We start from the raw sequence: 57,671 nt of genomic DNA, 5'->3' as shown, positions 1-57,671 counted from the left end.
GTGCATGCGCGGGCTGATGGGGTTGCTGCTGTTCGGATCCTTCAGCTGGTTTTTCAGCAGGTACAGGACCAGGGAGACGGCGATGTAGTTGAGCATGATCGTCACGATCACCTCGTGTGCACCGGTCTTCGCCTTCAGGAAACCGGCAATGCCGCCCCAGAGCGCGCCACCGATGGCACCGGCCAGGATGACGGCCAGCAGGTGGATGCCCGGGGGCAGTTCAATCATGAAACCCACGACGCCGGCAAAGGTGGCACCTAGGAGGATCTGGCCCTTGGCACCGATGTTGAACAGGCCCACCCGGAAGGCCAGAGTGACGGCCAGGCCGGAAAGGATGAGCGGTGTGGCGAAGGTCAGGGTTTCAAAGATGCCCAGGCGTCCCTGCCACGTGCGGGAGTTGGGGTCGTAGGTTGCCCCACGCCACAGGGCTCCGTACGCTTCGGAAATCGATGCCCAAATGGCCTTGAACGTTGCACTGGGATCGCCAAAGAAGTATCCGAAGGCTGTGGTCACGCGGGGGTCGGTCGCTGCAATGAGGATGCCGCCGATCACGAGCGCCACCACCACCGCGAGAACGGAGATCATGGCGTTGCCGCTCATGATTTCGCGCACCAGCTGGCTGCCCGGCTGTTCCTTTTCCGGACTGCCCTGCTTGTGGGGCTTGCCCGGTGTTGTCGGCGGCATTGCTGCTGCCGGCGTGTGCTCCGGTTCAGCCCCGCCAGCCTTGTTCGTGTCCGGCCCGCTCATGGCTGCACCCCTTCCCCACCGTTTGTGGTGCCGGAGTTCTCTTGTCGATCAGTTGTCTGTGCGTCCATTTGTTCCTGTGCTTCTGCTGCGGGGAGCCCGGCCATCATCAATCCCAACAGTGCCCGGCTGGATTTGCCCGGCACGATGCCCATCAGCTTCCCTGCAAAAAGCACGGCGATCCGGTCGGCGAGTTCCAGCACCTCGTCCAGTTCTGTCGAGACAATCAACACGGGGGTTCCGGCGTCGCGTTCGGCCACAATGCGTTTGTGCAGGAACTCGATGGAACCCACGTCCACTCCGCGAGTGGGCTGGGATGCAATGAACAGTTTCAGGGGCCGGGACAGTTCCCGTGCCAGCACCACTTTTTGCTGGTTTCCGCCGGACAGCGTGTCGGCCGGGTCCTGGGCGGACTGTGCCCTTACATCGAATTCGGCAACTTTTTCCACCGCGTTCTTGGCGATGACAGCCCTGTTCATGGTGCCGCCGCGGGAGTACGGGGCGTGCTTGTACAGGTCAAGGACCAGGTTTTCCGCGATGGAAAACTCGCCCACCAAACCGTCGTCCTGCCGATCCTCGGGAACAAAGCCAACGCCGGAATCCAGGATTTGGCGCACACTCCTGCCCACCAGTTCCTTCCCGTTCAGGACGATGGAGCCGAGCACGTGTTTGTGCAGGCCAAGGACTGCCTCGGTCAGTTCCGTCTGGCCGTTGCCCTGGACACCCGCGACAGCCAATATCTCACCTTGGGCAACACCCAAGGTGAGATCATCGAGAAGTCTCTGGCCGGCGTCGTTCATCACGGTCAGGTTGGTGACCTTAAAGGTGACCTCGCCGGGAGTGGCATCCGCTTTGTCAAGGGTCAGGTTCACGGCGCGGCCCACCATCATGGCGGCCAGCTCCGTGGTGGGGGTGGACGGCGGCGCGGATCCCACCACCTTGCCGCGGCGGATGACGGTGATGGTGTCGGAGACAGCCTTGACCTCACGCAGTTTGTGGGAAATGAACACGATGGAGGTGCCGCCGTCGCGCAGTTGCCCCATGATGTTCATGAACTCATCGGTTTCCTGGGGGGTGAGCACGGCTGTGGGCTCGTCCAGGATCAGGATTTTAGAGTTGCGGACCAGTGCCTTGATGATTTCCACACGCTGTTGGACCCCCACGGAAAGATCCTGAACGAGTGCGTCAGGGTCAACCTCGAAGCCGAACCGGGCGGAAATCTCGCGGATCCTCTTCCGGGTCTGCGCCAGGTTCAGGACCCCACCAAAAGTGGTTGACTCTGCACCCAACGCAACGTTTTCGGCAACGGTGAACACCGGCACGAGCATGAAGTGCTGGTGCACCATGCCAATTCCGGCGGCCATGGCATCGGCCGGGCCGGAAAATTTCATCGGCACATCGTCGATGAGGATTTCACCAGCAGTGGGTTCATACAGGCCGTACAGCACATTCATCAGGGTGGATTTGCCGGCCCCGTTTTCGCCCAGCAGACTGTGGATCTCCCCCGATTCCACCACCAGGTCGATGTGGTCGTTCGCCACCAGGGAACCAAAGCTCTTGGTGATGCCCCGAAGTTCTAGTTTCAACGTATTAACCCGTCTGAGATTATGTGGAACACGTTTGGCAGACGCGGGTGTTGAGGGCCGCACGCTGCGACCCTCAACACCGTTGTCCTGTTGCTACTTGGGGCTGGCCGGGGAATCAGCCTTGATCGACCCGTCGATGATGCCCTTCTTGATCTCCTCAAGCTGGGTCTTGGTGTCTGCGCTGACAGCCGAGTCCAAATCGTGGAACGGGGCAAGTGCCACGCCACCGTTGTCCAGGGTGCCAATGTACGGCGTCGGGTCGAACTTGCCGTCCAGATCTTCCTTGATGACTGTTTCCACGGCCTCGCCCATCGTCTTGATGACCGAGGTAAGCAGGATGTCCTTGTAGGTGGGGGCTGTCAGGAAGCCGTCCGAGTCAACCCATACGAGCTTGACGTCCTTGCCGTCCTTGTTGGCTGCCAGGATGGCATCGCCGGAACCCTTGCCCAGCGGACCGGCAACGGGCATGACCACGTCAGCACCTTCCGAGATCAGGTTGTTCGTGACCTTGGTGCCTTCCTGGATGATTTCAAAGGTGTTGGCGAAGGAGCCCTGCTGGGTCTCCTTATTCCAGCCAATGAGCTGGACGTCCTTGCCCTGCTTCTCGTTGAAGTACTTCACCCCGTCAGCAAAGCCGTCCATGAAGATCGTGACAGTGGGGATGTTGAGCCCACCGAATGTTCCCACCTTGCCGGTCTTCGACACGGAAGCCGCAACATAACCGGCCATGAACGCTGCCTGGGCGGTGTCGTAAACCACCGGCTTGACGTTGGGTGCATCGATGGTGTTGTCATCGATGATTGCGTAGTGCAGGTCCAGGTTATCCGCAGCCGCTTCCTTCGTGGCATCGGCCAGCAGGAAGCCGACGGTGACGGTGAGGTTGCAACCGGCGCTGGCCATCTGCGCCAGGTTGGGCACGTAGTCTCCCGAGTCCTTTGACTGGGCTTCCTTGATTTTGATGCCCAGATCGGCTTCAGCCTTTTTCAAGCCGTCGTAGGAGGACTGGTTGAACGACTGGTCGTCAAAGCCGCCGGAGTCGGAGACGATGCAACCCAAGAAACTGGCAGCCGCCGGATTTTCTGTTCCGGTTTCTCCACCGCCGCTGCCGCCGGGCGCAGGTGGTGCCTCGCCGCAGCCAGTGAGCAGCAGTGCCGCGGCACTGACTGCAATGGTTCCCACCAGGGCTCCGCGCTTGACGGTCTTGGCGGTGTTGAGAAGCAAATTTTTCAAGGTTCCTCCATCGATGTCTAGCCGCAAGGGAGGACTGGTGGACAACGCAGGCGCCATTCCCTCCCGCCAGCCGAAACACCACTGTTCCAACTTGTGAAGCGAACGCGATTGCCTTGACGCACCCCAGCATTGCGGCGCTATGGACACCACACTAGTGTCACTGCACGTCAGCGACCATAGCGCCGCGGCCCGCGGCCGCGCATTGTTGGGGAACCGTTACAGTTTGGACGGAGGGCAGGCTTGCTTTCTCCGTTTCGCGGAGGCATGCGCAAGGTGGCAGCTGCCGTGGGTGCCGCCGCACCTGCTGGTTACTGCCCTGCCGGGGTCCGCAGGGTGCGCAGGGCTGCCGCGCACAGCACCTTGATGCCAACGGCGAGGGCCCGCTCATCAACGATGTAGTCACCGCGGTGCAGGTCATATTCCTCGCCGCCGGGAACGTGGGTGCCCAGGCGCATCAAAGACCCCGGGATGCCTTGGAGGAACCATGCAAAATCCTCCCCGCCCATGGACTGCGGGGCCAGGACCACGGAGTCTTCGCCAAGTTCGGCACGGGCGGCTGCCTCAATGAGCGCGGTTTCGTGTTCGGAGTTGACCACCGGAGGCACGCCGCGGGTGTGTTCCAGGTGAACGTCGACGCCGAAAGGTGCGGCAATTTGTTGCACCACGTCGTCGAGCAATTCCCCGGCCGAGTGCCAGGCTTCGCGGTCAAGGCAGCGCATGGTGCCGCTCATGACGCCCTGGCCGGGGATGGCGTTGGGCGCTGAGCCGGCATGGATCTGCCCCCACACCACGGAGACGCCGCTGCGCACATCGACGCGGCGTGAGAGGACCGCCGGGACGCTGATGGCGATTTGGGCGAGTGCAAAGACAAGGTCTTCTGTCAGGTGCGGGCGGGAGCTGTGCCCGCCGCGTCCGGAGAGTTCAATCTTGATGGTGTCGGAGGCGCTGGTGATGGGCCCAATGCGGGTGCCGATCTTGCCAACTTCCACGCGCGGGTCGCAGTGCAGGGCCATGATGCGCGGCACGCCGTCGAGCGCGCCCTGGTCGATGCAGGACAAGGCGCCGCCGGGCAGGGTTTCCTCGGCCGGCTGGAAGATGATGCGGATGCGACCGCCCAGCGGCGTCACCGCATCCATTTTCGCCAACACCAGGGCGATCCCCAGCATGGCTGCGGTGTGGAAGTCGTGGCCGCAACCGTGCGTCACCCCGTGGTTGCGGGAGGCGAAGGGCAGCCCCGTTTCCTCCACAATTGGCAGGGCGTCGATGTCCCCGCGCAGGGCAGTGGTGATGGGGCCCTCGCCGATGTCGACAATGACCCCGGTGCCGTCCAGGCGTCGCGGCGACAGCCCGGCCGCAACGAGCCGGTCGTAGATTTTCTCCGAGGTCCGGAACTCCTGGAAGGACAGTTCCGGGTGGGCATGCAGGTCGCGACGGAACTCGAGGACCTCATTTATCAAGGGCTCAAGCCACGGGCCTACCAGCTCGGTCGGTTCTGTTTCCAGCGAGTAATTGCGCACAGTCCAAACTCTATCCATGACAGTGCCCGCTGGCGGCATTGGCGGCGCTGCGTTACTTTCTGCATCTTCCGCCCGGAGTACGACGGCTGGAAGCTCACCTTTGGCGAGCCCCCTCCCGCCGAGATGTCAGATCACGCCCCTTCCCTTCGCCGAGATGTCAGATCACGCCCCTTCCCAACACGGATGCGTCGTTGCCGGAGGGCGCGAACTCACACCTCGGCAGAAGTGGAGGGTGGAGGTAGGAAGCAGTGGGTTACAGGACGTCGGTGTCGCCCTGGGCCTTGAGCCCGTCGACGGCCTTCTTGACCAGCTGCGAGTGGGCGCGCGTGGTGACCAGCAGGGCATCGGGGGTGTCCACGACCACCACGTCCTGGATGCCGATCAAGGCAATGACCCGCTTCGTGTCGGTGACCACGATCCCGGTGCTGTCTTCGGTGAACACGCGGGCGCCCTCGCCAATGACCTTGACGTTCTTGTTTTCCAAGGCACTGCTCAACCGTGCAATGGCGGCAAAATCGCCCACATCGTCCCAGCTGAAGTCGGCCGGAATGACGGCCACGTCGCCGGCGTCGGCGGCAGGCTCCGCCACCGCATAGTCGATGGCAATCTTGGGTAGGGTGGGCCAGATGCGGTTCTTCACGGCAATCCGGTCGGGAGTGTCCCAGGCAAGGGCAATCTCCATGAGCCCTTCATAGAGGTCAGGCTCATTGGCCTTGAGGTGCTGGAGCATGAGTTCCACCGGAGCCACGAACATGCCCGCGTTCCAGTTGTATTCACCGCTGGCTAGGTACTGTTCGGCGATTTCCTCGCTGGGCTTTTCCACGAACTCTTCAACCGTGTGGGCGCTGGGAGCCCCGGCAACAGTCAACGGCGTCCCGGTGCGGATATAGCCAAACCCGGTGGAGGCGTGGGTGGGCTTGATCCCGATGGTCACGATCTTGCCCGTGGCGGCCGTGTAGATGGCCTCGCGGACGGCGGCCTGGAACTTGTCGTCGGGGCTGATCACCTGATCGGCGGCGAAGGATCCCATGATGGTGTCGGGGTCGCGGACAAACAGAATGGCTGCTGCCAGCCCGATGGCGGCCCCGGAATCCTTGGGCTCGGTCTCCAACACCAGGTTCTCATCGGCAATCTCCGGCAGTTGGCGGCAAACGGCCACCCGGTGCGCGTCCCCGGTAACCAGCAGGACCTTCTTGCCGCTGAGCGGTTCCAGCCTGTCATAGGTGGCGCGGATCAAGGTGCTGCCGCTGCCGGTGAGGTCGTGCAGGAACTTCGGTGCCGCGGCTCTGGACAAGGGCCACAGCCTGGTTCCGACACCCCCGGCGGGGATCACTGCGTAAAACCTGTCCAGCGGGTCCGGCGTGCCTGGCTGGGACTGAGGCAAATTGTGCGTATTCATCACCTCAACCATAGGTGATGGGCACCCCAGAAGGGCCCATCAGGGCCGCTTTGAAGCCAAACTTCCACCCGCAGGCGTAGGCCGGGCACACCGCCGTCGTACCTTCACTGGCGTGGGAAAACGCGTATACACCAGGAAATTGTGACACGTCTGTGATTTGTCGCATAGAGCAAGGAGTGCCTAAGTTGAATATGCTGTTAGCTAAGCCTAAATTTAGGCACAAGTATGAGTGCTTACGCCGTGTGCGTTTCCCCGCGTGGAACCACGCCAGCGCAACGGTGACGCAGGGAAGGTTTAATCAGTGCCGACAAAACCAGCTGGCACTCTGTACCGCGGCCGAGAAGGCATGTGGTCCTGGGTGGGACATCGGATTACCGGTGTAGTGATTTTTATATTCTTGTTGGTGCACGTTCTCGACACCTCATTGGTGAGGGTTTCCCCTGAGGCGTACACAGCAGTCATTGGGGCATACAAAAACCCCATCATGGGTTTGGGTGAAGCAGGCCTCGTCGCAGCAATCGTGTTCCACGCCTTCAACGGCTTGCGCATCATTGCGATCGACTTCTGGAAGAAGGGTCCCAAATTCCAGCGCCAGATGCTGTGGGGCGTTCTTGCACTGTGGGCCGTGACGATGATTCCGTTCCTGATCCGTCACCTCACCATTGTCTTCTCCAATTTCTTCGGAGGGAACTAGCATGAGTACCAACTCCATCGCGTCACCGCGCTCCAACAGTGCGCAGTCTCCCAAGTACAAGCGGAACAAGTCCTCGCACTCGAGCTTTGAGATGTTTGCCTGGCTGTTCATGCGCCTCTCCGGCGTGGTGCTGATCGTCCTGATCTTCGGGCACCTGTTCGTGAACCTGATGGTTGGCGACGGCATCCACGCCATTGACTTTGGCTTTGTTGCCGGCAAGTGGTCCGATCCGTTCTGGCAGATCTGGGACCTGGCCATGCTGTGGCTGGCGATGCTGCACGGCACCAACGGTGTCCGCACCATCATCAACGACTACGCCGAGCGTGACGGCACCCGCATGACCCTAAAGACAATTCTTTACATTGCCACCACCGTCATCATCGTTTTGGGCACCCTGGTCATCTTCACCTTTGACCCGTGCCCTCCCGGAGCCGTCATTGACCTCCCGTCCTTCTGCCCCGTTCCGTAACTTTTAGTGGCGGGCACCCGGTTTTTTAAGGCCGGGCGGCAAGAAGTGAACACCAGCATTTAGTGCAGTACAGAGAGAAAGAGCATCCAGTATGCAGGTCCACAAATACGACGTAGTAATCGTCGGGGCCGGTGGCGCAGGAATGCGTGCCGCCATTGAATCCGGTCAGCGCGCCCACACGGCCGTCCTGACCAAGCTCTACCCCACACGCTCCCACACGGGCGCGGCACAGGGCGGCATGTGTGCAGCCCTGGCCAACGTGGAAGAGGACAACTGGGAATGGCACACCTTTGACACTGTCAAGGGCGGGGACTACCTGGTGGACCAGGACGCTGCGGAGATCATGGCGAAGGAAGCCATCGACGCGGTCATCGACCTTGAAAAGATGGGTCTGCCGTTCAACCGCACACCCGAAGGCCGCATTGACCAGCGCCGCTTCGGCGGCCACACCCGCGACCACGGCAAGGCTCCCGTCCGCCGCGCCTGCTACGCAGCAGACCGCACCGGCCACATGATTTTGCAGACCCTGTACCAAAACTGCGTCAAGCACAACGTTGAGTTCTACAACGAGTACTACGTTTTGGACCTGCTCACTGTTGAAGAGGAAGCCACCCGCGAGGATGGCACCATCTACCTGCAGAAGAAGACTGCCGGCGTCGTTTCCTACGACCTGGCCACGGGCGAACTGCACATCTTCCAGGCCAAGTCCGTCATCCTGGCCACAGGAGGCGCGGGCAAGGTCTTCAAGACCACCTCCAACGCCCACACCCTGACCGGCGACGGCATGGGCATCGCGTTCCGCAAGGGCATCCCCCTGGAGGACATGGAGTTCTTCCAGTTCCACCCGACAGGCCTGGCCGGTCTGGGAATCCTGCTCTCCGAGGCAGCCCGTGGTGAGGGTGCCATCCTGCGCAACTCCGAGGGTGAGCGCTTCATGGAGCGCTATGCCCCCACCATCAAGGACCTGGCACCGCGTGACATCGTGGCCCGCTCCATGGCCAACGAGGTTCGTGAAGGACGCGGTTGCGGCCCGAACAAGGACTACGTCCTGTTGGATCTGACCCACCTGGAGCCGGCACACATTGACGCCAAGCTTCCGGACATCACGGAGTTCGCCCGCACCTATCTGGGTGTGGAGCCGTACACGGAGCCAGTCCCGGTCTTCCCCACGGCGCACTACGCCATGGGCGGTGTTCCCACGAACATCACCACCGAGGTTCTCCAGGACAACGACACCATCATCCCCGGCCTCTACGCCGCCGGTGAGGTTGCCTGTGTCTCCGTTCACGGTTCAAACCGTTTGGGCACCAACTCGCTGCTGGACATCAACGTGTTCGGCAAGCGTGCAGGCGTTGCCGCTGCCGAGTACGCCCTCACGGCTGACTTTGTTGACCTGCCGGAGGACCCGGAAGCCGGCACCGTGGCGCTGCTGGATCACGTCCGCACGTCCGACGGCGGCGAGAAGGTTGCGCTGATCCGCAAGGACCTGCAGGACACCATGGACGCCAACATGCAGGTGTTCCGCACCAAGGACTCCCTGAACAAGGTCCTGGGCGACATTGCCGGTTTCGAGGAGCGCTACACCCGCATCACCGTCCAGGACAAGGGCAAGCGTTTCAACCTTGACCTCCTGGAAGCTGTTGAGCTGGGCTTCCTGCTGGAATTGGCCAAGGTCATGACAGTTGCAGCCCTGCACCGTGAAGAATCCCGTGGCGGACACTACCGCGAGGACTTCCCGGACCGCAACGATGAGAAGTTCATGAAACACTCCATGGCCTACCTCGATTCCGGTATTACGGCAGAGAGCTCGGATGAGCACATTGCCGGCATCCGCTTGGAGACCAAGCCTGTTGTTGTTACCCGTTACCAGCCAATGGTGAGGAAGTACTAATGAGCACCGTAGAAGCTGAACTGCCCGAGCCGGCATCGAAGATTGAGCTGCCCGCACACCTTGGTGGCGGCGGTGAAATCCCCACTTTCGACGTCACCTTGCGTGTTCGCCGCTACGACCCCGAGTTCTCGGAAGAGTCCAAGTGGGAAGACTTCACCATGACCATGTACGGCACCGACCGCGTGTTGGATGCCTTGCACAAGGTCAAGTGGGAGCAGGACGGTTCGCTGTCCTTCCGCCGTTCCTGTGCGCACGGCGTATGCGGTTCCGATGCCATGCGCATCAACGGCCGCAACCGCCTGGCCTGCAAGACCCTGCTGAAGGACCTGGACACGTCCAAGCCGATCACGGTTGAGCCCATCAAGGGCCTGCCCGTGGAGAAGGACTTGATCGTGGACATGGAACCGTTCTTCCAGTCCTTCCGCGAGGTCATGCCGTTCCTGATCAACCGCGACCACTCCCCCACCAAGGAGCGCCTCCAGTCCGCCGAAGAGCGCGAGCGTTTTGACGACACCACCAAGTGCATCCTGTGCGCCGCGTGCACGTCATCCTGTCCCGTGTTCTGGACCGACGGCCAGTACTTCGGCCCGGCAGCCATTGTGAATGCACACCGCTTCATCTTTGACTCCCGCGACGACGCCGGCGACATGCGCCTGGAGATCCTCAACGACAAGGAAGGCGTGTGGCGTTGCCGCACCACCTTCAACTGCACCGAAGCATGCCCCCGCGGCATCCAGGTCACGCAGGCAATCGCCGAGGTCAAGCAGGCAATTCTGGCCCGCCAGATCTAGGCTTCGCTTTCAGTCAGCAGCAAAAGCGCCGCTCCCTTGTGGGGCGGCGCTTTTGCGTTGGATGCGGAATCCCTCCCTTCCTCCAAATCGAGTACGCAGTTATTAGACTGGAAAGCGCTTTCTTCCGTTATTTTGGTCCACTAAGTGCGTACTCGATTCCGGTTTGTGGAGTACGACGGCGGTTGGCGGGCTTGGGCTCCCCGGCCCGCCAGCCGCCGTCGTGCTTCAAACTGTGCAGCGGCAGTTAACCGCCCACCGACTCCAGCGCATCCAAGGCCTCGCCGATGTCGTCGCGAGAGTTGATGTTGAGTTTCTGGTAGATCTTGGCAGTATGCGTTTCGGTGGTGCGTTTGGAGATGACCAGCTTTTTGGTGATCTGGTTGTTGGTGTATCCGAGAGCCAAGAGCCCGGCGAGCTGCTGTTCACGCGGGGTGAGGCTTTGCAGCGGGGCGGCGGGCACAAAGAGCCCGCGGCGGGCGAGCAGCCGGGCCGCTTCGCCCCGGCTCGGCAACCCGCCTGCCGCCAGGTGCTCACAGCTTGCCAGCAGCGGGGCGGCGATGGGAGCATCGACGGCCGCCGCCAGCGATCGTGCACGTTGCAGTTGCGCGGGGGTAAGCCCCTCAGTGGTGCAGCAGGCAAGAAGGTGCAGGGCCCGCAACTCCATCAGGGCAAAGTCAAAGCTGCGGGCCAGCTCGACAAGCGCCAGCGCCTCGGCGCCTTCGCCGCCGGTGGGAGCATACATGGAGGCGAGGAGCAGGGCATAGCGCGAGGGCAGTTCCAGCAGCCGGCTCTCCCCCGTGGTTCGGTTGAGCAGCTGCTGGCGCACCTCTGCGGAGGCCGCATGGTTGCCGTTGGCGGCATGGGCCAGGGCCAGCGTTGCGAGCAGCAACCCCTCGGATCCTGTTCCGGAGAAGTCCTCAAGCTCCGCGCATGCCAGCGTCAGGTTTTCGGCCGCTGCCGGCCATTCGCCGTTCATGGAGGCCAGCAGCCCGCGGCCAAAAGCCACCAGGGTCTTGCGCATCTGGACGTGCCCGGGATTTCGTGCGATGGCGGTGTTCATGAGTCCGTAGATGAACGAGGCCTCACGGGTGTTCCCCGTGATCATGTCGGACAGGCACCAGGCCGCCACAATCTCACCTGTCGCGAGCGGATACTTGTTCATTGCTCGCACGGCGTGGGTCAGCTGCGCCCTGGCCAGGGAGCGTGCGCGCTTGGAGTCGCCGCGCTGCCCCATGGTGATGACGTTGGTTGATGCCAGCGGAAGAAAATGCGGAGTGGACCGGGTGGCATTGTATGTGTCCTGTTGCACGTTATACGACTCCGACATTCTGCCCCCGTAACTGAGGTAGATGCCGCGGGAGGCGGACAGCCGGTGGCGCGCCTGCTGGGTCGGCAGCTGTGACCCTGCGATGAGGTTTTCCGCCCAGTCGAGTATCTCCAGGGCGTCTTCCCAGCGGCCTTCCTGCAGCACGTACGCGTCCGAGAGGACCGTCGCCAGATCGGCGGCGAGCTCATTGCGTGGCCCCCCGTCGGGGAGGTTCTCCACTGTTTCCCGGGCGCGGCCGGAGTCGGCGGATACGGCCAGTGGGTTGTTACTGAAGCGGTGGGCTTCCATGCGGTTGATCAGTGCGTCGGCCCGGAGCAGTGACGGAGCATCCGGGTGGCGCAGGATCATCGTGGCAATGCGGATGCGGAAGGCATAGTCGGTGAGCGACCTACCGTACCCAAATGCGTCGGTGAGCAGCCGTAGGGGCACATCCTCCCCCGCCGCCAACGCCCAGGCGACAACGGTGAGCAGCTCAGACGTTTCACCTGTCCAGGCAACTCTGGAGGATTCCGTCTGGTCTGACAGAGCCTGGATTGAGGCCGGATCCCGGGTCGGGGTCTGGATCCGGGTAAACCGGGCGATGGCCGACGCGTACAGGGCCCGGTAGTGGCATCTGGTCTGGGCAGAATTGAGCAGCCCTGCCATCGCTTCACCAAAAATGGGGTGTGCCAGAGACACAACTGTGCCGGTGTGCAGTCCAGTGGTGGCGAGCCTGACGAGCCCGGCGTCGGCTAGCAGCCCGATGGCCTCGAGCGAGACTTCCCGGCCGAGCAGGTCCAAGGACACCGGCGCACACAGCGCCACGATCTCAAAGGCTGCCCGTTGTTTTACCGTCAGCTGTTCAATTTCAACCCTGAGGAGGTCGACAAGGGAGGTGCCTCCCGGCAGCTGGCCAGTCCACACCCACAGGCCCTGCCTCGACTCCAGCTGTTGGGAGGCTTCCAGCACTCGAAGAAGCTCGTGGAGGAACATGGCGTTGCCGCCAGTCATCGCATGCAGACGCTCGATGGTTTCCGCGGCAAAGGGTTGGGCGGGCAGGATGACTGCCGCGAACTCGCCAATCTCAGCAAGCGAAAGCTCGGGCACGTCGATGCGCCGGAGCGTGCCATCCCGCCAGGCCCGCACGAGCATTCCGGAAGGGCCGGGGGCGCTGCGGCAGGTGAGCACCACCCGAACATCCGTGCGCGAGATGAGGTATTCAAGAACTGCCTCACTCATCGGATCCAGCAGTGGAACATCGTCAATGTGGATGATCAGGCGGCCCGGTTTTACGGCGGCTCTGCCCGGCCTGCCGGCAGCGTGGTTGAGGCACTGCCCGATGATGAACTCGCCAATGCGGTCCGGGCGCTGATCGCTGGCCAGATTGCTCTCGGAGAGCACCGAATCGAACACAGCCAACGGAGTGCGCTGCGTCGCTTCGGTGGCCGTGAAATGCACAACCTGCAGCCCCGGGTACAGTCCACAATGCGTCTCGATCGAATGGACCGCCAACGAGGTTTTGCCCACGCCCCCGGCGCCCACGAGCAGCAGGTTGGAGCCCGGCCGCCCAAGGTTGGACACAACGTGTTCCACCAGCTCGTTGCGGCCCAGGAATTCACGCTGCCGCAGTGCCGTGTGCCGCAAGTTCATTCGAGACATGTGCGATCGTTCCATCCGGGCCCCAGACCCTGCAGAATGCATTCGGTTATCGACGTTAATTGTAGGTCAGAAATACGAACGGGTGCACATGGTTGGGTGGACCCACGACGGCGGGAGGCCGGCTGCCCTGCCCAACGGCAGGTCCCGCCCGGTCAGGCCTCAGCGCGTCAGGCCTTGGCTGCCCGACTCTTGGAACGCCGGGGGCGGTCGGCGGCCAGGACCGCCGCTATAGCGGCCGACATCAGGTACACCTGGCTGAGCAGGAAGAACCAGACAAAGAGACCCAGGATCACGGCGAAAGGAGCCAGCAGTTTGTTGCTCGTGCCACCATTAAGCAGCATCGCGCTGAAGAATCGCAGCACGGTGGCACCGGCACCGGAGAACAAGGCGGCCAGAATCAACACACGCCGTCGCATGCGCACCCGTGAGGCGATGCTGAACATGATCATGGCGACTGCCACGTCGAGGATGAACATCAAGGCGATGGAACCAAATTGTGCTGTTGCACCAGTGAGGAAACTTCCCCATCCCAGCACCTCTCCGAGATGGCCCATGGCGGCTGTGCTGAGCAGGCCGAGCACGCTGGTCAGCACCAGTGCCACTGCCAGCACCAGCAAGGTGACGCCGTCGCGGACCTTGGACAGGACAGGGTTTGTCCTGTCGCGTGCCAGGCCCAGCAGGGAGCGGATGCCCTCACGCAGGCCGTTGATCCACCCCATCGCTGTGACGAGCAGTGCGGCCAGGGAGACGAACAGGGTCAGTCCGAAGCCCCCCGTGCCGAGCAGTTGTTCGGGAGTTGCCAGGCCGCCATCGCCGGTGTTGATCAACCCGGGCGTGCTTTCGGCGACGAGATCAACCACGGCATCGCGCAGCACCTCGTTGTCGGCGGCGATCATGCCGAAAATGGAGAAACCGGCCACCAGCATGGCACCGACCGAGAAGAACATCAGGTAGGCGTTGCCTGCGGCCAGCAGCGGGCCGCGGCGGCGGGTGTACAGATTCCACACCCGCAGCGGAAACGTTTGTGCGGCCCTGGCGTTGAGCCACGGAAACAGTGTAGTGAGCTGTCGCCACGGGTTGCCGCTGGCACGGGCAGCCACAAAGTCTCCCCGTTTTGAAGCAGCCCAGTCGGCCAGCGCCGTGCGGTCGAGAGGACTCGGCGGCGCCTGCAAGGGCGCTGCCATGGGCTTTTTGGCGACCACCCCCGGGGCAACAAATCCCGGAAAATGGGCGGCCTCCAGCCCGTCTCTAACCTCTTCTCGCTCCCCCAAGAGCCAGCTCCTCCCGCAGTGCCCAGCCACCGGCAATAAAGTTGTACAGGCCAATACTGGCGACCTCAAAATCGGCCGAAAAATCCGCCATGTCGGCCTTCGCACGGGCCATGTTCGGTGCGTCCAGGTCATGGGCGATCGTCAGGTGCGGGTGGAAGTCAAACGCCAACAAGTGCTCCAGCGGACCCTCCAACAACTGCTCGTGGAGCTGTACACAATCGTGCGCGCCGTCCGCTACATTCAAGAACACAACTGGCGAAATCGGCTCAAACGTGCCCGTCCCCCGCAGCGAAATCACAAACGGCTCCCCGGCAGCAGCGACCTTCCGGACGTGCTCGGCAGCATCGTTCCAGGCCTCCTTGGCCCGCCCCGACACCAACGTGATGTGGGGAGGCACGACGGCGGAACCTGGCCCCGCGTACTCGGCCCGCCGCTCGCTGAGCTGCTCCGCCAGCGCAGGGGGCAGGGAAATAATGACGCCAAGACTGTCAGCGTGCGGGGTGGGCGATGCCCCGCTTTGACCAATGCCTGGCACGGCTAGTCGACCGGTCCCAGGGGCGGCAGGAAGCCCACCTTTTCGTACACGTCGGCCAGCGTTGCGGAGGCGATCTCCCGCGCCTTGGCAGCCCCATGCGCCAGTAGCGAGTCAAGCTCCGCCGGATCGTCGAGCAGTTCCAGCGTGCGTTTGCGGATGGGTTCCAGCCGTTCCACAACAGCCTCGGCCACATCCACTTTCAGGTGCCCGTACATCTTGCCATCGTACTGCGCCACGAGTGCGTCAACGGGCTGGTCCGTCAGGGTGGAGAGGATTTCCAGCAGGTTTGTCACACCGGGCTTGGCTGCACGGTCGTGGGCAACGACTGTGTCGTCATCCGTGACGGCTGACTTGATGCGCTTGGCCGTCACCTTGGGGTCGTCGAGGAGGTTGATCAGGCCGTTGGGGCCCGACGCCGACTTGGACATTTTCGCCGTCGGATTTTGCAGGTCGTAAATCCTGGCGCCTTCCTTCTGGATGAAGGCTTCCGGGACCACGAAGGTGTCGCCAAACCTAAAGTTGAAGCGCTTGGCCAGGTCGCGGGCCAGCTCGACGTGCTGGCGTTGGTCATCGCCCACGGGCACGCCCTGGGGGCGGTAGAGCAGGATGTCGGCGGCCATCAGCACCGGGTAGGTGAACAGCCCAACACTGGCAACGTCCTGCCCACCTTTCGCTGATTTATCCTTGAACTGGGTCATGCGGGAGGCCTCGCCAAAGCCGGTGATGCAGTTCAGCACCCAGGCCAGCTGGGCGTGCTCCGGTACGTGGGACTGGACAAACAGCGTTGACTTTTCAATGTCGATGCCGCCGGCAATGTACTGTGCCGCAGTCTTGCGGGTGCGTTCGCGCAGTTCCGCCGGGTCCTGCTCCACGGTGATGGCGTGCATGTCCGGGATGAAGAACAGCGTCTGGTAGTCATCTTGGGTCTTCACCCAGTTGACCAGCGCGCCCAGGTAGTTGCCCAGGTGCAGGCTGTCTCCGGAAGGCTGCATTCCGGAGAGGACGCGGGGGCGTTGTGTAATCTCACTCATGATGGTTGAAAAGTCCTTTAGAACTTGTAGTCGACAACAAGTGGTGCATGGTCTGAGAAGCGGGCTTCGTAGGATTCAGCCCGGTCCACCACGCAGGTCTGGGCCTTGGCCAACAGGCCGGGGGTGGCGGCGTGGTAGTCGATGCGCCAGCCGGTGTCGTTGGTGAAGGCCTGGCCGCGGTTGGACCACCAGGTGTAGGGGCCGTCGACGTCGCCGGCGAGTTCGCGGGCAACATCCTTGAAGCCGATTTCATCACCGAAGAACCGGTCAAAGTACGCGCGCTCCTCGGGCAGGAACCCGGAGCGCTTCACATTGCCCTTCCAGTTCTTGATGTCAAAGGTCTTGTGGCCCACGTTCAGGTCACCCACCACAAGTGCGTGGTCGCTGCCTGCTGCCAGTTGCGGCAGGCGCCCGATCATGGTGTCCAGGAAGCGGAACTTGTCCTCCTGTTTGATGGTGCCGACCTCGCCGGAATGGACGTAGGCGCTGACCACGGTGAGGGTCTGGTCCGTGCCGTCGGATCCCGTGACCACGTAGTCGGCCTCCACCCAGCGGCCGGTGGTGGCGAAGTAATCATCGCCAATGCCGAGGCGGGTGGCCACCGGTTCCAGGCGGTCCTTGCGGGTGGCGATCAGCACCCCGGCACGCCCCTTGGCCTCAGCCTCGGCGTGCAGCAGGTGCCAGTCCTCGCCGAGGAAGCCCTCCACGATCGCATCTGGTGCGCGCACTTCCTGCAGGCACAAGATGTCCACATCGCGCGCTGCAAGCCACGGGCCCATGCCGTTCTTGTAGGCGGCACGAATGCCATTGACGTTGACGCTTGCGATCCTCAACTGACCGTTTTCAATACCGTTGCTCACTTGTTCAACCTTACCCGCAGGGCCTGATGATTTTGATGCACGACGCCGTTGCCCAGGTGGTGCCGGATCGTCCGCCCGCGCGGGGCGCATGGATGGTGACGGGCGTTAGTCGATGATGGTGCCGCTGACGGGCTCGTCGCCGTCGCCCGCGGTGGCCGTTTTGGCTTCCTGGGCGTTCTCGGCCTGGCGTTCGGCGTTCTTTTTGGCCATCGCCGCGTCCATTTTGGCTTCCTGGGCTTCCCAGTTCGGGTTGATCATGCCGCGGCCGTTCGTGGCCGTAATGTCAATCGTATCCAGCGCCCGGGCCACCATCTCGGCGTCCTTGCCGAGGTATTCGTTGACTACGCCCACCTGGACGCTGATGATCTTGAACGAGTGGTCCAGTTTCATCTCGCGCGCCTTCTCGGCCGTGCGCGAGCCGGAATCCTGCGAGACCAGGCGGGTGCCGCCGTCGGACGGGGCACTGGCACTGTTGTGCTGCGCCATCTGCGCCTGGGCGAGGGCCACCTGGCGGGCGCCGAATGCCGCGGCCTTGTGCACGCCGATGTAGACGAAGGTGGAGAGCACCAGCCAGCCGAGCGCGATCGCCGCGATGATCCACCCCAGCACCGTGCTGTTGTTGGCCGCGAAAACGAGGGCTACAAGGAATACAGCTGCCAGCACAATGGTGCCAACGCCAGTGAACTTGCCGGGTTTGGACATTTTGCCGGTTTGAGGAGAAGTCATGATCCCATTCTCTCAAATCCCGACGCCGTCCGTGCCCGGCTTCCACCAGCGGCGAACGTGGGCGCTGCCACCCGTGCCGCCGCACTGTTTTGATGCATGTGACGCGTGCCGCTGTGTAGCACGACGCCGGGCCCCTCCAGCCGCGGTTTTCCCGCCCTTGGCACCGTCCCCGGCTCTTGCGCTGCGCCCCAGTTGAGACTGCAGCTGATGCGATCCATCACCCGACATGCCGCGCGGGCCCACGAGCTCGCAATTTCGGCCCTGGAACTCGAATTGTGGGGTCGAAATCGTCGATTCCAGGGGCGGTTGCAACCTGACCGGCGCATCAGTGCTTATTGCCGCGCCAATCCGCATCGAGAATGCACCCAACCCGCGGTCCAACCTTCCCTGGAACCCGCCCATTCCGTGAAAGTGCCCCCAACCTGCGAGGAGGGTGCAACTTTGGCGGCATGTCGCGGGTCCGGTCCCTGCTCGGCAAAATCGGGTTGCCAACGCTGTCGAGTTGCTCCCTTCTCGACACGTTGATCGGGCGTAGCCAATCCGATCAACACATTTACCTGACAACCCGACGTCCATAGGCCCGTTCGGCCGCAAGGATGGGCATTTCGGGACTATTTAAAGGGGTTCCAGGGAGCGTCGGGGGCCAGGGCGGACAGCCCGCCGCGCAGCAGGAGGAAGCCGACAATGCCAAGCACCCACAGCAATGTTTCGCTGGCAAACGCACCCAACTTGGAGCTGAGCCGGCGCAACAGGGCGTCCAACTTCTGCCCCGCGAGCAGGCGCAAGCCCACAAGCACCAGGGCAGGCAGCAGCATGACCAGGCAGTACACGGCCAGGACCCCAATCTCACCCGGCAGCGCCAGCGCCGAGTTGGACAGCACGCCGATCGCCACCACATACGGAAGCATCGTGGGCAGCTCCAACAGCCCGGCAATCAACGCCAGTCCCACAATGCCGCCCGGACTCCGCAACGCCGTCGACAGCCGCTGCTGCCATTTGATCTCCACCGCCGGAGTTTCCGGAACGGATGCAGCACCCGTTGGGGGGTCCGATGCCACGGCCGGGGTGTCGGCCGGGGACATCGCAGAACCCGCCGACGCCCGGTCTGCCCCTGCTGCCACCGTCTTTTTCGCGGGATCCTTGCCGCCCGGCTTCGCCATCAGTGCATACGCCAGCATGCCGCCGCCTGCCAGCACCATGGCCCACTGAACGGCCGGGATCGCTGCCATCGAGCCGCCGCCCATTCCACTGATGGCCCAGTCGGCACCGCTGAGCATGACGATTCCGACCAGCAGGTAAAAGAACGCCAGGACACCCAGGTACAGCAGAATCCGCGGCACCATGCGGCGGGCATCGGGGCGCAGCAGCAGCCACAACGGGATGAGGAGGGTGCCGATGCTGGTGCTGTCGATGAGTGCCAGAACGGCCAGTTGGGCATAAATTGCGATCGTCATGGGTCCAGCCTGCCAACGCCGGACCCGGGCGGCGTCGGCCATTGGACGCACCCGGAGGTCATACCTTCGTCGCATCTGCCCGCGTTTCGTTTGCCCGCACCTGCCACCCCACGGAAGACTGGGGACATGGACCAATCCGCAGCACCCGCCGGCCCGGCACTCAGCCGCCCTGCGCCCTTGTTCCGGCGACTCGGCAGTAGTTTCATGCGCCTCAATGTGCGGCGCATGGCGAAAATCAAGGTCGAGGACATGGCACTGGCCGGCGGCTATTTCGCGCTCTTTTGGCTCCTCGACGCCGTCAATCTGACAGCCTTCGGCAGCCTCAAGGTGGAGCAGCTGGCAGCAGCCTGGCCGGCCATTGCGGTGCTGGGCTGCATGGGCGTCCTGTTCCGCCGCACCGCACCTACGGCCATGGCTTGGATGTGCGGCACGGCGGCGGTGGGACTGCTCCTGGCCGGGCACGCCGGAGCGTTCCTGCTGATCTTTGAGTTCTTCTTCTCACTGGTCCTCTTCGGCACCACCAAAGCCGCCTCGCTCGCGTCCAGGGCATCGTGGGCCCTGACGGTGCTGTTGGTGATTGCCGCCTTTGCCGCGTCCAAAAATGCCGGCATCGCGGTGGCTGCGGGCGTCCTTGCCGTCGTCACGCTGCTGACCCCCGTGGAATGGGCGGGGAACCTGCGCAAGGCCAACCAGCTGGCGGAGAGCGAATCCGCCCGCGCAGATGCCGTCCATGACGCAGCGCAGCAGCGGATTCTGGCCGAGCGCAATGCCCATGACCTTGCCCTCGAGCACGAACGACAGCACATGGCACGCGAACTCCACGACGTCATTTCCGCCCGGCTCTCGGCCATCGCGCTGCAGTCCGGGGCCGCCCTCCATGCCGCCAGGACCGCCTCGTCTGATACCCCAGGCACCGTGCTGCTGCGCCAGATCCGTGCCGAAAGCGTTTCGGGCCTGGACGAGCTGAACACCATGATCCGGCTGCTGCACTCCGGCGCATCCTCCGAGGCACCGGGGCGGATCGCCGAACTGGCACCGCTGATCGAGGCCCACCGTGAGGCAGGCGGGGACGTGCGCTTCAGCAATTCTCTGCACGACGGCGGCCATCACCTGCCGCTGCCCGTCCAGACCACGGCGTACCGCATAGCGTCCGAGTCCCTGGCCAACGCGGCCAAGCATGCACCCGGGAAACCGGTGGTCATCTCACTTGCCGCGGTTCCGTCCGGCACACCAGCCGGAGCACCAGCAGACCCACCAAGCGGCACGCCAGCAGGGACGAATGGGAATGCCGGCCATGACCTTTTGTTGACGGTCAGCAGTGCCCTGCCCGCAGGCACTGCCGGGTCATCCACCGGAACGGGCACAGGCATTCCCAGCATGCATTTCCGTGCGGCACACGCAGGCGGAACACTCACGGCTGCACCGGACGGCACAGACTGGAAGGTGGCCCTGCGACTGCCGCTCTCCGTCCCCGCAGCACCCGCGGCACCCGCGAACACCGAACACCCCACCGAAGGACACACGGCATGACCGAGCACCCCGCCTTGGCTCCGGCCCCGGCCCCCGTTCCGGCACGGCAACCCATCACGGTCCTGATTGTCGATGACCATGCCGCCATCAGGCTCGGCATGCGCATGGTGGTGGACACCTCAGCCGACATGGAGGTGGTGGGCGAGGCTGGTGACGGTGGCGCCGCCGTCACCATGGCACGTGCGCTGCGGCCCGACGTCGTGCTTATGGATTTGCGCATGCCGGTCATGGACGGCATCGAGGCCACCAGGATCATTGTCGGGGAGGGCCACTCGACCGTGCTGGTGCTGACAACGTTTGACCAGGACTCCCAGCTTTTTGGTGCGCTGCGGGCCGGCGCTGCCGGATTTCTGCTCAAAACGGCGGAGCCGGAGGCCATCACGGCGGCGCTGCGGCGGGTCCATGACGGCGACCAGGTCATTGCCCCGGAGGTGACCGCCCGGATTGTGGCCGCGGCTCTCTCCGCCCAAACGGTCCCGGCGGCCACTCCGGCCGACCCGCCCGGCTGGGAACTTCTCACGGAACGCGAACGCGAGGTTTTTGCCGCCCTGGGCGAGGGCCTGACGAACTACGTGATCGGGCGCCGGCTGGGGATTTCCGAGGCCACGGTCAAGACGCACGTCTCCCGGGTGCTCTCGAAGCTGGGGTTGGCAAACCGGGTGCAGGCGGCGCTGTTGCAGAAATAGCCCGGCGCGTCCCCCACACCCCTGCATTTTCGGCCCGCGCAGCACCACCAGGCGCTGGTGGTATTCGGTCTCGTCAACCTCGCCACGGGCGTAGCGCTCCCGCAGCACGGACTCGGCGCCCAGGTTCTGGTGCCATTCACGGCTGCGGCGCCACCGGCGCGGGTCCAGGAAAATGAACAGGCCAATCACCACGATCCAAAACAGCGGGATAAGCAGGAACCACGGGCGGGACCATCCGTGGCCCCAGCCGCGGCGACCATGGTCTGGGGCGGCCAGCCTGAGCTCGGGCAATAACCTTTCAGGGTATTCCCGGCGCCCTCATTGCCGCGGCTCCCGAACAGGCGCATCATGGGGGAAGGCCTCAAAGGAGCGTGGAGATCATGTCAAGCATCCAACACACCTGCAGCATCGCGCCGCCAGACCTGCTGGGATGGCTGGCCGTGGAGGGTAATCCCGCGCAGCGTGAGGCCGCGGTGCGGGCCTTGGCCACCTCCGCGGCCATCCGTTCCCAACGTGCCGTGATGGGCCACCTGGGCCGGCGGCTGAACCTGCATGCCGGGGCGTTGATGGGCGGGGCTGCCGAGACGGGCGAGCGGCTGAGCGTCTACGACAACCAAAAGCAGGGCAGGCCGTTCCTGCCCGGGGTCCTGGTGCGCGGTTGGCAGAAGCCGCCGGTGCAGGACGAGGCGGTCAACCAGGCCTATGACGGCAGCAACGCCACCTACGAGTTCTACCGGGACATCTACGGCCGCAACTCCCTGGACAACGCAGGGATGGAGCTGGTCTCCACCGTCCACTATGGCGTTGCCTTCGACAACGCCTTCTGGGACGGCACCCAAATGGTCTATGGCGACGGCAGCGGACGAATCTTCCAAGTGGGCGGACTGACACGCTCCGTGGATGTGATCGCCCATGAGCTGACTCACGGCATCACCGAGTTCACCGCGGGACTGGAGTACAGCAAGCAGTCGGGGGCGCTGAACGAATCGTTCTCCGACGTCTTCGGCTCGCTGGTCAAACAGTACAGCCTGAACCAGACGGCGGCCGAGGCCAGCTGGCTGGTGGGCGAGGGGATCCTGGTCCCCGGGCTCGGCAAGGCGCTGCGCTCCATGCTCCACCCCGGCACGGCCCACTCCGGCGACACGCAGCCCGCGGACATGGCGCACTACGTGGAACTGCCCGATGACAACGACCCCCGCAACGACAACGGCGGCGTGCACATCAACTCGGGCATCCCCAACCGGGCCTTCGCCCTCGCGGCGATCGCATTGGGCGGCCATGCTTGGGAGAAGGCGGGGCGGATCTGGTACCAGGTCCTGACCACCCTGCTGCGTCCGACCACCCAATTTGATGCGGCCGCCCATGCCACGGTCGACGTGGCCGGGACGCTGTTTGGTGCCGCCGAACAGGAAGCCGTCCACAACGCGTGGAAGACGGTGGGGGTGCTCTCATGAAGCTGACAATTATTCGCGGCGGGGGCATTGCCGGGATCGTCGCCCGGACCGAGCTGGATGCCCAGGCCCTGCCGGAACCGGCCGCGAAGGCGTTTGCACAGGAGGTCGCCCGCGCGAATCTGGACTCACTGCCCGCTCCGGCCGACGCCCGCAGGTGGCCTGACGCTCAGCTCTACGAAATCTCCGTGGAGAGCACCGAGCACTCCTTCAAGGTTCGGTGCACGGATGACAGCATGCCGGAGAACGTCCGGCTGCTCGTGGCATGGGTGGACAGCCGGCCCGAACGCATTGACTCCATCGAATAGCCGCATCCCCGGGCAAGCTGTCCTCCCGGCAACAAGCCATTCACATGTCAGCGCCGGCACGAAGCAGGATTGGCGGCAGAGCGCAGGATCGACCAACCCAGCCAACGCAAAAGGAGGCCGACGACGGAACCCAAGTTCCGTCGTCGGCCTCCCCATGCCCTCCCAACACTCGCAAGCTCGCGTCGGGGCCCTCGGGCGCGTGCGCCCATCTAAAGGGCTAGGCGCGCTCGGCGGCCTCGACCACGTTGGCCAGCAGCATGGCGCGGGTCATGGGACCAACACCGCCAGGGTTCGGGGAAATCCAGCTCGCCACCGCGGCGGCCGCCGGCTCCACGTCACCGGTGACAACGGCCTTGCCATTGCCGTCATCCACGCGGCTCACGCCAACATCCAGGACAATGGCGCCGGGCTTCAGGTCGGCGGCCTTGATCATGTGCGGCACGCCGGCTGCGGCAACCACCACGTCGGCCTCGCGCAGCTCAGCCGCAAGATCGAGCGTGCCGGTGTGCGCCAGCACCACGGTGGCGTTGATGTCGCGGCGGGTCAGCAGCAGGCCCATGGGCCGGCCGATCGTGACGCCGCGGCCAACCACCACTACGCGCTTGCCGTTCAGTGAAATGCCGTGGCGTTCCAGCAGCACAATGCAGCCCTTGGGCGTGCACGGCAGCGGGGAGACCATGGGCCGGTTCACGTTGGCGACCAGGCGCCCCAGGTTCATGGGGTGCAGGCCGTCGGCGTCCTTGGCCGGGTCGATGGCTTCCAGCACCACGTCCTGGTCAATGTGCTTCGGCAGGGGAAGCTGGACGATGTAGCCGGTGCAGGTCGGGTCCTCATTGAGCGCGCGGACGGCGGCCAGGACTTCATCCTGGGTGGCCGTCTCGGGCAGGTCGATGCGGATGGACTTGATGCCAACTTCGGCGCAGTCCTTGTGCTTTCCACCCACGTACCACTGGGAGCCCGGATCCGAGCCAACCAGGATGGTGCCCAGGCCCGGGGTGACGCCGCGTGCGGCAAGTGCCGCAACGCGTTGCGTCAACTCGGCTTTGATGGCAGCGGCTGTGGCCTTGCCATCAAGGATTTGAGCAGTCATGCTTTTTACCATTCTTCCTGGCCGGGGTACAGCGGGAAGTCCGCGGTGAGTGCCTTGACGCGGGCGCCCAGGGCGGCAATGTCGGCACCGCCCTTCAGGGCTGCTGCGATGATCTCGCCAACCTCGGTGAACTCCTTGGCGCCGAAGCCGCGGGTGGCCAGTGCCGGGGTGCCGATGCGCAGGCCGGAGGTGACCATCGGGGGGCGGGGGTCGAACGGGACGGCGTTGCGGTTCACGGTGATGCCGACGCTGTGCAGGAGGTCCTCGGCCTGCTGGCCATCCAGGACGGAGTTGCGCAGGTCAACGAGCACCAGGTGCACATCGGTGCCGCCGGTCAGCACGGACACGCCGGCTGCGGCAACGTCGGGTGCGTTCAGGCGCTCGGCGATGATCGCAGCACCTTCCAGGACGCGCTGCTGGCGCTCCTTGAATTCCTCACCTGCGGCAACCTTGAAGGCCACTGCCTTGGCGGCGATGACGTGCATGAGCGGGCCGCCCTGCTGTCCCGGGAACACGGCGGAGTTGAGCTTCTTGGCCCACTCGGCCTTGGCCAGGATTACGCCGGAGCGCGGGCCGGAGAGGGTCTTGTGCACGGTGGAGGTGACCACGTCGGAGTACGGCACCGGGTTCGGGTGCAGGCCTGCTGCTACGAGTCCGGCGAAGTGGGCCATGTCGGTCCAGAGCAGCGCGCCAACCTCGTCGGCGATGGAGCGGAAGGCTGCGAAGTCCAGCTGGCGCGGGTACGCGGACCAGCCGGCGATGAGGACCTGGGGCTTCTCGGCGATGGCCTGCTCGCGCAGCTTGTCCATGTCGATGCGGAAGGTGTCTTCCTCAACCTGGTAGGCGGCAACATCGTAGAGCTTGCCGGAGAAGTTCAGCTTCATGCCGTGGGTCAGGTGTCCGCCATGGGCCAGGGACAGGCCCATGATCTTCTCGCCGGGCTTGATCATTGCTGCGAGCGCAGCAGCGTTGGCCTGGGCGCCGGAGTGCGGCTGGACGTTGGCGTACTCGGCGCCGAAAAGGTCCTTCACGCGCTGGATGGCCAGGTTCTCGGCCACGTCAACGGCCTCGCAGCCGCCATAGTAGCGGCGGCCCGGGTAGCCCTCGGCGTACTTGTTGGTCAGGACGGAGCCCTGGGCCTGGAGTACTGCGCGGGGGGCGAAGTTTTCGGAGGCGATCATTTCCAGCGTGTCGCGCTGGCGGGCAAGCTCGTCTTTGAGGACGGCCGCGATTTCCGGGTCAAGCTCGGAGAGCGGGGCGTTGGTGACGGACTGGGTGGGGGAAAAAGACACTACAGACTCCTGAGTGGACAGCACGAAAAAACTCTTCTTGAAAAGGTTATCGCCAAACCCCTAGGTATTGGCTTACGTGACCTTGCGTCCCAGGCGTACGATCGCAAAGTCTTCGCTCGTGCTGCTCCCCGGTGGTGTCCCACCTCATCGCCAGTCGCAACTCCTTAATAGTAATACAGGGCCGCAATTCGACGGTAACGTTGGATGGGTGACTGACTTGATTTCCCCCACTGATTCCTCCCCCGCTGCTACGCACGGTTATGTGCTGACACTGTCCTGCGCCGACCAGCCCGGAATTGTCCATGCCGTCTCCGGTTCCCTGTTGGAGGCCGGCTGCAACATCACCGACTCCCAGCAATACGGCAACCCCGACACCGGCACGTTCTTCATGCGGGTCGCCGTTGAAACCGCGACGTCGTTTTCCAGGCTCCGCGAGCACCTCGAGCTGGTTGCCGCGAAGTTTGCGCTGCAGTGGACGCTGCACCGCGCGGGTGCCCCGATCCGGACCCTGATCATGGCGTCCAAGGCGGCACACTGCCTGAACGACCTGCTGTTCCTGCAGCGCTCCGGCACCCTGCCCGTGGAAATCCCGGCCATCGTCTCCAACCACATGGATCTGAAGCCGCTCGCCGATTTCTACGGCATCCCCTTCCACTACATCCCCGTCACCGCCGAGACGAAGGCCGACGCGGAGGCTGCGCTGCGGGAATTGGTGGCGGAGCTCGACGTCGAACTCGTTGTCCTGGCCCGCTACATGCAGGTCCTCTCCGATGACCTCTGCAACCACCTCACCGGCCGCGCCATCAACATCCACCACTCGTTCCTGCCGTCCTTTAAGGGGGCGCGGCCGTACCACCAGGCGCATGCCCGCGGCGTGAAGATCATTGGCGCCACGGCCCACTACGTCACTGCGGCGCTGGATGAGGGCCCCATCATCGAGCAGGAAGTCATCCGCGTTGACCACGGCCACTCGGTGGAGCAGTTCGTCTCCATGGGCCGCGCCGTCGAAGCCCGCACCCTCGCCCAGGCCGTGCAGTGGCACGCCGAGCACCGGGTCCTGTTGGACGGCCACCGGACGGTCGTCTTCGACTAACCCCTCCTCTCTCCGTTTTTGAGATCGAGTTTGCACTTGTTGGACTGGAAAGCGCTTTCAGTTGACGATTTCGTCTAACAACTGCAAACTCGATTTCCTGAGAGAGTGCGGCTCGACGGCGGGATGTCGCCTTGCGCTGCTCAGGCGTGGACGAGCCCAATGCCGGCGAGTGCGATGCCAGCAACGAGAACGGTCGAGGCTGCAGCGAGGATAAACGGGCGGGCTCCGAGGCCTATGAGGTTGCGGATCTTGACCCCGCATCCCAAAGCAAACATCGCGGCGGACAACAGGCCGGTTTGCGCCAGGCCGCCACCTTGGACCAGAACCTCCGGCAGATCCAGGGTGGAACGAAGGGCCACCATTGCCAGAAAGCCGATGATAAACACAGGAACAATGGGGGGACGCTTTTCCCCAGCCTTCCCCCGCCCGGAGTGTCGCTGACGCACGCTCAGGATGGCCACGACGGGTGCGAGCAGTAATATACGTGCCAGCTTGACCACGACTGCCACGCCTAGCGCCCCGCCACCTATGATGCCTCCGGCCGCGACAACCTGGGCAATCTCGTGGATGGAGCCACCGGCCCACAGCCCGCTGAGTTCCGGGCCCAGGCCCAGCAGGCGTCCCGCAAATGGAATGGCAGGGATCATCAAGGTGCCGAAGACGACCACCAGTGCCACGGCTGTGACCACATCTTCTTCGTCAGAGTCGGTCACTCCCTCGACGCCGGCTACCGCGGCGGCCCCGCAAATGGAAAAGCCGCAGGCAATGAGCAGGACCTGGGACCGGCGCATCTTCAAGAGGCGTCCCATCAAAAGGGTGCCAACGATTCCCCCGGCAACGATGCACACGATGACCGCCAGCATGGGCGCCCCCAGCGCAATGATGTCTGAAAAGACCAGCTGCAAGCCAAGGAAAACAATCCCCAGGCGCAGCAGTTTTTTGGCGGCCAGGTTGATGCCTGGTGCCGTGGTGGCGGGCAGACGGACCATGTTGGTCAACGCGATGCCCAGTGCGATCGCAATGATCAGCGGGCTGAGGCCGGCAAGGACACTGTTGACGATCATGGCAACCGCCACGGCCGCAGCACACAAAAGCAGCCCAGGGGCGTATTTCTTGAGGGCGAGGGTGCCGTGCCGGGTTGTTGTGGGAGGTTCCTGCTGGGTTTGAGTTGACATCTTTCCATGCTGACAGTGGGCAGGGCTGCTCGATACCCATTACTTTCACACCAGGATATATAGTTTCGATATGACTGACGCCTGGCCCAACCTGAACGTGCTGGAACTGTTCGTTGCCGTAGCGGATGAGGGCAGTGTCGGCGCGGGGGCGCGAAAAGTGGGCATGGCGCAGCCGAATGCCAGCAGGTCCCTCGCCGAGCTGGAGGCCGGGTTGGAGGCGGCCTTGCTTGAACGCAGTCCCCGCGGCTCCACCCCAACCAGCACCGGTTGGGCGCTGGCGAACCAAGCCCGCGAACTCCTCGAAGCTGCGCAGCGCTTCAACGACTGGCGCAGGCATAGCGGCGGCAGCAACACGCTGGAACTGCGTGTGGGTGCCAGCATGACCATTGCGGAAACGCTGTTGCCTGCGTGGTTGGCCGAGGCGAGGCGCCGTCTGCCGCAGTTGCGCGCCGAGGTTCAGGTGCTGAATTCAACACAGGTCCTCCACGAGGTGCAGAAAGGAACTCTCCAACTGGGATTCGTTGAGACCCCGCATGTTCCAGTGCGGCTCAATGCCATGGTGGTCCAGGAGGACGAACTGTTGTTGGTGGTGTCCCCTCACCACGAATGGGCCGGCCGCTCAGGCAAGATCAGCTTGCGGGAACTGGCGGAAACCCCTTTGGTGGTCAGGGAACCCGGCTCGGGCACGCGTGAGGCACTGCAGGAAGTACTGGCGGGGTTCGCCGCTGCCGAGCCGGTGCAGGCCTTGGGCAGCAACGCGGCCGTTCGAGTTGCTGTGGCGTCGGGTGCGGGCCCTGCCATGCTCAGCCGGCTTGCCCTCCAGGCGCAGCTAGCCAGCGGCGAGCTGTTGCGCGTCCCTTTTGAGGGACAGGGCATCAGCCGGCCTTTGACTGCCGTCTGGTCGGGACCCCAAAGGTTGGCAGGGACCGCATCCGTTTTGGTCGCGGTGGCGGCCGCCAATGGGCAGCCGGGATCCGGGAGGCCAAGGATGAAGATCGACGGCGGGCCTCACCCATGTCTGCCTGTTCGCTAGGCTGGGGGAATGCAAACTCACATCCTGGGGAAGACTAACCGCACCGTGTCCGCCGTCGGGCTTGGCACCTGGCAGCTGGGCGCGGATTGGGGCGATGTCAGCGAGGCCGATGCACTCTCGGTACTCACGGCCGCAACGGATGCCGGCGTCACGTTCTTTGACACGGCGGATGTCTATGGCGATGGTCGCAGCGAGCAGGTGATCGGGCGCTTCCTGAAGGAGCGCGGGCCGGACCACGGCATCACCGTCGCCACCAAGATGGGCCGGCGCCTGGAGCAGCTCCAGGAAAACTACGTCATGGAGAACTTCCGGGCCTGGACCGACCGCTCCCGGAAAAACCTCGGTGTGGACACCCTCGATTTGGTCCAGCTGCACTGCCCGCCCACTGCGGTCGTGACCTCGGATAAGGTTTATGACGCGCTGGACACGCTTGTTGCGGAGGGCTCCATCGCCAACTACGGCCTCAGCGTCGAAACCTGCGCGCAGGCGCTGGCCGCGATCGCCCGCCCCAACGTGGCAACCATCCAGATCATCCTCAACGCGTTCCGCCTCAAGCCGCTGGAGGAAGTGCTGCCTGCGGCGCGTGCGGCAGGGGTCGGCATCATCGCCCGCGTCCCCCTCGCCAGCGGCCTGCTCTCCGGCAAGTACACCGCCGCCACCACCTTCGCGGAGAACGACCACCGCAATTTCAACCGGGACGGCAGCCACTTCGACGTGGGCGAAACATTCTCCGGCGTGAACTATGCGGTGGGGCTGGAGGCCGCGGATAAATTCTCGGCACTCGCCGCCGAAGCCGGTGGCACCACTGCGCAGGCTGCCCTGGCCTGGGTGGCGCAACTCGACGGCGTCTCCAGCGTCATCCCCGGAGCCCGGTCCACCGACCAGGCCGCGACCAACGCAGCCGCCGGTGCCATGCCGCCGCTCAGCGCCCGGTTCAACGACGGCGTCCAGGACATTTACGACTCCCTGCTGCGCGCCGACATCCACCCCCGCTGGTAGACCCCCGGAAATCTCCAGCCCCACCCCATCCGCCCCAAGATTGGATCAACCATGAATCAATTCATCACCCTTGACGGCAACACACCCGATGTCCACGAAAGTGCTTTTGTGGCCCACACCGCCGTCATCATCGGCGCCGCATCGCTGGGCGCGGACTCCAGCGCCTTTTATGGCGTTGTGATGCGCGGGGACACCAACTCCATCACCGTCGGTCAGGGCAGCAACCTCCAGGACAACGTGGTCCTGCACGCCGACCCCGGCTTCCCCACCAGCGTGGGCAACGGCGTGAGCGTTGGCCACGGCGCCATCGTCCACGGCTGCACCGTGGAGGACGACTGCCTGATCGGCATGAGCGCCACCATCATGAACGGGGCCGTCATTGGCGCCGGCTCCTTGGTGGCGGGAGGCGCCGTGGTTTTGGAAGGCGCCATCATCCCGCCCGGTTCGCTGGTTGCCGGGGTGCCCGCCAAGGTGCGCCGAGAATTGACCCCCGAGGAATTGGAACACGTGAAGGACAACGCCCGGCACTACGCCGTTCTGGCCCGCAAGCACAAGGCGGTCCAGGCCTAGCGCGACGGAACCAGCTTCCCAAGGCACCCTGGAGGCCAAAGTCCCCGTCCGCCGTCGTTAGTAATTACGACGGCGGACGGGGCTTTCGCGCATCCCCGCCTTTCACACTCCGGAAATTTTGGTGCATTGTGTAACAAATTCGACAAATTATGAACATTGCGAGGGCCCAATCGATACACAAAGCACCCCCGCCGCACCGTGGCGTCGTGGCTTTGAGTATTTTTTGTCCTTTTTTGAGTTTTGCGTTAAGTAAAGAATGTTGCAGAAGCTCAAAATTGCGTTCATAGTTTGACTACAAGGCCAAAGGTGATGCACGCTACTATGCATGAGTAAACCCACCGCCCAGCCTGCCAGCAACAGCTCCAGGCCGGGCTCGCAGTCTGCCCTGCGCCAGCGCAATGAACAGCTCATCATTGCCACGCTGCGCGAGCAAGGCTCCCTGTCCCAGGCCAACCTGGCGCGGGCCACCGGACTATCCACAGCAACGATCTCCAACATCGTGAAGGCACTGTGCATCGACGGACTGGCCGCGACAGCACCCACCACCAGCTCCGGGCGCCGCGCATTGGCCGTGTCCCTACTGGAAACCCCGGAGGTCGTGGCCGGAATCGATTTTGGCCGAAGCCATGTGCGACTGGTGCTGGCCAGTCCCGCCTTCAAAGTCAAGGCCGAAAAGTTTGCCCACCTGCCCGTGGGCCACCTGGCCGGGGAGAGCATCGCAACGGCCGCAGCCATGCTCGAGGACCTGCTGGTGGAATCAGGGATCAGCCGCAACCAGGTCGCCGGCGCGGGCGTGGGTGTCCCCGGACCCATCGACCACCGCACCGGCACTGTTATTCGGGGTGCCATCCTGCCCGAATGGGTGGGTGTGAACATCGTGGCTCAACTGGAAGCTGCATTGACCCTGCCGGTTTTTGCTGACAATGACGCCAACCTGGGAGCGCTGGCGCAAATCACGTGGGGTGAACACCGCGCAGCCAAGGACCTGATGTTCCTCAAGATCGGCAGCGGCATTGGTGCCGGGCTAATACTCAACGGCGCCCCGTACTACGGGCACACGGGAATAACGGGCGAGATCGGCCACTCCACGATCTTTGACCAGGGACTCGTGTGCCGCTGCGGCAACCGCGGCTGCCTTGAAACGGTGGCCTCGACAGCCATCATGATCGAACTTCTCAGCCGTGGCGAAGCAGCCCCGCTGACGGTTTCGGACATCATCGGCCGCGCCAAGGCCGGAGATGCGGCCACCCTGCGGGTTATCGACGATGCGGGCATGGCTGTAGGTAAGGCTGTGGCCAACGTCGCCAACATGATCAACCCCGAAATGATCGTGGTTGGCGGACCGCTGGCACCCCTGGGGGAAACGCTGCTGGCTCCCATTCGTCGCGGCCTGGTGCGTCACGCCGTGCCTGCCGTCGGCGAGGGGACGGCAGTTCTCATGTCATCACTGGGCGACCGGGCAGAAGCTCTGGGCGCCATCTCACTGGCCCTGACCCACGGCCGCCACTGGCGTCAGTAGGCAGCACCGTTGCGGGCGGATGCGGATGATATTTTGCACCGTTATCAATCCGTTGCGTTAAATAGTTGACTGCAAATAGTGATGCAGGTAACTTTTGGGGAGCGGGTGTTTCATTTACACGCTCGGATCATCATTTTCGAACAATAATTCACGGAGGATTAACATGCGACGTCGTCTATCGTTGCTTGCCGGAGTTGCAGCGCTGGGTCTGACCCTGGCAGGCTGTGGCGGGGGCGGGGACACACCCACAGACAACGGCAATGCTGCTGATGCAACCGGGAAGGTCGGCGTCTTCACCTGGTGGGCTGACGGTTCCGAGAAGGTCGGCCTGGATGCACTCGTCAAGGTGTTTGGCACGGACTACCCGAACCTCACCTTTGACAACCTTGCCGTCGCCGGTGGCGCTGGTTCACAGGCCAAGAGCGTTCTGGCCGCACAGTTGAAGGCTGGCACCCCGCCGGATTCCTTCCAGGCCCACGCAGGCGCCGAGCTCCAGGACTACATCGATGCAGACCAGCTCGAAGACCTTAGCAGCTTCTACACGGATAACGACCTGACGTCACAGTTCCCCAAGGACCTCGTTGACCGTTTGACAGTTGACGGCAAGATCTACTCCGTACCCTCCAACATCCACCGCGCCAACGTGGTCTGGGCCAACGTTGAGGTCCTGAAGAAGGCCGGCGTTGATCCGGAAAAGCCGGCTGCCGACCTCGATGCCTGGTTCGCTGACATGGACAAGATCAAGGCCTCAGGCACCATCCCGTTGGCAGTTGCCGGCTCCTGGACCCAGGTCCAGCTGTTCGAAAACATCCTGCTCTCCAGCTTGGGCACTGATGGCTACAACGGCCTCTGGGATGGCAAGACCGACTGGAAGAGCGCCGAGGTCACCACGGCCATCAAGGCCTACGAAAAGGCTCTCTCCTACACCAACACCGACCGCGATTCCCTGAGCGACTGGGCTCCGGCCACGCAGCTCGTCCAGGACGGCGGAGCAGCTTACAACGTCATGGGCGACTGGGCTGAGGCCAAGTTCGCACAGGACGGCGACAAACCCGGCGTTGACTACGTTTACTTCCCCACACCGGGCACCGCAGGCGTCTTTGACTTCCTGGCTGACTCGTTCACCCTGCCCAAGGGTGCTCCGAATCCCGCTGGCTCCAAGGCATGGCTGACCACCATCGGCTCGGCCGAGGGCCAGACCGCCTTCAACAAGGCCAAGGGTTCCATCCCGGCCAATACCACCGCCAAGACCGATGACTTCTCTGAATACCAGAAGAGCGCAATCAAGGACTTTGGCCAGGACAAGATCGTTTCCTCCCTCGCCCACGGTGCAGCAGTGCCCGTTGCCTGGTTGAACGACCTGAGCACGGCCGTCAGCAAGTTCGGCGGCGACAAGAACATTGAGGGACTGCAGAACTCCGCAGCATCCATCGCGGCGAAGTTCGCCAAGTAACAACCGCATTCACGTTGGGGGCGGCCGCGACAATCATGTCGCACCGCCCCCAACCCATGCGGTACCGATTTTCTTCGGGAGGAGGCAAACTATGTTAAAGCGCGCAAAAACATGGGGCCCCGGCGTATTGCTGCTGGCCCCCACGATCATCCTGGTTGGCGTATTCGTCTACTGGCTCATTATTGAAAACTTCCGTGTCAGCCTGACCAATCAGCACACGGCCAAGCCCAGCAACAAATATGTTGGCTTTGAGAATTACACTAATCTGTTGGCAGACCCCAACTTTCAGCACTCGCTGTGGAACCTGCTGATCCTGACCATCGTCTTCCTCGGTGGCACACTGATCTTCGGCTTCCTGTGGGCCTGGATTCTGGAACAGCCGGCCAAGGGCGAAGGTTTCTTCCGCTCCGTGTACCTGTTTCCCATGTCAGTTTCCTTCATCGCCTCCGGTGTTGTGTGGCGCTGGCTGCTCTCCAGCCTCCAAACCTCCCAGCCTGGCGGTGAACGCACCACCGGCCTGAACCGCCTGCTGGACAGCGTGGGCCTCGGCGCGCTGCAAAACGACTGGTGGTCCAATCCCACGTGGGGCATTGCCGCCATCGCCGTTCCTGCCATCTGGCAGCTCTCCGGTTATGTCATGGCCCTGTTCCTCGCCGGCTTCCGCGGCATCCCGGACGAGCTGCGCGAAGCGGCCCGCATCGATGGTTGCACCGAATGGAAGCTGTACCGGCACGTGATCTTCCCGCAGCTGAGCCCCGTCATGCTCTCAGCTGTCATCATCATCGGCCACATGTCCCTGAAGCTCTTCGACTTGATCCGCGCTATCGTTCCGGACGCCAACACCTATGACGTGCAGGTTCCGGCCACCATGATGTGGGTCAAGTACATTGGCAGCGACTACGCCGATGCCGCCGCGATCGGCACCATCCTGCTGGTTCTCGTGGCCCTGGTCGTCATCCCCTACCTCTGGTACACCTCACGAGCGGAGAAGCGCTAATGACTACCGCAACGGCGAATAACAAGAACCGCGCCCGTTCTGCGCTGGACATGAAGTCCGATTCCAAGCGCACCACCAAGCGCCGCATTAACCGGACGCTGAAGTACGCGCTGCTGATCTTCTTCGTCATCATTGTGCTGCTCCCGGCCTACGTCCTGTTCATTACCAGCTTCAAGGGAACCGCCGACGCCGACCCCTCGCGCGCCTGGTACCTCCCCCAGGTGTGGGAAACAGGCGGCTGGGTCAAGGCCTGGACCACCCTCGCCCCCTCCCTTGGCCGAACGGTTTTGCTGGTGGTGCCCTCGGCAATCGTGTCCGCTTTCCTAGGCTCCATCAACGGTTATGTGCTCTCCAAATGGAAGTTCCCCGGCGCCAACATCGTCTTCACCCTGATCCTGTTCGGCATGTTCATCCCGTACCAAGCCGTCATGATCCCGTTGACGCAGCTGGTCAGCAACCTCGGCGTGCCCCAGGGCGTGCCGTCACTGATGCTGCTGCATATTGTGTACGGCCTGCCGATCTGTACGCTGATCTTCCGCAACTACTATGCCACCGTCCCCGATGAGCTCATCGAGGCCGCACGCATGGACGGCGCCGGAATCCTGCGCACCTACGGCTCGGTCATCCTGCCGGTATCCATGCCCGGCTTCGTCGTGGTGCTGATCTGGCAGTTCACCTCAGCCTGGAACGACTACCTCTTTGCCGCGTTCTTCTCCTCCGGCCGCAACGGCCCGGTGACGATCGCTCTGTCCTTCCTCGCCGGCGGCCAGCTCACCGACTACGCCGCCTCCATGGCCGGTGCGCTGATCGCCTCCGTCCCCACACTCATTGTCTACATCCTGTTGGGCAAGTACTTTGTGGGCGGCCTGATGAGCGGTTCCGTCAAGGGCTAACCCCACGGAACCAGCCTCCCAAGGCGCGCTGGAAGCCGAAGTCCCCGTTCGCCGTCGTTAGTAATTACGACGGCGAACGGGGCTTTTCGCGTCTCCCCCACCACCCAGCGGCCTGCTTCAGACGCTCCGTCACCTTTCGGGCTGTTTCCACGAACGCTCCGCGGCCAGGTGCGTCAGGAGCGTTTTCCGGCCCGTGAGGTGATGGCCAGCAGGGCCACGATCGTGATTCCCCGGCCAGCTGCACGAGAACCCTGCCCCAGGCCATCATGGCGTTAAAGGCCGGTGCTGCTGCGGTGCCACCTGTTTATCATGGCTCGCCGGCTTTCCGGCGCACGATTTCGGTGATCCAGATCGGCGCAAAAGGGGAGGTGCAGTTCGGCGGGGTTGGGTAGTCCTTGAGTACTTCCAGGCGTTCACCGATTCCGATGGCGCGGGCGCGCAAGTCCGGGTTCTCAATGCCGATCTGGGCCAGGGCGTTGTTCATGGCCCACTGCAGTCGTTCCGGGGCGTCCTTCATCTGTGCCTCGATCAGGTCCAGCAGTCCGGGCAGGTCCAGGCCCGCAGGCTTTTTTAGGACGCGTTCACTGGTCAGCGCCCAACCGGCGGCAGCCACCACCGGGTCCGGGTCGGTGAACCAGGCCTGGCGCAGCTCTTCGGCGTGCACACTCTTTTTCACCACATAGTTCACAAACCAGTCGTTGACCTTGGGGATGTGCGCCTGGCGTAGCATGGTGTCCAGCTCCGGTGCGGTGAAGGCCTTGGGCCGGCAAATCAGCAGCGCCAGCAGCCGCGCGGCAGTGTCACCGGTGGCCCACAGTTCAAGGGACAGCTCTTGCTGGGTCTTCAGCCGCTTGGCAATGGCACGTAGTTTGCCCAGGTTCACCCCATGGTCGTCGCCGTTCCGCTCATTCACGGCCCGCGCCCTCGGGTCTTCCAGTGCTGCCAGCTCCGCCATCAGCCCGGCCACCGTCTCAGTCGCTTCCGCCACCTAAACACACCCCTTCATCGCTTGTGGGAGCAAGCCTACCCGCACGCTCTGACACGTTGATGCGTGCTTCTACGGGAAATGACACCGATCGCGCTTTCTGATCCGGGATGGCGGGCTCCGAAAGCGGGATCGGTGTCATAAACCACCAGTCAAGGTGGAACCGCGTCCGAACTACAGGTCGGTTCGGGTGTCGTTCCAGTAGCTAACGCCCATCTGACGGCGGGCGTCGTCAAACAATTCCATGATGGCCAGCGAATCGTCCAGCGGCATGGTGGCGCTCTCGGTGAGCCCGGCTTGGATGCAACGGGTGACTTCGCGCAGCTGGTACGTGTAGCCCTTGCCGGGGTGTTCGAAGGTTTCCACCCGCTCATCGTCCCATCCCACGCTGATCCGCAGCGCCTGCGGGTTGTTGACCGAACCAATCGTCTCGATGTAGCCCTTGCTGCCTGCCACCGACGCCACCCGGGGCCCGTGCGAACCGAGGTAGCTGATGAGTTGGGCTTGCGCACCTGACGGGTAGCTGAGTGTCAAGGCGTTCTGGGCGTCCACGCCCAGGGCCGTCAGCTCGGCCGTGGCGTGGACGGAAGCGGGTGCACCCAATGTGCCCCACGCCCACAGCAGGGGGTACACGCTGATGTCTAGGAGTGCGCCGCCGCCGTCGGCCGGGGCCCAGATCCGGGCGGTGTCATCGATGGGTGCGGGGAAACCAAGATCGGCATGAACCCATTTGACCTCGCCAATCTCACCGGATGCCACAATTTCCAGGGCCCGCTGGAACCCCGGCACAAACCGCGCCCACACGGCTTCCATGAGGAACAGCTGTTTCTCCCGGGCCAAGGCAATCAGCACCCGGGCCTCCGCGGCCGTGATGGTCAGCGCCTTCTCGCACAGGACGTGTTTGCCGTTTTCCAGTGCGGCCTTGGCAATGTCATAGTGCTGGGCGTGTGGCGTGGCGATGTATACAACGTCAACGTCCGGGTCCCGCACGAGCTGCAAGTACCCGGCATCTGCCGTGCCGTCCTCTCCGCCGTCGTAATAGTAGGAGGCGAAGCCAAAGTCGGTGGCAAATCCGGCTGCGCTGCCGACTCCGCGGGAACTGACCGCCTGCAGGACAGCGTCCTCCAGGAGTGCCAGATCCGCAGTGACTGTGCGGGCAATGCTGCCGGTGGCAACCACGCCCCAGCGCAGGGCCGTGCCCGTGGCAGAAAGCGTTTCAGGGTTGACGGTGGTGTACCAGTCGGGCCGGCCGACGAATCGTTGGATGCTCATTCCGCAATTCTGCCAGTTGCGTGACGCCGACGCGGAACATGACAGGCGCGGGGCGGTCACTCGGGATCGAACGTCGGCGGAAACACCCCAAACGGTGAGGGAGGCAGCAAACGATGAGGGAGGCAGCAAACGGGGAGGGCACCTTTCGCACGAAAGGTGCCCTCCCCGCCGTCGAGCTTCGAAAGGGAGCGGGCGTGAACCCACACCTCGGCAGAATCGAGCGGGCGTGAACCCACACCTCGGCAGAATCGAGCGGGCGTGAACTCACACCTCGGCAGAAGGGTGGGAAGGGTTACCCGACGCCGAGGTAGGCCTCCTTGATGGCCGGGTTAGCAAGCAGTTCCTTGCCCGTGCCGCTGTGCGTGATGGCGCCCGTCTCCAGGACGAACGCGCGATGGGCCCGCGCGAGGGCCTGGTTGGCGTTCTGCTCCACGAGCAGCACCGTGGTGCCTTGGCCGTTGATCTCGGTGACGATCTTGAAGATCTGCCGGATGAACTGCGGTGCCAGCCCCATCGAGGGCTCATCCAGCAGCAGCAGCTTGGGCCGGGACATCAGCGCCCGGCCAATGGCCAGCATCTGCTGCTCGCCGCCGCTCATGGTGCCGCCAAACTGCTTCTCACGTTCCTTCAGCCTGGGAAACAAGGTGAAGACGCGGTCCATGTCCTCCCCCACGCCGCTGCGGTCCTTGCGTCCGAAGGTGCCCATGTCCAGGTTTTCCAGCACCGTCATGGCCGGGAAAATGCCGCGTCCTTCCGGCGCCTGGGAGATGCCCTGGACCACCCGGACATGGGCCTTCATCTTGGTGATGTCCTCCCCCATGAACTTGATGGTGCCGTGGGTGGGGTTCAGCAGCCCTGAAATGGTTTTCATGGTGGTGGTCTTGCCGGCACCGTTGGCCCCGATCAGGGACACAATTTCGCCTTCCTCCACCGTGAAGGACATGTCACGGATGGCCTGGATCCGTCCGTAGTGGACTGAAATGTTCTCAAGCTCAAGCAAAGTCATCTTCGGGCTCCCCGAGGTAGGCGGAAATTACGCGCGGGTCTTCACGGATGTCGTGGGGTTTGCCATCGGCAATCTTCTTGCCGAACTCCAACACCACAATCCTGTCCGTGACGCCCATGACCAGTTTCATGTCGTGCTCAATCAGCAGCACGGTGTAGCCGTCATCCCGGATGGTCCGGATGAGCGCCATGAGCTCTTCCTTTTCGGCCGGGTTGAAGCCGGCAGCCGGTTCGTCCAAGCACAGCACCTTGGGGTCGGTGGCCAGCGCCCGGGCGATTTCCAGGCGGCGCTGGCTGCCGTAGGACAGGTGCTTCGAAAGGGTCGCCGCATGGTCGGCGATACCCACAAACTCCAAGAGCGCCATGCCCCGCTCAATGGCGTTTTTCTCCTCGCGGATGTGGCGGGGCAGGCGCAGCAATGCGCCCACAACGCTGGTCTTGTGCCGGGCGTCCAAACCGACAACCACGTTTTCCAGTGCAGTCATCTCCCCAAAGAGGCGAATGTTTTGGAAGGTGCGGGCCAACCCGGCACGGGTGATCTTGTGCTGCTTCATGCCGTTGAGCAGCCGCCCCTCCAGCAGCACCTGTCCGCTGGTGGGCTTGTACACGCCGGTCATGGCGTTGAAACAGGTGGTTTTCCCGGCCCCGTTGGGGCCGATCAAGCCCAGGATTTCCCCGCGCTTGATGGTGAAGCTGACGTCATCCAGGGCCACGAGACCGCCGAACTTCATGGTCAGGTTCTTCACCTCCACGAGGTCATCGCCAACCTCAACGGAAAAATCCCGTTCCGGGGAAACGATCTCCGCCACTTCAAGGTCGATGCCGCCTGCTGCCAGCGCCTCGGCATCCATGGAAGCCTGTGGATCTAGTGCTTCACTCATGATGGTGCCCCCTCAGCGTTCGGTTTCGGCGCCGGCAGCGATGCCGCGCCCGGGCCGCCAGTCTTGTCCGACGGCGTCGAATGGTTGGCGTACTTCCGCCTGACGTCTGCATAAGCCTTGGTTCCGTAGGCCAGCAGGCGCTGCTTGGCGGGCACCAGCCCTTGAGCCCGGTAGATCATGATGAGCACCAGGGCAATGCCAAAGATCAGGAACTTGTACTCGGCAATGGCCGTGAACCGGAGCGGGATGTAGGCCACCAGCGCGCCACCCAGGATGGCGCCCACCTTGTTGCCCGAGCCGCCCAGAACAACTGCCGCAACAAACAAAATGGAAGTGACGACGTCGAACTTTTGGTTGTTCACGAAGCCAACCTGGCCGCCCATGAGCGCCCCGGCCAACCCGCCAACACCGGCACCCAGGGCAAAGGCCCACACCTTGTACTTGAACGTTGGCACGCCCATGGTTTCGGCGGCGTCCTCGTCCTCGCGGATGGCAATCCAGGCACGGCCCACGCGGCTGCGCTCCATGTTGCCCACCAGGAAGAGCATGACTATCAGGATGGACAGCGTCAGCCAATACCAGGGAGTGCCGTTGGAGTTGGCGAAGATGGGGATGCCGTCGGCGCCAACTCCCGGCGGGTGGCCCACGTTTTGGAAACCCGGCTGGCCCTTCATGGCGGGGATGAGGGTGGCCAGGATGCGCACAATTTCGCCGAAGCCCAGTGTCACGATGGCCAGGTAGTCACCGCGCAGGCGCAGGGTGGGCAAGCCCAGCAGCACGCCCACAAACATCGACACCGCAATGGCCACCGGGAGGGTCCACAGGTACGGGATTTTGATGAAGGCCGAGTCCGGGCTGGTCAACATGGCTGCCGTGTAGGAGCCGACGGCGAAGAAGGCAATGTAGCCCAGGTCGAGCAGTCCGGCGTAGCCGATCACAATGTTCAGGCCGACGGCGACCAGGGCATAGATGGCCATGAGCTGGCAGGCCAGCGGCCAGTCATTGCCAGGTTCGGTGGTGATCAGGGGAATGTTCATGACGGGCAGCAGGAACGCCACGATCACGATCGGGATGAGAACCAGCCATTGTTTTTGGCGCGGCATTTCCCGCCACCTGTCGCTCCATCCGCGAAAGAAGCGGTGCGGACGCGGTACGGCGGCGCTGGAGCCCGGGGGCACTCCCGTGGCGTCGACGTTGTCTGTGCCCTGCTCGGATTTGGCGGTCCGCAGGGGCTTGGGTCCGTCTGACATGCTCATGCCTTGCTCCTTCCAAGGGAGGTGCCCAGAATTCCTTGGGGACGGAACAACAGCACCAGCACCAGCACCAGGAACGCCACGACGTCGGTCCACTGGGAGTTGCCCAACAGGATCTGGCCGTAATTGCCGATCAGGCCCAGCAGCAGCCCGCCGAGGAGTGCGCCGCGGACGTTGCCGATGCCGCCCAGGACAGCGGCAGCAAAGGCCTTGATGCCGAGAATGAAGCCGCCGTTGTACACAACGCCGGATGGGATTTTCATGGTGTAGAACAGTGCCGCCGCACCGGCAAGGATGCCGCCGATGATGAAGGTGGTGATGATGATCTTTTCCTTGTTCACGCCCATCAGGGTGGCCGTGTCGGGATCCTGGGCCACGGCGCGGATGCCGCGGCCGGTGCGGGACTTGCTAATGAAGCGTTCGGTGATGACCATCATGATGACGGCGGCCGTGACGATCAGCAGCTGATCGTTGTAGATGTAGGTGCCAAACAGCTCGAAGATCGGCTTGGTTTGGAACATTGTCAGCGCCTGTTCCGGAACCGCGCCGCGCCACACGTAGATCAGGTACTGGATGGTGAAGGAGGCGCCAATGGCCGTGATGAGGAAAACCAGCCGGGGTGCGTTGCGTTTTCTCAGCGGTTTGTAGGCCAGCCGCTCCAGCACAAATGCCGTCAGCGCAGACGCCAGAATACCGGCGATCAGTGCCAGGAGCAGGTTCAGCACGATCGCGCCGACGCCGAGGTTGGGGGCCGAGGGGCCGAAGCCCAGGAATGAGAGCGTAAACCAGACTCCGTAGCAGCCCATGATGAAGACTTCGGAGTGGGCAAAGTTGATGAGGTTCAAAACGCCGTAAACCAGTGTGTAGCCGAGTGCCACGAGGGCGTAGATGGATCCGAAGGTCAGTCCGTCAAAAGTGGCGGACCAGAAGTTCTGCCCCAGGGATGCAAAGTCCAGCGTTATCCAGTCGCTGGCCGGCGGGGCGGCCAAAAGCATGGTTGGAATCATGGGAGGAATCCATTTCCTTGGACGGCGTCCGGCAGGTCATGCCAGCGGCCGGCGCAAGTTGAAAGGCGGGCTGATGGGTGCGTGCACGGCAATGCTGTGGGGCGCAAGTCCACCCCACAGCATTGCCGCCATGTGGGTTACTCCCCAATGGCACCGATGGGAACAATCTTGCCGTTCTCCACCTTGTAGCCGTAGACCGTGGGGGCCTGCAGCTCGCCCTTGTCGTCCCACTTGTAGTGCTTGCTCAGTCCGTCTGCATCGTAGGTCTTGACCCACTCCAGCAGCGACGCACGGTCCTGGTGTCCGGCGCCGATACCGGCAAGCAGAACGGTGGTTGCGTCGTAACCCTCAATGGAGTAAGTTCCGGGATCAATTCCGGTCAGTGCCTTGTAGTCCTTGGCAAAGGTGGGGATCAGTTCGCCAGGGATGCAGGGGCAGGTGAAGAAGGCGTTCTTGGAAGCGTCGCCGGCCTGCTTGATGAACTGGTCATCCTTGAGCCCGTCCGGGCCGATGAACGAACCGGTGTAGCCCTTGTTCACCAGCTGCTGGTTGAAGGGGGCACCTTCAGCGTAGTAGCCGGAGTAGAAGACGGCGTCGGCCTTGGAGTTCATGATCTTGGAGATCGTTGCCGAGAAGTCCTTCTGTCCCTGGGTGACCTTGTCAGTGCCCACCAGGGCGTCCCCAAGGCCGTCCGAAGTAGTCTTGCCCAAGCCGATGCCGTATTCGGAATCATCCTGGACCAGGTAGACCTTCTTGGCCTTCAGCGTCCCGGTAATGAACTTGGCGGCTGCCGGTCCCTGGACGGCGTCATTGCCCAGACCGCGGAAGAACGTGCTCCAGCCATTCTCGGTCAGGCCCGGGTTGGTTGCTGCGGGGGTGATGTGCACCATTTTGACCTGTTCAAAGATGTTGCCCGTGGCCTTGGATTCGCCGGAGAACGGCAGGCCCACAACACCGATGATGCCTTCTTCCTTGGTGGCCTGGGTGACCGGACCGGTGGCCTTGTTGGGGTCGCCTTCCGTGTCGAACTTCTTGAACGCAACCTGACATTCGGGGTTCGCCTCGTTGTGTTCATTGATGGCCAGCTGCACACCGTTGAAAATGTTGATGCCGAGCTGGGCGTTGGCACCGGTTTGCGCGCCGATGTACGCCAGTGTTGTGGTGGGCGGACAGACCGCCTTGCCATCCCCTGCGGGGAGAACCGCATCCTTGGGAGTCTCAATGGAAGTCAGGGCCGGAATGTTGATGGCAGACTCCCCGCCACCGGTGGTTGATCCCCCACCCTCGGGGGCCGCCGTATTCGCACAACCTCCCAAAAGCATCCCAAAAGTCGCGGCCGCAGCCAGCGTGGTCATAACTTTCTTGCGGTTCATGGATCTACCTTTCACAGTAACCGTAGGACCGCGGGGCGCCGTTGCTCCGCGTGATCCTCGGCTTCACATGATTCCGACCCTACTCCTCCACATGTGATCCAGAACACAGATATTGCGTAAAGATCTGGTAACGGATGCTTATCTTGCTTTGCGAAGCGTACGACGGCGTGTTCCCGGCAAGATCTTCGCCTCGCCTTGGGCGGGCCCTCCCAAGGTGAGGCGCCCCGGAAGCCGGGGACCCGCCGTCGTCCATTAACGCAAAAGCCGGCGTTGGCGCTTTAGGCTGGCGGTACACCACCAGCCGAAAGCGCAAACACCGGCTTTTCTTGAGGGCGTGGGCCCACAAGCGGGACTAGCTGAGAGTGTCGATGGCCTTGTTCAGCAGGGCCGACGGGCGCATAATGGCTGCGACCTTCGCTGCATCGGGGCGGTAGTAGCCGCCCAGGTCAACGGGTGAGCCCTGCACATCGGCGAGTTCGGCGATGATCGCGTCCTCGTTGGTGGTCAGGTCCGCTGCGACAGCCTTGAACGCTGCGGCCAGGTCCGCGTCAACGGTCTGCGCGGCCAGTTCCTGGGCCCAGAACTTGGCCAGGTGGAAGTGGCTGCCGCGGTTGTCGATCTCGCCAACCTTGCGCTTCGGGGACTTGTTCTCCAGCAGGAACGTGCCAGTGGCGCGGTCCAGGGTGTCGGCCAGGATCTGCGCGCGGGCGTTGCCCTCGGTCACGGCAAGGTGCTCGAAGCTGACAGCAATCGCCAGGAACTCGCCGAGCGAATCCCAGCGCAGGTGGTTTTCCTTGATTAGCTGCTGCACGTGCTTGGGTGCGGAGCCGCCGGCGCCGGTCTCAAAGAGCCCGCCGCCTGCGATCAGCGGCACTACGGAGAGCATCTTGGCGCTGGTGCCCAGTTCCAGGATCGGGAACAGGTCGGTCAGGTAGTCGCGGAGCACATTGCCGGTGACGGAGATGGTGTCCTCGCCGCGGCGGATGCGCTCCAGGGTGAACTTGGTGGCGTCCTCGGGCGACATGATGCGGATGTCCAGGCCCTCGGTGTCGTGGTCCTTGAGGTATTCGTTGACCTTCGTGATGATGTTGGCGTCGTGCGCGCGGGTCGGATCCAGCCAGAAGATGGCGGGGGTCGCTGAGGCGCGGGCGCGGGTGACGGCCAGCTTGACCCAGTCGCGGACCGGGATGTCCTTGACCTGGCAGGCACGCCAGATGTCCCCGGCTGCGACGTCGTGCTCGATCAGCACGGTGCCTGCGGCGTTGACGATCTGGACGGTGCCGGCTTCGGACAGCTCGAAGGTCTTGTCGTGGCTGCCGTATTCTTCGGCCGCCTGTGCCATCAAACCGACGTTGGGAACGGTGCCCATGGTGGTCGGATCAAAGGCGCCGTGCGCGCGGCAGTCCTCAATGGTTGCCTGGTACACGCCGGCGTAGCTGCTGTCGGGCAAAACTGCCAGGGTGTCGTGCTCCTGGTCGTCGGCACCCCACATATGGCCCGAGGTGCGGATCATGGCGGGCATGGACGCGTCAACGATCACGTCGGAGGGGACGTGGAGGTTGGTGATGCCCTTGCTGGAATCGACCATGGCCAGTGCCGGACCGTCTTCGTAGCCCTTCTTGATGGCTGCTTCAACTCCTGCACGCACATCGGCGGGCAGTTCGCCCAGGCCGTTGATGATGGAGGCCAGGCCGTTGGCCGGGCTCAGGCCGGCTGCTGCCAGTGCGTCGCCGTAGTTGGCGAACAGTTCCGGGAAGTAGGCCTTGACGACGTGGCCGAAGATGATGGGGTCCGAGACCTTCATCATGGTGGCCTTCAGGTGGGCCGAGAGCAGGATGCCCTCTTCCTTGGCACGGGCCACCTGGGCTGCCAGGAACGTATCCAACGCAGCGGCGCGCATGACGGTGCCGTCAACGATTTCATCGGCCAGCACGGCGAAGGAGTCCTTCAGCACGGTGGTGGTGCCATCGGCGGCAACGAACTGGATCTTGATCTTGTCATCGGCTGCGATGACAACTGACTTCTCGTTGTGGCGGAAGTCGCCCTCGCTCATGGTGGCGACGTTGGTCTTGGAGTCTACACTCCAGGCACCCATGCTGTGCGGGTTGGCCTTGGCGTAGTTCTTGACCGACAAGGGTGCGCGGCGGTCGGAGTTACCTTCGCGCAGGACCGGGTTCACGGCACTGCCCTTGATCTTGTCGTAGCGGGCGCGAACGTCCTTTTCCTCATCCGTGGAGGGGTCGTCCGGGTAGTCCGGAAGCGCGAATCCCTGGCCCTGAAGTTCGGCAATGGCCGCCTTCAGCTGCGGGATGGAGGCGCTGATGTTCGGCAACTTGATGATGTTTGCATCCGGGCTCTTGGCCAGGGCGCCCAATTCGGCAAGGGCGTCGTCGATGCGCTGGTCTTCGGTGAGGTAGTCGCCGAATACTGCGATGATGCGGGCTGAGACTGAAATGTCCCGGGTTTCCACGTCCACGCCGGCGGTGGAGGCGAAGGCCTCAACAATCGGAAGGAGTGAGTACGTGGCCAACATGGGCGCTTCGTCTGTCAGGGTGTAAATGATTTTGGCCATGGGTGGGCACTCTCCTGCGAAAATTCAGTGGTAAACGAACGAATCTGGTGAGATTACTTTCCCTCCCTAACTTACCCGAGAGCGCGCGTTTGCCCGCTATCGGGCGCATTAGGTGACGCTGTCCTTAGTGAACTTAGCCTCACTTAGTGTGCGGGGAATCCCATTCCGCAATAGCGTGGTAGCCATGGAACTTAAAGGAAAACTCGCAGACGCCATCAACGAACAAATTACGCTGGAGATTCAGGCCGCGGTGGTTTACCGCCAGCTGGCCATAGAAATGGATGTCCAGGACCTGCCCGGAATCTCAGGCTGGTTCCTAGCCCAGTCAGCCGAAGAGCTGGTGCACGCGCAGAAGTTCACGGACCATATGACCGACCGCAACGCGGCCCCCAAGATTGGTGCCATCACGGCTCCCAACGTAACCATCAACACGGTGCTTGAGGCGTTCGAGGCCTCCCTGGCGCACGAACAAAAGGTCTCCGAATCCATCCGCAACCTCTACCGCCTGGCCATGACGGAGGGTGACATTGACTCGATCCCGCTGCTGAACTGGTTCGTTGAAGAGCAGCTGGAAGAAGAGGCCTCAGTGGGCGAAATTATTGGCCGGGTGAAACTCATCGGCGCCGACGGCAACGGCCTCCTGCGCCTGGACGCCGAGCTCGGTGCCCGCAAGGAAGGCGCCAACTAGCCGCCCTGCGCAACGCTCCCTCCGTTTTCAGGAACGCTCCCTCAAGGTGAAGGAGCGTTCTTGATTTTTGCCCCGGATCTGAAGGAGCGTTCCTGATTTTTGCCCCGGATCTGAGCGAGCGTTTGTAAGGATACGACTTTGTAAGGGTACGACGGCGGGAGGTCACCTTTCGTGTCAAAGGGGCGGATTCTAGGAGTCGTTGCAACACGACTGGTGGTTAGGCTGTCAATAGTACGTCGCGTAGGCGCTCGGCTGGTGTATTCCAGTCGAGCGTTTTGCGTGGGCGGGCGTTGAGTTCCTGGGCGACGTGTTCGAGGTCTTCGGGACTGTAGACGGACAGGTCGGTGCCTTTGGGGAAGTATTGACGCAGGAGACCGTTGGTGTTTTCGTTGGATCCGCGTTGCCAGGGGCTGTGGGGGTCGCAGAAGTAGACGTCCATGCCGGTGGCGATGCTGAAGGCCTTGTGCTTGGCCATTTCCACGCCTTGGTCCCAGGTCAGGGACCCGCGCAGGTGGGCTGGCAGGGTGCTCATGGTCTGGATGAGCCCGTCACGGACGGATTCGGCGCCGTGGTCCCCGGGCAGGTGTACCAGCATGACGTAGCGGGTACTGCGCTCGACCAGGGTCGCGATCGCTGACTGGTTGTGGGCGCCGGTGATCAAGTCCCCTTCCCAATGTCCGGGCACGGCACGGTCCTCAACCTCTGCCGGGCGCTCGGAAATGTTGATCATCGGGTCCCGGAACCTCGATGTGCGTTGTTCCGGGTTTTTACGGGTTATTCGGCGGGTCCGCCCGCTTCTAAGTGCCGCGGATACCTCACGACGAAGCTCGCCGCGGGGTTGGAAGTAAAGGGCTTGATAGATCGTTTCGTGGCACACGCGCATGTCCTGGTCGTCGGGGAAGGTCAGAACAAGCTTGTGCGATATTTGCTCCGGTGACCAGCGCTGGCGCAGGCCTTCTTTAATGAAGGACTTCAGCCGCGGGCTTTGCGAGATTTTTGATGGTTTAGGTCGTGGTCGCCGAACCACGGATTTACGGTGTGCATCATAGGGTCGATAGCCACTGATCGGACTGCTGTTGCGCTTGATCTCCCTGCTGATCGAGGAGGGGCTTTTCTGTAAGGCGGTGGCTATTGTTCGGTGTGATGCCCCTGTGGAGAGCATGTCGTAAATGACCTCCCGATCGGCCAAGCACAGATACCGGCTGTCAATGACGCGGTCAAGTTGCTGCAACGTCGCTCGAGGGCGGCCGGAGGCGTTAGTGCGAGAAGTCATTTCCTTGTTATAGTCCACAGCCCGGCCATTGGGATAAACACGGCCGTTTTTTGTTCTGTGGATCCCGGCATCCCACTCCTGCGCGGTGGTGGAGTGAATGCCCAACCGTACGGTTGCTTCATAGCGTGTGAGCCCCTCGGAGCGAAGCCGCAGGAAATCCTCCCGGCTGGGCTGTTCGGACCGCTTACGAGCCAGTCCTGCCCGCCGCACCCACTGATAACAGGTATTCCGATTCAGACCCAGAACCTTGGCCGCTTCAGTCACACTGCCAACCGTCGCGAGCAGATCGAAGAACTCTTGCTGCTGCTCCGGGGAAGTCTTTACCTGCCGAACTGACGTTCCTGCAGCCTTCCTTGCCTGATAGGCCCACTGATCACAAGTGCCCCTATTCAAGACCAGCTTCGCCGCAGCCAAGCCGACGCTACCGGTATCTGCGAGCAGATCGAAGAACTCTTGCTTCTGCGCCGGCGAATACTTAGGCCCTCCCGATGGCTTCTGATTCCCACGGGCTTCTTTCGGTAAAACGTACTTTTCCGTTAAAGACGACACGGTCGTTGCAACTCCCAAAATAATTAGGTGTTGCAACGACCGCTAGAACTCGCCAGGTGACCTCCCGCCGTCGTACTTTGGGAAAAGCTACCGCTTCCGGATCTCAACGACGATCCCGGCCAGCAACGCCAGAAACGCCAGCGTCACGGCCCCGATGATCAGGGTGGCGAGCACGCCGGGTTCCAGCAGCCAGTCCAGCACGTTAGTGGAAGAAGTGGCGCGCACCGGTGAAGTACATGGTGATGCCTGCTTCGTTGGCGGCCGCGATCACTTCTTCATCGCGGACCGAGCCACCGGGCTGGACGACGGCGCGGACACCGGCGTCGAGCAGGATCGCCAGGCCGTCGGCGAACGGGAAGAACGCGTCCGAGGAGGCCACGGCGCCGATGGAGCGCTGAACCGAGGCGCCGGTTGTACCTGAGGCGCCGCCGGCTGCGTCGACGTCGGATTCCACGGTGACGCCGAGCGAGTTGGCGCGTTCAACGGCCAGCTTGCAGGAGTCCACGCGGTTGACCTGGCCCATGCCGATGCCCACTGCGGCGCCGTTGTTGGCGAGCAGGATGGCGTTGGACTTGGCGGCACGGACGGCGGTCCAGGCGAACTTCAGGTCCGCGAGGGTTGCGGCGTCGGCCGGGGCGCCTGCTGCAAGGGTCCAGTTCTCGGTGTTGTCGCCGTCGGCGTCCACCCTGTCGGACATCTGCACGAGCATGCCGCCGGAGACCTGGCGGACCTCTGCCGGGTAGCGGCCGTAGCCCTCTGGCAGGGCGAGCAGGCGGATGTTCTTCTTGGCCGAGAGGATTTCCACGGCTTCGGGCTCGAAGTCCGGGGCAATGACAACTTCGGTGAAGATGCCGGCCACGGTGCGGGCCATGCCTGCGGTGACGGTGCGGTTCGCCGCGATGACCCCGCCAAATGCGGAGAGCGGGTCGCAGGCGTGCGCCTTGGCGTGGGCGTCGGCGATGGGGTCGGCGGCGTCCGGGGAGGCCACGGCCACGCCGCACGGGTTGGCGTGCTTGATGACGGCCACGGCCGGCTCGTCGAAGTCGAACGCTGCGCGCAAGGCGGCGTCGGCGTCTACAAAGTTGTTGTAGCTCATGGCCTTGCCGTGGAGCTGGTCAGCCTGGGCGATGCCCGAAGGCGCACCCTTGTCCACGTACAGCGCCGCCTGCTGGTGCGGGTTCTCCCCGTAGCGGAGCACCTCGGAGCGTTCGAGGGAGTAGCCGGCATAGGACGGCCAGTCGATGACGCCGTCGCCGTCCTCGTCCAGGAACTGGGCGGAGGTCCAGGCTGCCACGGAGTTGTCGTAGGCGGCGGTGTGCGCGAAGGCTGCTGCGGCGAGGCGCTGGCGGGCCAGGAGCGTGAAGCCGCCGGCCTGTGCTGCGGCGATGACGTCGACGTAGCGGGCGGGGTCAACCACAACGGCAACCGACGGGTGGTTCTTGGCTGCGGCGCGGACCATGGAGGGCCCGCCAATGTCGATCTGCTCAACAACGGCGTCCTGGCCGGCACCGGAGTTCACGGTGTCAACGAACGGGTACAGGTTGACCACGACGAGGTCGAACGGCTGAACGTTCATGTCTTCAAGCTGGCGGACGTGGTCCGGGAGGCGGCGGTCGGCAAGGATGCCGGCGTGGACCAACGGGTGGAGGGTCTTTACGCGCCCGTCAAGGGCTTCGGGGAACCCTGTCACCTCGGACACTTCGGTCACGGGGACACCGGCGGCGGCAATCTTGGCTGCTGTTGAACCGGTGGAAACTATGGCAACGCCAGCGGCGTGCAGGCCGATGGCCAGCTCTTCCAGCCCGGTCTTGTCGTAGACCGAGATCAATGCCCGGCGGATGGGAACACGGTTATGCGGAACGCTGGTCACAGAAATTCTCCGTAGGGTGGCTCGATGATGGCGACACATAAAGTTTAGGCCACATCCGCGCCGGTAGGATCTCAAGCATGACTTCCAGTGAGCTGCACCACGCGCTTTCCCCAGGATCCACCCCGTCGGCCGGGTTTTCCGCCGAACTTCCGGACGATCTTCCCCGCCTGATCAACTCGGTCATCCTCCCCGGATTTGTTGGCACAACCGTGCCACAGTGGTTGGGGGTTGCGCTGAAAAACGGGCTGGCCGGCGTCGTCTATTTTGGCCACAACATTGACCCGGACGCGCCGGAGCAGGTGGCTGCCCTCTCCGCCGCCATCCGGGCCGCGAACCCGATCGCCGTCATTGGCGTCGATGAAGAGGGCGGCAACGTCACCCGCCTGCAGTCCCGCGACGGTTCAACGATTCCCGGCGCCGCAGCCCTAGGCGCGCTGGGCGAGCTGCACACCACCGAGGCCGCCGGCCGCGCGATTGGCCGCCTGTGCCGCGACGCGGGCATCAACTTGACCATCGCACCGGTGGCCGATGTGAACACGAACCCGCTCAACCCCGTCATCGGGGTGCGCGCATTTGGCGCCGACACCGCACTTGTGAGCGCGCATGCCGCCGCCGCCGTCCGCGGCATCCAGAGCCTGCGCGTAGCCGCCTGCGCCAAGCACTTCCCGGGGCACGGCGACACCGTGGCCGATTCCCACATGGACACCGCCCGCGTTGAGCTTTCCATGGCGGCGATGGCCGAGTCCCACCTGCCCCCGTTCCAGGCCGCCACGGACGCCGGCGTCGCCGCCATGATGAGCGCGCACATCATCATCCCCGAGCTGGGCGAGGCCCCCGCCACCCTGAACCCGGCTGCGGGCGCGCTGCTACGCGGGATGGGATTCGACGGCGTCCTGATCACCGATGCGCTGGACATGGCTGCCGTGCGGGCCACGGTTGGCCCAGGCGAGGGCGGCGTGCTGGCGTTGCTGGCCGGCAACGACCTCCTCTGTGTGGGCAACCCGCTGAACGCCTACACCACGGGCCGCGACGACGAGTCCTGCTACACCGAGGTCTACGACGCCCTGTTCGAGGCCGCCACCTCCGGCCGCCTCCCTGTTGAGATTTTGCGCCGCGCCGCCGCCCGGGTGCAGGCGCTGGCTCAATGGTCGGCCGGTTCCGTTGCCGGAGAGTTTGCGGAGGAGCACGACGGCGTCGACTGGGTTGACGTTGCCGCCCGCGCCTGCCGTATTGACTCGCCAGGCGCAGGCTCGCCAGGCGCCAAGCCGCAGCTCACCGGGGCCGGGAGGGTCACCCTCGTGGACGCGCGGACCGGGCACAACATGGCCGCGGGCCCCACCGAGAACTTCATCGCCACGGCCCTGGGCAGCTATGCCGTCACAGTGCTGAACGCGGCCGAGCTCTCCAGTGCCGAGCTGGAAGTCGCCTTGCTGCAGGCGCAGAGTCCCGCGGGAAACAGTGCAGTGCTGGTCGTCGTCGATTCGCTGTCCGCCCCCGAGCAGCAGGAGACTCTGGAGCTGGCGTTCGCCGCTGCCCCGCAGGCGGTGTGCATCAACGCAGGTCTGGCCCCGGATGCACCCACGGGCTTTGCCACCATCCACGCCCACGGCTTCAGCCGGGTCACGGCCGAAGCCGTGGTCCGCGTCCTGGAAACGGCATAACCCTCCCACCCCAAACTCCGCACCCCCAACTCTCTCCCAGCACCCCACACCCGCCCCTTCTGCCGAGGTGTGAGATGACGCCCTGTCGGACAGGGCGTCATCTCACACCTCGGCAGAAGTACAGGGGATGATGGGGCGGAGGAGACAACGTAGGAAAGTAAGGAAGAACGCACAGTGAGCACCCCTGAGAACACCATCGCCTCAGTGAGCACCCCTGAGAACACCATCGACGCCATCCGCGCCGAGATCGGCGCCCTCACCACCGAGGCCGCCAACCCGAACTACCCGGACCTGGCCGCCCTGTCCACGCAGGAGCTCGTGGCCGCCATGAACGGCGAGGACGCGCTCGTCCCGGCGGCGATCGAGCAGCAGCAGCACACCATCGCCGCCATCATCGACGAGATCGCCGACCGCATGTCCCGCGGCGGGCGCCTTATCTACGTCGGTGCCGGCACCCCGGGCCGCATGGGCATCCTGGATGCCAGCGAATGTCCTCCCACGTTTGGCACCGACCCGTCCCTGGTGGTCGGCATCATCGCCGGAGGCCGGGCCGCCGTAAACCAGGCCGTGGAAAACGCCGAAGACAGTGAAGAGGCCGGCGCCGCCGACATGGCCGCCCTGAACCTGACTCCCAACGACTCGGTGGTGGGCATGGCCGCCTCCGGCCGCACCCCCTATGTCATCGCCGCCATCAAGGCCTCCCGCGCACAGGGCGCCTATACCGTGGGCTTCGCCTGTAATAACAACTCCCCGCTGGGCGCCGCGGCGGACACCGCCCTGGAGATCGAGGTGGGCCCGGAATTCCTCTCCGGCTCCACCCGGTTGAAGTCCGGCACCTGCCAGAAGCTGGTCCTGAACATGATCAGCACCATCACCATGGTCCGCCTCGGCAAGACGTACAAAAACGTCATGGTCGACCTCCGCGCCACGAACGCCAAGCTCCACGCCCGCAGCGAACGCACACTCATGCGGGTCACCGGCTGCGACGCGGACACCGCAAAGGCGGCACTCGCCGCCGCCGACGGGCACGTCAAGGCAGCCATCCTGGCGATCATGACAGGCCTGCCGGCTGCCCAGGCGGCCTCCCTGCTGGCGGAGAACGCGGGCTTCCTTCCTGCGTCCATCGACGCCGGCACCTCCATGGGCTAATCTCTGGAAAAACAGTCCTTCCCCATCCCTCCAAGCAGCACGACGGCGGATCCCCCTCATGAGCGCACCCCACGTTTTGTCCTCTGGTCCCTTCTCCCCCGGCGCCTCCAACTCTGGCCCCTTCGCCGACGGCGGCATACGCCACGAGCTCCAGCGCCTGCTGAACCAGGCAGTGAAGGAGGGGGTGGCACCCGCCGTGAGTTGCGCCGTCGCGCTTCAGGGAGTTGACCACAGCGTTGCCGAACTGCCGGTCATCACGGCGGGCGCTTGCGGCTCGGCGACACTTTTTGACCTGGCCTCGGTGACGAAGCTGTTCACCACCGTCACGGCGCTGGCACTGGTGGGCGACGGACGGCTGGAGCTGGACGCGCCCGTGGGCCGGCACCTGCGCGCCTATGCGCGCGGGGATAAGTCCGCCGTGACGCTGCGGCACCTTTTGACGCACACCTCCGGGGCTGCCGTCGCAGTGGCGGGGCTGGGATGCCGCGTTGTCGTCCGGGCGCGGTTTTGACCGGCGGGCGCTCATCGCGGATCTGCTGGCCACGAAATTGGCGGCCACGCCGGGGACCCGGTTTGAGTACTCGTGCGCCGGATTCAACACGATCATGGTGCTGGCCGAGCAGATCACGAAAACGCCGTGGGAGCAGCTGGTGCGCGAACGCGTGCTGTACCAGCTGCCCACGCACGGCATCACCGGCACGCCGCGCATTGAGCACAGCGCCCCCACCGAATTCCAACCCGGGCTGGGCCGGGGACTGGTGCGCGGCATCGTGCACGACGAGGCGGCCTGGTCGCTGGGTGGGCTCAGCGGCAATGCCGGCATGTTTGCCACGGCCGACGGGCTGCGCGTTTTTGGCACGGCGCTGCTGCACGGGCTCCCGGACATCCTCTCCCCCGCCCTGGCCGACGAGATGTGGCGCAACCAGCTCCCGGACGTGCTGGGCCGCCATTTTGACCCCGCCGATCCCGGTTTTGGCCACGGGCTGGGGCTGCGCATCAACCAGCAGCCCTGGATGGGCGACGCCGGAACGCAGGCACGCGGGCACGGCGGCTTCACCGGGACCTCCTTATTGGTCGACAAGGACGCGGGGGTGGTGGTCGCGCTGCTGAGCAACCGGGTGAATCCAAGCCGCGACGGGGATGACGCGACGGGCCTGCGCAAGGCTGTGTCCGACGTCGTCCATTCCCATGCAACCGTGAACGGGGACGGTGCATGAGCACCCCCACGGCGATTTTGACCGGCGACCGCGTGGTGCAGGAACTGCCGTGGAAGTGGCGCGTGCAGGGCAGCATTTTCCTCATCGGCGGGCTCGGGTTCATGTTCGACGCCTGGGATGTGACGCTCAACGGCTTCCTGATTCCGCTGCTGTCCAAGGAATGGGGGCTCAGCCCGGGGCAGGCGGCGTGGATTGGCACGGCGAACCTGATTGGCATGGCCGTGGGCGCGTTTGCCTGGGGCTCGATTGCCGACATTATCGGGCGCAAGAAGGCCTTCACCCTGACGCTGCTGATCTTCTCCATCTTCACCGTGCTCGGCGCCGTCTCCAACGAGATCGTGCTGTTCTGCGTGTTCCGCTTCCTCGCAGGCTTTGGGCTGGGCGGCTGCATACCGGTGGATTATGCGCTGGTGGGCGAGTTCACCCCGCGCAAACACCGCGGCCGCGTGCTGACGGCGATGGATGCGTGGTGGCCCATTGGTGCGTCGCTGTGCGGTGTGGTGTCGGCCGTGTTGATGGCCTCCTTTGGAAATTGGCGCTACCTGATGCTGGTCATGGTGCTGCCTGCGCTGCTCGTGTTTTGGGTTCGCGTGGGTGTCCCGGAATCGCCGCTGTACCTGGTGCGTGCCGGGCGTCCCGCCGAGGCGAAAGCCGTCATTGATTCCCTCATTCGCCGGACCGGCGCCACTGTGGGGCCGTGGGTGCTGCCCGATCCGGCCACTGCGCCAAAGCTGTCGCTGGGGCGGGTGGGTGACCAGCTTGCCGGGCTGTGGCGTTTCAACTGGCGCATTACCGGCGTTGCCTGGTCACTGTTCCTGACGATCCTGCTGGTGTACTACGGAGCGCTGACTTGGATGCCATCCATTTTGGTGGCCACCGGCTACGCGGAAAACAAGGCGTTCATGGCCACTGCGTCGATGACGGGCATTGGCCTGGTCGGCGTCATAGTTGCCGCCCTGTTGGTGGAGCGGCTGGGGCGCAAGTGGATCTTGGCGATCACAGGGCCCCTCGCCGCACTGTCGCTGGTCATCTTTGCCCTGGTCCTGGATGCGCCGGTGGCCGCCCAAGTTTGGCTGCTGGTGTTTGGCTTTGTCATTCAGGTGGCCATCCCCGTGCTCTACACCTACGTCTCGGAGCTGTACCCCACCGAGCTGCGCGCCACCGGCTTCGGCTGGGCCTCCACCATTTCGCGGGTGGGTGCGGGCTTGGTCCCGCTGATCTTCGGCTCGCTGTTGTGGCCCGTTCTTGGTTTGCCGCTGACCTTCGCACTGACGGGCGGACTGGTGCTGCTCGCCGTGATCTGGATGGCGTTCTCAGCCCCCGAAACCCGCGGCGCAGCCCTGGACTGAGGCGGCCAGTGGTCGGTTCCTGCAGTTTCAAACAACCCGGCGCGTCGGCTGGCCGGAATGCGCGTTCAGCATTCATCCACCTTCAACCGTTAGCCTGTTGGCTGCATTGATTTCCGACAACTGTTAGGACCATCCATGAACGCCCTGCTTCCCACAGCCTTCGCCACCGCCGGACTGCTCGGCGGCTACCAGACCGCCCGCGCCACGAAGAACCGCCAGCTGGGCGGTGCTGTTTTGGCAGCTGCCGGAGCGGCAGCGTACGTCGGTTGGAAGAAGAATGCCGGCACGGGAACTGCCGTGGCCCTGACCGCCACCTATGTGGCTGCCTTTGGCGGCTCCCACCCGTTGGCGAAAAAGATGGGCTCTTGGCCCGCCGTCTACACCGTCACGGCTGCCACGGCTGTGGCCTCATTGCTGTTGGGCCGCGCAAAGAAGTAGTGCAGGGCCGCGGTTGAGGCAGCACCTGGCCTGCTGCGCCACCACCGTTGAACGGCACCTTGCCCGAGGGCCCGTAGACTTTATTGAGCAGTCCGACCACGCTGCGTCCAAAACCACCGCTCCGAAAGGGACCCCATGGATCTCGCCGCCGACACCTCCGGCTTTCTGGCGGGCTTTTGGGTCTATGTACTGGGTGGCGGCTTCGTCATGTTCTCTGCCCTGATCCCGCCCGTGCCCAGCACCACGGTGTTTGTTGCTTTGGGCGCATTGGCCGGGCTCGACGGCGGACCGCAGGCACTGCCGCTGGTGCTGGCAATGATGGCGGGCGCCGTGGCCGGGGACCTGTTGACGTATTGGGCAACGAAGATGTTTGGCCACACCCGGTGGGGGTCCTCGCGCGGGCCGCGGCGCCAGCGCGCCGTGGATGCGGCGACGAGCAGGCTCAGGCGGCGACCGTACATGTTCATGCTGACATCCAGGTTCATTCCGCTGGGCCGGCTCTCATCCAACATCGCAGCAACCGTGGCAGGCTACCCGCTGCGTGCGTTTACGGTGTTTTCCCTCGTCTCGGGCGGCATTTGGTCGTTGTATTCCGTGGGAATCGGCGTGCTGACACAATTCTGGCCCGGTATTTCAACTCAGGTGGCAGTGGTCATTGCCATCGTCTTCTCGATCGTGCTGGGCTGGCTCGTTGGCCAAGTCTCCACCTGGTTGCTGGACCGAAAGAGCGCAAGGCAGGCTCCCGCCGTCGCACCGTAAAAAAATCGAGTACGCACTTGTTGGACGAAAAACACCTGTTTTGGTGGAAATCGGTCCAACAACTGCAAACTCGATGAATCGTGGATCCGGAGGGAAAGGGTTGCCGGAAGTTTACCCGCGTGCCAGGTCTGCCAGCACCTGGATGAGCAGTTCGCGCTCGGCCACTTTGATGCGTTCGTGCAGGGTGTCCTCGGTGTCGTCGGGCCGGACGGTGACCGGGGTCTGGGCGATGATGGGGCCCGTGTCCACGCCGGCGTCGGCGAAGTGGACGGTGCAGCCCGTGACCTTGACGCCGTAGGCCATCGCGTCGCGGACGCCGTGGGCGCCGGGGAAGGACGGCAGCAGCGCGGGGTGCGTGTTGACGTAGCGGCCCGCGAAGGCGTTGATGAAACTCGGGGCCACGATGCGCATGAAGCCGCTGGAAATCACGTAGTCCGGCTTGTAGGCGGCAACGGCGTCAAGCAGTGCAGCGTCCCAGTCGGTACGGGTGGCGTAGTCCTTGAAGTTCACCACGAACGTGTCCAAGCCGGCGGCCGCGGAGCGCTCCACGCCAAAGGTGTCGGGCCGGTCTGCACCCACGGCGGCGATCTCGAGGGGCAGGGATCCGTCGGCGACGGCGTCGATCACTGCTTGGAGATTTGAACCGGTTCCGGAAACTAAAACAACTATGCGCATGGCCCCAATTTTAGGGCCAAGGGGCGTCCATGCCCTATTCGGCGGTTTCCCTATGCGGGTGCAACGCGGGTTGGGCCCTGCGTTCGCCTTCGAGCCAGGGGGCCAGCAGCGATCCAACGACGACGCCAGCCGCGACTTCCACGGCCACCCACAAGGCGGCGGTGAAGGGGTCCGGGCCGAGGTGGCTCAACCGCCCGATGCCGATGGATCCCTGCGAAACGTAGAACAGCACCCAGGCCAGCGCCGCAGCGACCGTGCCAATCACGGCCCCGAGGAACAGTGTGGATACGGGCAGTGAAAGCCAACGCTGGCGGACCTTCAGGGAGAACCATTCATCAAAGTGGTTTTCACCTGCACGGACAAACCACCACCCGGCCAGCACTCCGGCCACGACGGGGATCAGCAAAGCGGCGAAACCCCACGTCAGGGCTCCCGTTGGCAGG

Annotated in this window: 52 protein-coding genes and 1 riboswitch (2 of these 53 running past the window's edge); of the genes, 24 read left to right on the top strand and 28 right to left on the bottom strand. The window is 63.7% G+C overall.

The features are described from left to right. The 5 genes from art_RS18470 to art_RS18450 form a co-directional block, all read right to left on the bottom strand. A protein-coding gene (locus art_RS18470) for an ABC transporter permease (RefSeq protein ID WP_038467284.1) crosses the window boundary here: on the bottom strand, window positions 1-747 show its 5' portion. It extends 531 nt beyond the left edge of the window; the window shows 747 of its 1,278 coding nt (coding positions 1-747); the start codon lies at window positions 745-747; its stop codon lies beyond the left edge, outside the window. Continuing rightward, window positions 744-2,330: an ABC transporter ATP-binding protein gene (locus art_RS18465; RefSeq protein ID WP_052136756.1), complete on the bottom strand. Its 1,587-nt coding sequence runs from the start codon at window positions 2,328-2,330 to the stop codon at window positions 744-746. The genes art_RS18470 and art_RS18465 overlap by 4 nt, the downstream gene beginning before the upstream one ends. A gap of 93 nt (window positions 2,331-2,423) precedes the next feature. After that, on the bottom strand, window positions 2,424-3,551 hold the full coding sequence (locus art_RS18460) for a BMP family protein (protein WP_038470937.1): 1,128 nt from the start codon (window positions 3,549-3,551) through the stop codon (window positions 2,424-2,426). Between the two features lie 317 nt (window positions 3,552-3,868). Beyond that, window positions 3,869-5,077 (bottom strand): amidohydrolase, encoded by a 1,209-nt coding sequence (locus art_RS18455; RefSeq protein ID WP_038467282.1) that lies wholly within the window; start codon window positions 5,075-5,077, stop codon window positions 3,869-3,871. 253 nt (window positions 5,078-5,330) lie between these two features. Next, a complete protein-coding gene (locus tag art_RS18450; RefSeq protein WP_038470935.1) occupies window positions 5,331-6,476 on the bottom strand; it encodes a mannose-1-phosphate guanylyltransferase in 1,146 nt (381 codons plus the stop codon). A gap of 301 nt (window positions 6,477-6,777) precedes the next feature. On the opposite strand from art_RS18450, the gene sdhC reads away from it, so the two are divergent. The 4 genes from sdhC (at window position 6,778) to art_RS18430 (ending at window position 10,321) form a co-directional block, all read left to right on the top strand. Then, on the top strand, window positions 6,778-7,170 hold the full coding sequence (sdhC, locus tag art_RS18445; RefSeq protein WP_082000423.1) for a succinate dehydrogenase, cytochrome b556 subunit: 393 nt from the start codon (window positions 6,778-6,780) through the stop codon (window positions 7,168-7,170). Between the two features lies 1 nt (window position 7,171). Beyond that, window positions 7,172-7,639: a succinate dehydrogenase hydrophobic membrane anchor subunit gene (locus tag art_RS18440; RefSeq protein WP_038467278.1), complete on the top strand. Its 468-nt coding sequence runs from the start codon at window positions 7,172-7,174 to the stop codon at window positions 7,637-7,639. Window positions 7,640-7,730: 91 nt separating this feature from the next. Beyond that, complete coding sequence (gene sdhA, locus art_RS18435) at window positions 7,731-9,530, top strand: succinate dehydrogenase flavoprotein subunit (RefSeq protein ID WP_038467276.1); 1,800 nt, start codon at window positions 7,731-7,733, stop codon at window positions 9,528-9,530. Next, window positions 9,530-10,321: a succinate dehydrogenase iron-sulfur subunit gene (locus art_RS18430; RefSeq protein ID WP_038467274.1), complete on the top strand. Its 792-nt coding sequence runs from the start codon at window positions 9,530-9,532 to the stop codon at window positions 10,319-10,321. Before sdhA ends, art_RS18430 begins: the two co-directional genes overlap by 1 nt. A 244-nt stretch (window positions 10,322-10,565) precedes the next feature. Here the strand turns inward: art_RS18430 and art_RS18425 are convergent, their stop codons facing one another. The 7 genes from art_RS18425 to art_RS18395 form a co-directional block, all read right to left on the bottom strand. Then, a complete protein-coding gene (locus art_RS18425; protein WP_157875354.1) occupies window positions 10,566-13,286 on the bottom strand; it encodes a LuxR C-terminal-related transcriptional regulator in 2,721 nt (906 codons plus the stop codon). A 167-nt stretch (window positions 13,287-13,453) separates the two neighbouring features. Beyond that, complete coding sequence (locus tag art_RS18420; RefSeq protein ID WP_157875353.1) at window positions 13,454-14,557, bottom strand: YihY/virulence factor BrkB family protein; 1,104 nt, start codon at window positions 14,555-14,557, stop codon at window positions 13,454-13,456. Next, a complete protein-coding gene (locus art_RS18415) occupies window positions 14,535-15,092 on the bottom strand; it encodes a 2'-5' RNA ligase family protein (RefSeq protein WP_052136754.1) in 558 nt (185 codons plus the stop codon). The genes art_RS18420 and art_RS18415 overlap by 23 nt, the downstream gene beginning before the upstream one ends. 2 nt (window positions 15,093-15,094) lie before the next feature. Beyond that, complete coding sequence (gene trpS / locus art_RS18410) at window positions 15,095-16,123, bottom strand: tryptophan--tRNA ligase (RefSeq protein ID WP_038467270.1); 1,029 nt, start codon at window positions 16,121-16,123, stop codon at window positions 15,095-15,097. A 17-nt stretch (window positions 16,124-16,140) separates the two neighbouring features. Further along, window positions 16,141-16,983 (bottom strand): exodeoxyribonuclease III, encoded by an 843-nt coding sequence (locus art_RS18405; protein WP_038467268.1) that lies wholly within the window; start codon window positions 16,981-16,983, stop codon window positions 16,141-16,143. A gap of 105 nt (window positions 16,984-17,088) precedes the next feature. Next, window positions 17,089-17,709, bottom strand: a complete 621-nt coding sequence (locus tag art_RS18400) for a hypothetical protein (RefSeq protein ID WP_157875351.1) — start codon at window positions 17,707-17,709, stop codon at window positions 17,089-17,091. 611 nt (window positions 17,710-18,320) lie between these two features. Further along, on the bottom strand, window positions 18,321-19,163 hold the full coding sequence (locus art_RS18395; RefSeq protein ID WP_157875350.1) for a GAP family protein: 843 nt from the start codon (window positions 19,161-19,163) through the stop codon (window positions 18,321-18,323). Window positions 19,164-19,289: 126 nt separating this feature from the next. Here art_RS18395 and art_RS21285 point away from each other — a divergent pair, with 126 nt between their 5' ends. The 4 genes from art_RS21285 (at window position 19,290) to art_RS18370 (ending at window position 23,138) form a co-directional block, all read left to right on the top strand. Continuing rightward, entirely contained in the window at window positions 19,290-20,693 is a 1,404-nt protein-coding gene (locus art_RS21285) for a sensor histidine kinase (protein WP_052136752.1), read from the top strand. Further along, window positions 20,690-21,379, top strand: a complete 690-nt coding sequence (locus art_RS18385) for a response regulator transcription factor (protein WP_052136751.1) — start codon at window positions 20,690-20,692, stop codon at window positions 21,377-21,379. The genes art_RS21285 and art_RS18385 overlap by 4 nt, the downstream gene beginning before the upstream one ends. A gap of 380 nt (window positions 21,380-21,759) precedes the next feature. Then, the gene (locus art_RS18375; RefSeq protein ID WP_038467263.1) at window positions 21,760-22,833 is read left to right on the top strand and encodes a M4 family metallopeptidase; all 1,074 of its coding nucleotides are present in this window, start codon (window positions 21,760-21,762) and stop codon (window positions 22,831-22,833) included. Further along, entirely contained in the window at window positions 22,830-23,138 is a 309-nt protein-coding gene (locus art_RS18370; protein ID WP_038467261.1) for a protealysin inhibitor emfourin, read from the top strand. The genes art_RS18375 and art_RS18370 overlap by 4 nt, the downstream gene beginning before the upstream one ends. 217 nt (window positions 23,139-23,355) lie before the next feature. Here the strand turns inward: art_RS18370 and art_RS18365 are convergent, their stop codons facing one another. Continuing rightward, window positions 23,356-24,240, bottom strand: a complete 885-nt coding sequence (locus tag art_RS18365) for a bifunctional methylenetetrahydrofolate dehydrogenase/methenyltetrahydrofolate cyclohydrolase (RefSeq protein ID WP_253901406.1) — start codon at window positions 24,238-24,240, stop codon at window positions 23,356-23,358. After that, entirely contained in the window at window positions 24,234-25,520 is a 1,287-nt protein-coding gene (glyA, locus tag art_RS18360) for a serine hydroxymethyltransferase (RefSeq protein WP_038467259.1), read from the bottom strand. Before glyA ends, art_RS18365 begins: the two co-directional genes overlap by 7 nt. Window positions 25,521-25,600: 80 nt before the next feature. Next, window positions 25,601-25,688: riboswitch (ZMP/ZTP riboswitch) on the bottom strand. 40 nt (window positions 25,689-25,728) lie between these two features. Between glyA and purU the strand changes: the two genes are divergently transcribed. Beyond that, complete coding sequence (gene purU / locus art_RS18355; RefSeq protein WP_082000419.1) at window positions 25,729-26,613, top strand: formyltetrahydrofolate deformylase; 885 nt, start codon at window positions 25,729-25,731, stop codon at window positions 26,611-26,613. 140 nt (window positions 26,614-26,753) lie between these two features. Here the strand turns inward: purU and art_RS18350 are convergent, their stop codons facing one another. Further along, a complete protein-coding gene (locus art_RS18350; protein WP_038467257.1) occupies window positions 26,754-27,788 on the bottom strand; it encodes a YeiH family protein in 1,035 nt (344 codons plus the stop codon). A gap of 70 nt (window positions 27,789-27,858) precedes the next feature. Here art_RS18350 and art_RS18345 point away from each other — a divergent pair, with 70 nt between their 5' ends. From art_RS18345 to art_RS18315, 7 genes are all read left to right on the top strand, one after another. Further along, the gene (locus tag art_RS18345; protein ID WP_082000418.1) at window positions 27,859-28,821 is read left to right on the top strand and encodes a LysR family transcriptional regulator; all 963 of its coding nucleotides are present in this window, start codon (window positions 27,859-27,861) and stop codon (window positions 28,819-28,821) included. Between the two features lie 9 nt (window positions 28,822-28,830). Next, a complete protein-coding gene (locus tag art_RS18340) occupies window positions 28,831-29,820 on the top strand; it encodes an aldo/keto reductase (protein WP_038467253.1) in 990 nt (329 codons plus the stop codon). 51 nt (window positions 29,821-29,871) lie between these two features. Beyond that, window positions 29,872-30,390 (top strand): gamma carbonic anhydrase family protein, encoded by a 519-nt coding sequence (locus tag art_RS18335; RefSeq protein WP_038467252.1) that lies wholly within the window; start codon window positions 29,872-29,874, stop codon window positions 30,388-30,390. Between the two features lie 325 nt (window positions 30,391-30,715). Then, on the top strand, window positions 30,716-31,909 hold the full coding sequence (locus art_RS18330) for an ROK family transcriptional regulator (protein ID WP_038467249.1): 1,194 nt from the start codon (window positions 30,716-30,718) through the stop codon (window positions 31,907-31,909). A gap of 163 nt (window positions 31,910-32,072) precedes the next feature. Continuing rightward, window positions 32,073-33,362 carry an ABC transporter substrate-binding protein gene (locus tag art_RS18325; protein WP_038467247.1) on the top strand — a complete coding sequence of 430 codons (1,290 nt, stop codon included), beginning with the start codon at window positions 32,073-32,075 and terminating at the stop codon, window positions 33,360-33,362. A 91-nt stretch (window positions 33,363-33,453) separates the two neighbouring features. Beyond that, window positions 33,454-34,359 carry a carbohydrate ABC transporter permease gene (locus art_RS18320; RefSeq protein WP_052136750.1) on the top strand — a complete coding sequence of 302 codons (906 nt, stop codon included), beginning with the start codon at window positions 33,454-33,456 and terminating at the stop codon, window positions 34,357-34,359. Between the two features lie 50 nt (window positions 34,360-34,409). Then, the gene (locus art_RS18315; protein WP_052137011.1) at window positions 34,410-35,252 is read left to right on the top strand and encodes a carbohydrate ABC transporter permease; all 843 of its coding nucleotides are present in this window, start codon (window positions 34,410-34,412) and stop codon (window positions 35,250-35,252) included. A gap of 307 nt (window positions 35,253-35,559) precedes the next feature. On the opposite strand, the gene art_RS18310 is transcribed toward art_RS18315, so the two are convergent. The 8 genes from art_RS18310 to art_RS18275 form a co-directional block, all read right to left on the bottom strand. After that, window positions 35,560-36,207 (bottom strand): DNA alkylation repair protein, encoded by a 648-nt coding sequence (locus tag art_RS18310; RefSeq protein ID WP_082000594.1) that lies wholly within the window; start codon window positions 36,205-36,207, stop codon window positions 35,560-35,562. A gap of 204 nt (window positions 36,208-36,411) precedes the next feature. After that, complete coding sequence (locus art_RS18305) at window positions 36,412-37,503, bottom strand: Gfo/Idh/MocA family protein (protein ID WP_253901612.1); 1,092 nt, start codon at window positions 37,501-37,503, stop codon at window positions 36,412-36,414. A 298-nt stretch (window positions 37,504-37,801) separates the two neighbouring features. Continuing rightward, complete coding sequence (locus art_RS18300) at window positions 37,802-38,509, bottom strand: ABC transporter ATP-binding protein (protein WP_367643790.1); 708 nt, start codon at window positions 38,507-38,509, stop codon at window positions 37,802-37,804. Next, complete coding sequence (locus art_RS18295; RefSeq protein ID WP_038467233.1) at window positions 38,502-39,395, bottom strand: ABC transporter ATP-binding protein; 894 nt, start codon at window positions 39,393-39,395, stop codon at window positions 38,502-38,504. Before art_RS18295 ends, art_RS18300 begins: the two co-directional genes overlap by 8 nt. Further along, entirely contained in the window at window positions 39,392-40,651 is a 1,260-nt protein-coding gene (locus tag art_RS18290) for a branched-chain amino acid ABC transporter permease (protein ID WP_082000417.1), read from the bottom strand. Before art_RS18290 ends, art_RS18295 begins: the two co-directional genes overlap by 4 nt. After that, window positions 40,648-41,655: a branched-chain amino acid ABC transporter permease gene (locus art_RS18285; RefSeq protein WP_038467230.1), complete on the bottom strand. Its 1,008-nt coding sequence runs from the start codon at window positions 41,653-41,655 to the stop codon at window positions 40,648-40,650. The genes art_RS18290 and art_RS18285 overlap by 4 nt, the downstream gene beginning before the upstream one ends. 137 nt (window positions 41,656-41,792) lie before the next feature. After that, window positions 41,793-43,028, bottom strand: coding sequence for a branched-chain amino acid ABC transporter substrate-binding protein (locus tag art_RS18280; RefSeq protein ID WP_038467229.1), 1,236 nt, complete (start codon window positions 43,026-43,028; stop codon window positions 41,793-41,795). Window positions 43,029-43,380: 352 nt separating this feature from the next. Beyond that, complete coding sequence (locus art_RS18275) at window positions 43,381-45,600, bottom strand: NADP-dependent isocitrate dehydrogenase (protein ID WP_038467226.1); 2,220 nt, start codon at window positions 45,598-45,600, stop codon at window positions 43,381-43,383. Window positions 45,601-45,784: 184 nt separating this feature from the next. Between art_RS18275 and art_RS18270 the strand changes: the two genes are divergently transcribed. After that, on the top strand, window positions 45,785-46,288 hold the full coding sequence (locus art_RS18270) for a ferritin (protein ID WP_038467223.1): 504 nt from the start codon (window positions 45,785-45,787) through the stop codon (window positions 46,286-46,288). Window positions 46,289-46,505: 217 nt separating this feature from the next. Here art_RS18270 and art_RS18265 read toward each other — a convergent pair whose 3' ends face one another. From art_RS18265 to purH, 3 genes are all read right to left on the bottom strand, one after another. Continuing rightward, window positions 46,506-47,561: an IS30 family transposase gene (locus tag art_RS18265; RefSeq protein WP_157875396.1), complete on the bottom strand. Its 1,056-nt coding sequence runs from the start codon at window positions 47,559-47,561 to the stop codon at window positions 46,506-46,508. Window positions 47,562-48,197: 636 nt separating this feature from the next. Continuing rightward, the gene (locus art_RS22410; RefSeq protein ID WP_157875349.1) at window positions 48,198-48,335 is read right to left on the bottom strand and encodes a hypothetical protein; all 138 of its coding nucleotides are present in this window, start codon (window positions 48,333-48,335) and stop codon (window positions 48,198-48,200) included. Continuing rightward, a complete protein-coding gene (gene purH, locus art_RS18260; RefSeq protein WP_052136749.1) occupies window positions 48,313-50,019 on the bottom strand; it encodes a bifunctional phosphoribosylaminoimidazolecarboxamide formyltransferase/IMP cyclohydrolase in 1,707 nt (568 codons plus the stop codon). The genes art_RS22410 and purH overlap by 23 nt, the downstream gene beginning before the upstream one ends. Window positions 50,020-50,057: 38 nt before the next feature. Between purH and art_RS18255 the strand changes: the two genes are divergently transcribed. The 7 genes from art_RS18255 (at window position 50,058) to art_RS18225 (ending at window position 56,553) form a co-directional block, all read left to right on the top strand. Then, on the top strand, window positions 50,058-51,641 hold the full coding sequence (locus art_RS18255) for a glycoside hydrolase family 3 protein (protein ID WP_082000416.1): 1,584 nt from the start codon (window positions 50,058-50,060) through the stop codon (window positions 51,639-51,641). 174 nt (window positions 51,642-51,815) lie between these two features. Further along, window positions 51,816-52,790 (top strand): N-acetylmuramic acid 6-phosphate etherase, encoded by a 975-nt coding sequence (murQ, locus tag art_RS18250; protein WP_082000415.1) that lies wholly within the window; start codon window positions 51,816-51,818, stop codon window positions 52,788-52,790. A gap of 58 nt (window positions 52,791-52,848) precedes the next feature. After that, window positions 52,849-53,301, top strand: a complete 453-nt coding sequence (locus art_RS18245; protein WP_082000414.1) for a serine hydrolase — start codon at window positions 52,849-52,851, stop codon at window positions 53,299-53,301. Next, a complete protein-coding gene (locus art_RS18240) occupies window positions 53,279-54,007 on the top strand; it encodes a serine hydrolase (RefSeq protein WP_038467218.1) in 729 nt (242 codons plus the stop codon). Before art_RS18245 ends, art_RS18240 begins: the two co-directional genes overlap by 23 nt. Then, window positions 54,004-55,356, top strand: coding sequence for an MFS transporter (locus tag art_RS18235; protein ID WP_038467215.1), 1,353 nt, complete (start codon window positions 54,004-54,006; stop codon window positions 55,354-55,356). Before art_RS18240 ends, art_RS18235 begins: the two co-directional genes overlap by 4 nt. A gap of 135 nt (window positions 55,357-55,491) precedes the next feature. Next, window positions 55,492-55,794, top strand: coding sequence for a hypothetical protein (locus art_RS18230; protein WP_038467213.1), 303 nt, complete (start codon window positions 55,492-55,494; stop codon window positions 55,792-55,794). A gap of 135 nt (window positions 55,795-55,929) precedes the next feature. Further along, window positions 55,930-56,553: a DedA family protein gene (locus art_RS18225; protein WP_038467211.1), complete on the top strand. Its 624-nt coding sequence runs from the start codon at window positions 55,930-55,932 to the stop codon at window positions 56,551-56,553. 111 nt (window positions 56,554-56,664) lie between these two features. On the opposite strand, the gene purN is transcribed toward art_RS18225, so the two are convergent. Further along, entirely contained in the window at window positions 56,665-57,228 is a 564-nt protein-coding gene (gene purN / locus art_RS18220) for a phosphoribosylglycinamide formyltransferase (protein ID WP_038467209.1), read from the bottom strand. A 34-nt stretch (window positions 57,229-57,262) separates the two neighbouring features. Continuing rightward, window positions 57,263-57,671, bottom strand: partial view of a DUF6350 family protein gene (locus art_RS18215; RefSeq protein ID WP_038467207.1) — the end only. Its footprint extends 914 nt past the window's final position; only the last 409 of its 1,323 coding nucleotides appear in the window; its start codon lies off the right edge, out of view; it ends in the stop codon at window positions 57,263-57,265.

It is taken from the genome of Arthrobacter sp. PAMC 25486, from assembly GCF_000785535.1.
In the GTDB taxonomy this organism is placed as follows: Bacteria; Actinomycetota; Actinomycetes; order Actinomycetales; family Micrococcaceae; genus Specibacter.
Note: the sequence above shows the minus strand (reverse complement) of the source record. Positions and strands in the feature narration are given on the sequence as shown.

What these genes read in the sequence shown, in the direction of transcription:
- art_RS18450 (WP_038470935.1), bottom strand. Translation starts at nt 6,476, where the DNA reads ATGAATACGCACAATTTGCCTCAGTCCCAGCCAGGCACGCCGGACCCG.
- art_RS18440 (WP_038467278.1), top strand. Translation starts at nt 7,172, where the DNA reads ATGAGTACCAACTCCATCGCGTCACCGCGCTCCAACAGTGCGCAGTCT.
- sdhA (WP_038467276.1), top strand. Translation starts at nt 7,731, where the DNA reads ATGCAGGTCCACAAATACGACGTAGTAATCGTCGGGGCCGGTGGCGCA.
- art_RS18430 (WP_038467274.1), top strand. Translation starts at nt 9,530, where the DNA reads ATGAGCACCGTAGAAGCTGAACTGCCCGAGCCGGCATCGAAGATTGAG.
- art_RS18425 (WP_157875354.1), bottom strand. Translation starts at nt 13,286, where the DNA reads ATGTCTCGAATGAACTTGCGGCACACGGCACTGCGGCAGCGTGAATTC.
- trpS (WP_038467270.1), bottom strand. Translation starts at nt 16,123, where the DNA reads ATGAGTGAGATTACACAACGCCCCCGCGTCCTCTCCGGAATGCAGCCT.
- art_RS18400 (WP_157875351.1), bottom strand. Translation starts at nt 17,709, where the DNA reads ATGACTTCTCCTCAAACCGGCAAAATGTCCAAACCCGGCAAGTTCACT.
- art_RS18395 (WP_157875350.1), bottom strand. Translation starts at nt 19,163, where the DNA reads ATGACGATCGCAATTTATGCCCAACTGGCCGTTCTGGCACTCATCGAC.
- art_RS21285 (WP_052136752.1), top strand. Translation starts at nt 19,290, where the DNA reads ATGGACCAATCCGCAGCACCCGCCGGCCCGGCACTCAGCCGCCCTGCG.
- art_RS18385 (WP_052136751.1), top strand. Translation starts at nt 20,690, where the DNA reads ATGACCGAGCACCCCGCCTTGGCTCCGGCCCCGGCCCCCGTTCCGGCA.
- art_RS18375 (WP_038467263.1), top strand. Translation starts at nt 21,760, where the DNA reads ATGTCAAGCATCCAACACACCTGCAGCATCGCGCCGCCAGACCTGCTG.
- art_RS18370 (WP_038467261.1), top strand. Translation starts at nt 22,830, where the DNA reads ATGAAGCTGACAATTATTCGCGGCGGGGGCATTGCCGGGATCGTCGCC.
- art_RS18365 (WP_253901406.1), bottom strand. Translation starts at nt 24,240, where the DNA reads ATGGTAAAAAGCATGACTGCTCAAATCCTTGATGGCAAGGCCACAGCC.
- art_RS18350 (WP_038467257.1), bottom strand. Translation starts at nt 27,788, where the DNA reads ATGTCAACTCAAACCCAGCAGGAACCTCCCACAACAACCCGGCACGGC.
- art_RS18345 (WP_082000418.1), top strand. Translation starts at nt 27,859, where the DNA reads ATGACTGACGCCTGGCCCAACCTGAACGTGCTGGAACTGTTCGTTGCC.
- art_RS18340 (WP_038467253.1), top strand. Translation starts at nt 28,831, where the DNA reads ATGCAAACTCACATCCTGGGGAAGACTAACCGCACCGTGTCCGCCGTC.
- art_RS18335 (WP_038467252.1), top strand. Translation starts at nt 29,872, where the DNA reads ATGAATCAATTCATCACCCTTGACGGCAACACACCCGATGTCCACGAA.
- art_RS18330 (WP_038467249.1), top strand. Translation starts at nt 30,716, where the DNA reads ATGAGTAAACCCACCGCCCAGCCTGCCAGCAACAGCTCCAGGCCGGGC.
- art_RS18325 (WP_038467247.1), top strand. Translation starts at nt 32,073, where the DNA reads ATGCGACGTCGTCTATCGTTGCTTGCCGGAGTTGCAGCGCTGGGTCTG.
- art_RS18320 (WP_052136750.1), top strand. Translation starts at nt 33,454, where the DNA reads ATGTTAAAGCGCGCAAAAACATGGGGCCCCGGCGTATTGCTGCTGGCC.
- art_RS18315 (WP_052137011.1), top strand. Translation starts at nt 34,410, where the DNA reads ATGAAGTCCGATTCCAAGCGCACCACCAAGCGCCGCATTAACCGGACG.
- art_RS18310 (WP_082000594.1), bottom strand. Translation starts at nt 36,207, where the DNA reads ATGGCGGAGCTGGCAGCACTGGAAGACCCGAGGGCGCGGGCCGTGAAT.
- art_RS18295 (WP_038467233.1), bottom strand. Translation starts at nt 39,395, where the DNA reads ATGAGTGAAGCACTAGATCCACAGGCTTCCATGGATGCCGAGGCGCTG.
- art_RS18290 (WP_082000417.1), bottom strand. Translation starts at nt 40,651, where the DNA reads ATGAGCATGTCAGACGGACCCAAGCCCCTGCGGACCGCCAAATCCGAG.
- art_RS18285 (WP_038467230.1), bottom strand. Translation starts at nt 41,655, where the DNA reads ATGATTCCAACCATGCTTTTGGCCGCCCCGCCGGCCAGCGACTGGATA.
- art_RS18280 (WP_038467229.1), bottom strand. Translation starts at nt 43,028, where the DNA reads ATGAACCGCAAGAAAGTTATGACCACGCTGGCTGCGGCCGCGACTTTT.
- art_RS18275 (WP_038467226.1), bottom strand. Translation starts at nt 45,600, where the DNA reads ATGGCCAAAATCATTTACACCCTGACAGACGAAGCGCCCATGTTGGCC.
- art_RS18270 (WP_038467223.1), top strand. Translation starts at nt 45,785, where the DNA reads ATGGAACTTAAAGGAAAACTCGCAGACGCCATCAACGAACAAATTACG.
- art_RS18265 (WP_157875396.1), bottom strand. Translation starts at nt 47,561, where the DNA reads ATGACTTCTCGCACTAACGCCTCCGGCCGCCCTCGAGCGACGTTGCAG.
- purH (WP_052136749.1), bottom strand. Translation starts at nt 50,019, where the DNA reads ATGTGTCGCCATCATCGAGCCACCCTACGGAGAATTTCTGTGACCAGC.
- art_RS18255 (WP_082000416.1), top strand. Translation starts at nt 50,058, where the DNA reads ATGACTTCCAGTGAGCTGCACCACGCGCTTTCCCCAGGATCCACCCCG.
- art_RS18245 (WP_082000414.1), top strand. Translation starts at nt 52,849, where the DNA reads ATGAGCGCACCCCACGTTTTGTCCTCTGGTCCCTTCTCCCCCGGCGCC.
- art_RS18235 (WP_038467215.1), top strand. Translation starts at nt 54,004, where the DNA reads ATGAGCACCCCCACGGCGATTTTGACCGGCGACCGCGTGGTGCAGGAA.
- art_RS18230 (WP_038467213.1), top strand. Translation starts at nt 55,492, where the DNA reads ATGAACGCCCTGCTTCCCACAGCCTTCGCCACCGCCGGACTGCTCGGC.
- art_RS18225 (WP_038467211.1), top strand. Translation starts at nt 55,930, where the DNA reads ATGGATCTCGCCGCCGACACCTCCGGCTTTCTGGCGGGCTTTTGGGTC.
- purN (WP_038467209.1), bottom strand. Translation starts at nt 57,228, where the DNA reads ATGCGCATAGTTGTTTTAGTTTCCGGAACCGGTTCAAATCTCCAAGCA.